The organism is Streptomyces poonensis, assembly GCF_014650915.1.
GTDB classification, from domain to species: Bacteria; Actinomycetota; Actinomycetes; order Streptomycetales; family Streptomycetaceae; genus Streptomyces; species Streptomyces poonensis.
Map to the genome: position 1 here is coordinate 195,262 of NZ_BMVW01000013.1, position 42,746 is coordinate 238,007.

Annotated in this window: 34 protein-coding genes, 1 tRNA gene and 2 pseudogenes (1 of these 37 running past the window's edge); 26 read left to right on the forward strand and 11 right to left on the reverse strand. The window is 73.5% G+C overall.

Annotated features, from left to right (window positions below; translation table 11 throughout):
* On the reverse strand, positions 1-22 hold the 5' end (the start) of the coding sequence (locus tag IE242_RS27280; RefSeq protein ID WP_189863807.1) for a fumarylacetoacetate hydrolase family protein. The gene continues 989 nt to the left of window position 1, outside the view; only the first 22 of its 1,011 coding nucleotides appear in the window; it begins with the start codon at positions 20-22; its stop codon lies off the left edge, out of view.
* A gap of 128 nt (positions 23-150) precedes the next feature.
* Between IE242_RS27280 and IE242_RS27285 the strand changes: the two genes are divergently transcribed.
* Positions 151-1,071: a LysR family transcriptional regulator gene (locus IE242_RS27285; RefSeq protein WP_189863809.1), complete on the forward strand. Its 921-nt coding sequence runs from the start codon at positions 151-153 to the stop codon at positions 1,069-1,071.
* Positions 1,072-1,138: 67 nt separating this feature from the next.
* Here the strand turns inward: IE242_RS27285 and corA are convergent, their stop codons facing one another.
* A complete protein-coding gene (gene corA / locus IE242_RS27290; protein WP_189863811.1) occupies positions 1,139-2,227 on the reverse strand; it encodes a magnesium/cobalt transporter CorA in 1,089 nt (362 codons plus the stop codon).
* A gap of 231 nt (positions 2,228-2,458) precedes the next feature.
* On the opposite strand from corA, the pseudogene IE242_RS27295 reads away from it, so the two are divergent.
* The 3 genes and pseudogenes from IE242_RS27295 to IE242_RS27305 all read left to right on the forward strand — a co-directional run.
* Positions 2,459-2,734 (forward strand): annotated as a pseudogene (locus IE242_RS27295) (hydrolase); the annotation flags it as partial.
* Between the two features lie 132 nt (positions 2,735-2,866).
* A complete protein-coding gene (locus IE242_RS27300; protein WP_189863813.1) occupies positions 2,867-3,208 on the forward strand; it encodes a hypothetical protein in 342 nt (113 codons plus the stop codon).
* A 183-nt stretch (positions 3,209-3,391) separates the two neighbouring features.
* Positions 3,392-3,598 (forward strand): alpha/beta hydrolase family protein, encoded by a 207-nt coding sequence (locus IE242_RS27305; RefSeq protein WP_373299590.1) that lies wholly within the window; start codon positions 3,392-3,394, stop codon positions 3,596-3,598.
* Between the two features lie 396 nt (positions 3,599-3,994).
* Here IE242_RS27305 and IE242_RS27310 read toward each other — a convergent pair whose 3' ends face one another.
* Positions 3,995-6,259, reverse strand: a complete 2,265-nt coding sequence (locus IE242_RS27310; RefSeq protein WP_189863815.1) for a heavy metal translocating P-type ATPase — start codon at positions 6,257-6,259, stop codon at positions 3,995-3,997.
* A 91-nt stretch (positions 6,260-6,350) separates the two neighbouring features.
* Entirely contained in the window at positions 6,351-6,635 is a 285-nt protein-coding gene (locus tag IE242_RS27315; RefSeq protein WP_189863817.1) for a heavy-metal-associated domain-containing protein, read from the reverse strand.
* Positions 6,636-6,829: 194 nt separating this feature from the next.
* Here IE242_RS27315 and IE242_RS27320 point away from each other — a divergent pair, with 194 nt between their 5' ends.
* The 5 genes from IE242_RS27320 to IE242_RS27340 all read left to right on the forward strand — a co-directional run bounded on the left by IE242_RS27320 (position 6,830) and on the right by IE242_RS27340 (position 12,271).
* Entirely contained in the window at positions 6,830-7,795 is a 966-nt protein-coding gene (locus tag IE242_RS27320) for a DUF8832 domain-containing protein (RefSeq protein WP_189863819.1), read from the forward strand.
* A 354-nt stretch (positions 7,796-8,149) separates the two neighbouring features.
* Positions 8,150-8,449 carry a hypothetical protein gene (locus IE242_RS38030; protein WP_229859487.1) on the forward strand — a complete coding sequence of 100 codons (300 nt, stop codon included), beginning with the start codon at positions 8,150-8,152 and terminating at the stop codon, positions 8,447-8,449.
* A 398-nt stretch (positions 8,450-8,847) separates the two neighbouring features.
* Positions 8,848-9,951, forward strand: coding sequence for a ferredoxin reductase (locus IE242_RS27330; protein ID WP_229859489.1), 1,104 nt, complete (start codon positions 8,848-8,850; stop codon positions 9,949-9,951).
* Positions 9,952-9,962: 11 nt separating this feature from the next.
* Complete coding sequence (locus tag IE242_RS27335; protein WP_189863821.1) at positions 9,963-11,075, forward strand: fatty acid desaturase family protein; 1,113 nt, start codon at positions 9,963-9,965, stop codon at positions 11,073-11,075.
* A gap of 272 nt (positions 11,076-11,347) precedes the next feature.
* Positions 11,348-12,271 carry an esterase/lipase family protein gene (locus IE242_RS27340; RefSeq protein ID WP_271208612.1) on the forward strand — a complete coding sequence of 308 codons (924 nt, stop codon included), beginning with the start codon at positions 11,348-11,350 and terminating at the stop codon, positions 12,269-12,271.
* A 20-nt stretch (positions 12,272-12,291) separates the two neighbouring features.
* On the opposite strand, the gene IE242_RS27345 is transcribed toward IE242_RS27340, so the two are convergent.
* From IE242_RS27345 to IE242_RS27360, 4 genes are read right to left on the reverse strand one after another with little or no spacing between them, the layout of a single operon-like run.
* Positions 12,292-13,317, reverse strand: a complete 1,026-nt coding sequence (locus tag IE242_RS27345) for an LLM class flavin-dependent oxidoreductase (protein WP_189863823.1) — start codon at positions 13,315-13,317, stop codon at positions 12,292-12,294.
* Between the two features lie 41 nt (positions 13,318-13,358).
* Positions 13,359-15,005: a long-chain-fatty-acid--CoA ligase gene (locus IE242_RS27350; protein ID WP_189863825.1), complete on the reverse strand. Its 1,647-nt coding sequence runs from the start codon at positions 15,003-15,005 to the stop codon at positions 13,359-13,361.
* A gap of 1 nt (position 15,006) precedes the next feature.
* Complete coding sequence (locus tag IE242_RS27355) at positions 15,007-21,558, reverse strand: type I polyketide synthase (RefSeq protein ID WP_189863827.1); 6,552 nt, start codon at positions 21,556-21,558, stop codon at positions 15,007-15,009.
* Between the two features lie 14 nt (positions 21,559-21,572).
* On the reverse strand, positions 21,573-21,893 hold the full coding sequence (locus IE242_RS27360) for an acyl carrier protein (protein ID WP_189863829.1): 321 nt from the start codon (positions 21,891-21,893) through the stop codon (positions 21,573-21,575).
* Between the two features lie 294 nt (positions 21,894-22,187).
* Here IE242_RS27360 and IE242_RS27365 point away from each other — a divergent pair, with 294 nt between their 5' ends.
* The 6 genes from IE242_RS27365 (at position 22,188) to IE242_RS27390 (ending at position 29,276) form a co-directional block, all read left to right on the forward strand.
* Positions 22,188-23,636, forward strand: a complete 1,449-nt coding sequence (locus IE242_RS27365; protein WP_189863831.1) for a CoA transferase — start codon at positions 22,188-22,190, stop codon at positions 23,634-23,636.
* 206 nt (positions 23,637-23,842) lie between these two features.
* The gene (locus tag IE242_RS27370; RefSeq protein ID WP_189863833.1) at positions 23,843-25,555 is read left to right on the forward strand and encodes an aldehyde dehydrogenase family protein; all 1,713 of its coding nucleotides are present in this window, start codon (positions 23,843-23,845) and stop codon (positions 25,553-25,555) included.
* A gap of 37 nt (positions 25,556-25,592) precedes the next feature.
* Positions 25,593-26,735, forward strand: a complete 1,143-nt coding sequence (locus IE242_RS27375; RefSeq protein WP_189863835.1) for an acyl-CoA dehydrogenase family protein — start codon at positions 25,593-25,595, stop codon at positions 26,733-26,735.
* A 116-nt stretch (positions 26,736-26,851) separates the two neighbouring features.
* Positions 26,852-27,445: a PaaI family thioesterase gene (locus IE242_RS27380; protein WP_229859492.1), complete on the forward strand. Its 594-nt coding sequence runs from the start codon at positions 26,852-26,854 to the stop codon at positions 27,443-27,445.
* A 108-nt stretch (positions 27,446-27,553) separates the two neighbouring features.
* Entirely contained in the window at positions 27,554-28,342 is a 789-nt protein-coding gene (locus IE242_RS27385) for a thioesterase II family protein (protein WP_229859494.1), read from the forward strand.
* A gap of 145 nt (positions 28,343-28,487) precedes the next feature.
* Complete coding sequence (locus IE242_RS27390) at positions 28,488-29,276, forward strand: AfsR/SARP family transcriptional regulator (RefSeq protein WP_229859497.1); 789 nt, start codon at positions 28,488-28,490, stop codon at positions 29,274-29,276.
* Between the two features lie 97 nt (positions 29,277-29,373).
* Here IE242_RS27390 and IE242_RS27395 read toward each other — a convergent pair whose 3' ends face one another.
* Entirely contained in the window at positions 29,374-30,372 is a 999-nt protein-coding gene (locus tag IE242_RS27395; protein WP_189863839.1) for a bifunctional lysylphosphatidylglycerol flippase/synthetase MprF, read from the reverse strand.
* Positions 30,373-30,594: 222 nt separating this feature from the next.
* Here IE242_RS27395 and IE242_RS27400 point away from each other — a divergent pair.
* From IE242_RS27400 to IE242_RS27445, 10 genes are all read left to right on the forward strand, one after another.
* Positions 30,595-30,686, forward strand: a tRNA-Arg gene (locus tag IE242_RS27400).
* Between the two features lie 45 nt (positions 30,687-30,731).
* Positions 30,732-31,706, forward strand: coding sequence for a diacylglycerol/lipid kinase family protein (locus IE242_RS27405; RefSeq protein ID WP_189863841.1), 975 nt, complete (start codon positions 30,732-30,734; stop codon positions 31,704-31,706).
* 127 nt (positions 31,707-31,833) lie between these two features.
* On the forward strand, positions 31,834-33,447 hold the full coding sequence (locus tag IE242_RS27410; protein WP_189863843.1) for an MmgE/PrpD family protein: 1,614 nt from the start codon (positions 31,834-31,836) through the stop codon (positions 33,445-33,447).
* The gene (locus IE242_RS27415) at positions 33,444-34,760 is read left to right on the forward strand and encodes an aspartate aminotransferase family protein (RefSeq protein WP_189863845.1); all 1,317 of its coding nucleotides are present in this window, start codon (positions 33,444-33,446) and stop codon (positions 34,758-34,760) included. The genes IE242_RS27410 and IE242_RS27415 overlap by 4 nt, the downstream gene beginning before the upstream one ends.
* Positions 34,761-34,762: 2 nt before the next feature.
* Positions 34,763-35,242 carry a type II toxin-antitoxin system RatA family toxin gene (locus IE242_RS27420; RefSeq protein ID WP_189863847.1) on the forward strand — a complete coding sequence of 160 codons (480 nt, stop codon included), beginning with the start codon at positions 34,763-34,765 and terminating at the stop codon, positions 35,240-35,242.
* Between the two features lie 135 nt (positions 35,243-35,377).
* On the forward strand, positions 35,378-35,911 hold the full coding sequence (locus IE242_RS27425; protein WP_229859499.1) for a hypothetical protein: 534 nt from the start codon (positions 35,378-35,380) through the stop codon (positions 35,909-35,911).
* A 52-nt stretch (positions 35,912-35,963) separates the two neighbouring features.
* Positions 35,964-37,079 carry a ferritin family protein gene (locus IE242_RS27430; RefSeq protein ID WP_229859501.1) on the forward strand — a complete coding sequence of 372 codons (1,116 nt, stop codon included), beginning with the start codon at positions 35,964-35,966 and terminating at the stop codon, positions 37,077-37,079.
* A gap of 71 nt (positions 37,080-37,150) precedes the next feature.
* Complete coding sequence (locus IE242_RS27435) at positions 37,151-38,131, forward strand: beta-ketoacyl-ACP synthase III (RefSeq protein ID WP_189863900.1); 981 nt, start codon at positions 37,151-37,153, stop codon at positions 38,129-38,131.
* A 62-nt stretch (positions 38,132-38,193) separates the two neighbouring features.
* On the forward strand, positions 38,194-38,424 hold the full coding sequence (locus IE242_RS27440; RefSeq protein ID WP_030575412.1) for an acyl carrier protein: 231 nt from the start codon (positions 38,194-38,196) through the stop codon (positions 38,422-38,424).
* Entirely contained in the window at positions 38,424-39,644 is a 1,221-nt protein-coding gene (locus tag IE242_RS27445) for a beta-ketoacyl-[acyl-carrier-protein] synthase family protein (protein ID WP_189863849.1), read from the forward strand. Before IE242_RS27440 ends, IE242_RS27445 begins: the two co-directional genes overlap by 1 nt.
* Before the next feature lie 80 nt (positions 39,645-39,724).
* On the opposite strand, the gene IE242_RS27450 is transcribed toward IE242_RS27445, so the two are convergent.
* Entirely contained in the window at positions 39,725-40,567 is an 843-nt protein-coding gene (locus IE242_RS27450; protein WP_189863851.1) for an AfsR/SARP family transcriptional regulator, read from the reverse strand.
* 712 nt (positions 40,568-41,279) lie between these two features.
* Here IE242_RS27450 and IE242_RS27460 point away from each other — a divergent pair.
* Positions 41,280-42,238, forward strand: a pseudogene (locus IE242_RS27460) (hypothetical protein); the annotation flags it as partial.
* Here the strand turns inward: IE242_RS27460 and IE242_RS27465 are convergent.
* A complete protein-coding gene (locus IE242_RS27465; RefSeq protein ID WP_189863855.1) occupies positions 42,136-42,735 on the reverse strand; it encodes a TetR/AcrR family transcriptional regulator in 600 nt (199 codons plus the stop codon). The pseudogene IE242_RS27460 and the gene IE242_RS27465 overlap by 103 nt on opposite strands.
* Positions 42,736-42,746: the final 11 nt, after the last annotated feature.

The window sequence follows — 42,746 nt, forward strand, 5'->3', positions numbered from 1 at the left end:
CGGGTTCAGGTTTCACGGACATGTCCTCCTGATTGCGGTGCGACTAATCTGGACCCGCGACCCGTGATCAGGGAAATAGATTGTGTGGATGACCGTCATCCACGCGGTTTATTCCCCGCAGGTCGGCGCCGTACCGGAAGGAGAAGCCACGTGAACCTGGCCCGCCTCGACCTCAACCTCGTCGTCGCCCTGCGCGCCCTCCTGGAGGAGCGCAACGTCACGCGCGCGGGGCAGCGTGTCGGCCTCAGCCAGCCCGCCATGAGCGCCGCCCTGGCCCGCCTGCGCCGCCACTTCGACGACGACCTGCTGGCCCGCGTCGGCGGCCACTACGAACTCACCGCCCTCGGCCAGGTCCTCCTCGACCGCACCGCCACCGCCTACGACGTGCTGGAACGCCTCTTCGCCAGCCAGGCCGACTTCGACCCGGCCGCGGAGAACCGCGAGTTCAGACTGCTCGCGTCCGACTACGCCGTCGCCGTCTTCGGCACCGAACTGGCCCGCGTCGTGCACGAGGAGGCCCCCGGCATCCGGCTCCGCTTCAGCCAGACCCCGCCCACCGTGGTCGACGACACCGCCACCCTGCTGAGTGCCACCGACGGCCTGCTCATGCCGCACGGCGTCATCAGCGACTTCCCCGCCACCGACCTCTACGGCGACCGCTGGGTCCTCCTCGTCGCGGACGACCACCCGAGCGTCGACGACCGGCTCACCCGCCACGACCTCGCCCGGCTGCCGTGGGTCACCTACCAGCGCACCTACGACGCCCCCGCCGTACGCCAGCTCGGCATGCTCGGCGTCGAACCGCGCGTCGAGGTCTCCGTCGACAGCTTCCAGCTGCTGCCCCTGCTGGTGGCCGGCACCCGGCGCATCGCCCTGGTCCAGGCCCGCCTGGCCGAACTCCTCGCGCCCCTGGCCGCCGTACGCGTCCTGGAGCCGCCCTACGAGGCGGTGCCCCTGCGGGAGGCGCTGTGGTGGCACCCCGTGCACACCCACGACGCCGCCCACATCTGGCTGCGCGAGACGGCCGCACGGGTCGGCAGGCGGCTGGGGGAGGGAACGGCGGGGGTGTGATGCGTCCGCCGGGTGTCCATGGGCCGCAGCGACGGCATCGGGGGCGTGGATCCCGGACCGCGGCGGACTACAGCCAGCCGTTGCGGCGGAAGCCCCGGTGGAGGAGGAAGCAGGAGACGGCGATGACGCCGAGGACCACGGGATAGCCGTACGTCCAGCGCAGCTCGGGCATGTGGTCGAAGTTCATGCCGTACATGCCGCAGACCATGGTGGGTACGGCGACGATCGCCGCCCATGCCGTGATTTTCCGCATGTCCTCGTTCTGGGCGACGGTCACCTGGGCGAGATGCGCCTGGAGGATGGAGTCGAGCAGCGCGTCGAACGAGGCGATCTGCTCGGTGATCCGCTCCAGGTGGTCGGTCACGTCGCGGAAGTACGCCCGGATGTCCGGAGCGATGTGCGGCATGGGCTGGGTGGCGAGCCGCCGGAGCGGCCGGTCCAGCGGCGCGACGGCCCGCTTGAGTTCCAGGAGTTCGCGCTTGAGCTGGTAGATCCGGCCCGCGTCGCCCCGGCCGGCGTGCTCGCTGAAGACGGCCGACTCCATGGCGTCGAGGTCGTTCCGCACGGCGTCGACGACGGCGAGGTAGTCGTCGACCACATGGTCGGCTATGGCGTGCAGCACCGCGGCCGGTCCTTTGGCCAGCTGCTCGGGCACGGTCTCCAGGGTCTCGCGCAGCGGTCCCAGCGAGCCGTGGCGGCCGTGCCGGATGGTGATCACGAAGTCGGGGCCGGTGAACACCATGATCTCGCCGGTGTCCACCACCTCGCTCGTCGCGGTGAGTTCCGCGTGCTCGACGTAGCGCACCGTCTTGAAGACGGCGAACAGCGTGTCGTCGTACTGCTCCACCTTGGGCCGCTGGTGCGCGTGGACCGCGTCCTCGACCGCCAGCGGATGCAGTCCGAACAGCTCGGCGAGTCCGGAGAGCTCCTCCTGGTCCGGCTCGTGCAGTCCGATCCAGACGAAGCCGCCGCCCGATCTGCGGGCCCGCCGCAGTGCCTCCTCGGCCGTGCAGTCGCCGTGCCGGCGCGCCCCTTCGCGGTAGACCACGCAGTTCACCACCGAGCTGCCCAGGGGAGACCGGGCCGGATGGCTGAGATCCACAGTGCGCCGGTGCGTCCGGCGGACCGCTTGACGGAGGGTGCGAACTATCGACACGGCGTGCTCCTTCGGCTGATCGGCGGCCAGTGTGCCATCCCCCGCCGCCCGGGTCAGCCGCCCACCGGGGGCCGCCGCCGGTCCAGCGAAGTCCCCGGTGCCCCGGTCTCCTCGTCCGGCCGGCCGGGCTGCCGTTCGCGGTGACGGCGGAACCCCCGGGATGCCGCCGCCCCCGCTCGCGCCGGAGGGAACCTGGCCGTCCGAAGGAACCCGCTCGCCGGAGGAGCACCGATGGAAGTCCAGCCCGGCCAGAGGCCCGCTGCCGCCTTGCGGGACGTGCGGGCCGTCGTGTTCGACACCGACGGGGTGATCACCGATTCGGCCCGGGTGCACGCCGCCGCGTGGAAGACCGCCTTCGACGCCTGTCTGACCGAGCATCCGCCGGAGGCCCGAGCAGCGTCGCCCCTTCGACGCCCGGGAGGACTACCTGCGGTACGTGGACGGCAGTCCCGGCTCGGCGGCGCCGCCGCCTTCCTCGGCCCGACCACCGTCGCGGCCGTCGGGGGCTGGCGGCGCCCGGTGCCAGTGCCCGTGCCCAGGGTGCCGTCATGAACGGGCGTCACAACGACAACGAGCAGGCCGAGTTCGTTTCCGCCTTCCGGGTCGAGGCCCGCCGCCCGGGGAGTGCCGCCGGAGGCGGTGGCGGAGCGGCTGCGCGCCGCCCGGCCCGCGGTGTACCTGTCCGAGGCCGGTGACGGGACCCTGGATCTGCCGATGGGCGGCGACCCGCTGCTGCCGGCCGACGCCCCGTATCCCTACGCCAACTTCGTCGCCGCCGTGGACTGCGCGGCGATCCCGCCGGGCGGCCGACGTCCCGCTGCCGCCCGGCGGGCATCTGCTGTTGTTCGCCGACCCGGCTGTGGAGCACCGCGGGATCGACTCCGGCGCGGTGCGCCGGGTCCCGGCCGGCACCCCCTCGTGCGGCGGCGCCCGGCGGGGGAGGACGAGGAGCCGGCCTACGAGCCGTACGAGGAGCGGTGACTGCGCACGCTCTTCCACCAGTCGAGCTGGGGGCGGGGCCCGGGGGACGACCCGGCGGACCCGCACGCCAAGGTGCTGGACGCCGGGTCTACGTCTACGTCGACACGATGTGAGGCGTGGTGCGACACCCGCCAGGCCGCGCCGCACCCGGCCCCCTGTCACCTGCCTGTCCCGGCGACCGCCATGGCTGGTCAGGGCTCCGCACCCGGCCCGTACCGCGACGTCGACATCACCTGTGCGCTGCGCCTGCTGCGGCGGGCGGGTGTTCCGGTCGAGCTGCACCAGTGGTCGGGCACGTTCCACGGGTCGCCGGCGATCATGTCCGCCGAGGTCTCCCAACGGCAGCTCGCGGAACTCGGCGCCGTACTGCGCTGTGCCCTGACGGAGTGAGGAGATTCTCTCGGATCGCTCCGCTCCTCGTCGGGGCCGTCGTGGCGGCCACCGTACCGCCCGGCCGGATGAGCCGGACCGGAGACGAGCCGGTCGTCGAGAGCCGGTCGTCGAGAGGCGGTCGTCCAGAGCCGGTCGTCGAGCGGGCCGACCCCGGATCGGCGCCGCCACGCGGGCCCTGCGGCAAGTCGCCGTCGGCCTGCTCGACGACCATGTACGCGGCTGCGTCACCGAGGCCGCCCGCACCGGCCCGCCCCTGCCGAGGAGAAGAACGGAGATCCGGGCCCGGGCGGGTGAACCCGCCCGGGCCCGGGAGCTCGGTGGTCAGGCCCGTACGAGCCGGGCGATGGCCTGGGACGCCCCGCCGGCCTTCGCCCGGGCCTGGTCGCCGCCGTTTCAGCGGTCGGCGGGCCGGAAGCCGCGCAGCCGCAGGCTGTTGCCGACCACGAAGACCGAGGAGAAGGCCATCGCCGCTCCGGCGATCATCGGGTTGAGCAGGCCGGCCGCGGCGAGGGGCAGGGCGGCGACGTTGTAGGCGAAGGCCCAGAAGAGGTTGGAGCGGATGGTGCCCAGCGTCTTGCGGGAGAGACGGATGGCGTCCGCCGCGACCCTCAGGTCACCTCGTACGAGTGTCAGGTCGCCCGCCTCGATCGCGGCGTCCGTACCCGTGCCCATCGCGAGGCCCAGGTCGGCCTGGGCCAGTGCGGCGGCGTCGTTGACGCCGTCGCCGACCATGGCGACCGAACGGCCCTCGCCCTGCAGACGCTTGACGACGTCGACCTTGTCCTGGGGGAGGACCTCGGCGATCACGTGCTCGGGCGCGATGCCCACCTCGGTGGCGACCGCTTCGGCGACCGCCTTGTTGTCGCCGGTCAGCAGCATGGGCGTCAGACCGAGGGCGCGCAGCCGCCGGACGGCCTCCGGGCTGGTCTCCTTGACGGCGTCGGCGACCTCGAGGACCGCGCGGGCCTCGCCGTCCCAGGCGACCGCGATGGCGGTACGTCCGGCCGCCTCGGCTCCGGCCTTGGCGCGCCGCAGTTCCTCCGGCAGCGCGATGGCCCACTCGTCCAGCAGCTTCTCGCGGCCGACGAGGACCGCGTGGCCCTCGACGATGCCCTGGACGCCGAGGCCGGCGATGTTCGCGAAGTCCTCGGGAGCGGGAAGGGCGCCGATGCGGGCGGCGGCGCCTGAGGCGACGGCCTGGGCGATGGGGTGCTCGGAGGAGTGCTCCAGGGCGCCGGCGAGCCGCAGGACGTCGTCCTCGTGGGTGCCGTCGGAGGTGTGCACGGCGAGCAGCGTCATCCTGCCGGTGGTCACGGTGCCGGTCTTGTCCAGGACGATGGTGTCGACCTTGCGCGTCGTCTCCAGGACCTCCGGGCCCTTGATGAGGATGCCGAGCTGGGCGCCGCGCCCGGTGCCGACCATGAGGGCGGTCGGTGTGGCCAGGCCCAGGGCGCACGGGCAGGCGATGATCAGGACGGCGACGGCCGCGGTGAAGGCGGCGGTCAGGCCCGCGCCGTTGCCGAGCCAGAAGCCCAGGGTGCCGAGCGCCAGGGCGATCACGACCGGGACGAACACCGCGGAGATCCTGTCGGCGAGCCGCTGGGCGGCGGCCTTGCCGTTCTGCGCGTCCTCCACCAGCTTGGCCATGCGGGCGAGCTGGGTGTCCGCGCCGACGCGCGTCGCCTCGACGACCAGGCGGCCGCCGGCGTTCAGCGTGGCCCCGGTGACGGCGTCCCCGGTACCGACCTCGACCGGCACGGACTCGCCGGTGAGCATGGAGGCGTCCACGGCGGACGACCCCTCGACGACCACGCCATCGGTGGCGATCTTCTCACCGGGCCGTACGAGGAACCGGTCACCGACCTTCAGCTCACTGACGGGGACGAGCTCCTCGCGGCCGTCGCGCAGCACCGTGACTTCCTTGGCGCCCAGCTCCAGCAGGGCCTTCAGTGCCGCCCCCGCCTTCCGCTTGGAGCGCGCCTCGAAGTACCGCCCGGCCAGGATGAAGGCCGTCACACCGGCGGCGGCCTCCAGGTAGATGTTCCCGGCGCCGTCGGTGCGCGCGATGGTGAGCTCGAAGGGGTGGGTCATGCCGGGCGTGCCGGCCGTACCGAAGAACAGCGCCCACAGCGACCACAGGAACGCCGCCGACGTGCCCACGGAGATCAGCGTGTCCATGGTCGCGGCGCCGTGCCTGGCGTTGGTCCAGGCGGCCCTGTGGAACGGCCAGGCGGCATACGTCACCACGGGCGCCGCCAGCGTCAGCGAGAGCCACTGCCAGTACTCGAACTGCAGCGCCGGGATCATGGCCATCGCGATCACGGGAACGGCGAGGACCACGGCGGCCGTCAGCCGCAGGCGCAGCGGCCGCAGTTCGTCGCCCTCGTCCTGCGGGGGACTGCCGCCGGCGTCCGGCCCGGTGCGGACGGGCTCGGGCTCCCGTGCGGTGTAGCCGGTGGCCTCCACCGTGGCGATCAGGTCCGTGACGGTGACGTCCTCGCGGTAGGTGACCTTGGCCTTCTCGGTGGCGTAGTTGACGGTGGCCTCGACCCCGTCCATGCGGTTGAGCTTCTTCTCGATACGGGCGGCGCACGAGGCGCAGGTCATGCCGCCGATGGCCAGTTCGACCTCGGCGGCACCGGACGTGGTGGTGGTCATGTCTGCTCCTCGGAACTCGCGCACGGAGCGTGCGGCGGATGGGACGGGGAGGGAGCCGCGAAGACGGAGCGGCCCCCTCCCGGCTCGTGGGTCAGGCGGCCGCGCGGCCGGCGAAGTCGTAGCCGGCCGCGTCGACGGTCTTGGCGATCAGGGCGTCGAGCGCCTCGTCGGGTTCGGTGGCGGTCGTGACGGTGACGAGGCCGGTGCCGATCTCGACGTCGACCGCGGTGATCCCCTCCAGTCCGCCGAGGGCGTCGGCGACGACGCCCTGGCAGTGGGCGCTGCCCACGCCGTCGACCTTGTAGGTGGTCTTGATGGTCTTGATCTCCGCAGTGGTGTGGCAGCTTCCGTCAGGGGTGCAGCAGTTCTTCGACATGGGACTCTCCGTCGGTCAGGGGAGGATGGCTTATACCCCGTGGGGGTATCGGTGATGACCATAGGTATACCCCCCGCCCGTATGTCGCGCAAGGGGTGATCGGCGCTTGATCGGCGCTTGACTTTATACCCCCCAGGGGTATGTTGAGGTGTGTCGGCCGCACCCACGAGCGGCCTGGAGATGAGGAGTGCGCCATGAACACCGGACTGCGGATCACCGTCTTCGCCGCCGCTCTCGCCGCGACCTTCGGCACCGCCTACGGAGTGGGCGGCACGGTCGACGCGATCTCACCCGAACCGAAGAGCGGCGCTCACAGCGGCCCCGAAGGCCACGCGGGCGCCGGCCACGAGGAGAAGAGCGGTGGCCACGAGGCGATGGCGCCGGGAGGTCTGGAGGTCTCACAGGGCGGCTACACGCTCGACCTGAAGACCCCGCGCCTCGACGTCGGCGAGAAGACCGCGCTGCGCTTCGCCGTCGTACAGGACGGGACCGGCCGCACACTCACGGAGTACCAGCGCGAACACGGCAAGGAGCTCCACCTGATCCTCGCCTCACGCGACCTCACCGTCTACCGCCATCTGCACCCCGTCCGGGCCGCCGACGGCATCTGGTCCACCCCCGTGGAACTGCCCGAAGCCGGCGCCTACCGGGTCTTCGCGGACTTCAGGCCCGAGGGCGGCGAGGCGCTCACCCTCGGCGCGGACCTCGCGGCGTCCGGCCCGTACGAGCCCGCTGACCTGCCCGAGCCCGACACCACTGCCCAGGTCGGTGGTTACGAGGTGGAACTCGACGGCGACCTGACGCCCGGCAGGGCAAGCGAACTGACACTTACGGTGACAAAGAACGGCAAGCCGGTCCGGAACCTTCAGCCGTACCTGGGCGCCTACGGCCACCTGGTCGCCCTGCGCTCCGGCGACCTGGCCTACCTGCACGTCCACCCCAACGGCGAGCCCGGCGACGGCAGGACCCGGCCCGGCCCCGGCATCTCCTTCACGGCCACGGCGCCCAGCACCGGCGCGTACCGTCTCTTCCTGGACTTCCGGCACGAGGGTGAGGTGCGCACGGCGGCCTTCACGGTGCGTGCGGGCGGCGCGGTGGACGAGTCCGGCCGGCCCTCGCAGACCGAGTCCGCCGAGCAAGAGGCCGGGCACGCGCACTGAGGCGCGCGGCCCCGCCTGATGCGGCCATGTGCGCCTTTCGGAGAGGACGTCAGCGGGCAGGCGCGGCCGGGGAAGGCGAGGTGGTGCAGACGGGTGATGCGCAGAGCACGGCCCGGTGTGCGCCGTGGCCGTTGGCCGGTCGCCACCCGGCCGAAGGGGGCCGGACTCGCCGCGGTCGACGGTGCGTGGACGTCAGGCGCGCACGCCCGTCACGCGTGCCGATGACTGCTTCCCCTGATCGGCGAGTGTGACGCAGCGTGTACCAGCTCGTTGGGCTCGGGGATCACGGGACACGGCGGGGGGCTGGCATGCGTGATGGCCGCCGGGCACGGTGGGGGGCTGGCATGGCTGGGCATGACGGGCGTCGCGGGCATTGGCGTGCTCGCTCTGGTCCTGTTCGGCAAAGACGTCGGCGAGCAGGTCGTCGCGGTGCTCGGAGCGGTCGTGGCGGCGCTGGGGATGGCCTGCTCGATCCCGGAACGGCACACGGTGGGGACACCCCACCACCACGGCTTCCTGAGCCGGGACGAGTACCTCGTGGGGACGCCCGATCACCGGGAAGCGGTCCTCGCCGACCACGAACGCGCCGCCGACGACTGCGCGCTGCCCTGTGTGTCCCGCTCGCGCTCGGACCGCTTGGTCCTCGGCCGCTGAGTCCTGAACTCTGAACTCTGAGCCCTGAGCCCTGAGCCCTGAGCCCTGAGCCCTGAGCCCTGAGTCTTACGGGCCGCCGAGCGTGCCTCTACCCGGCCCCGTGCACGCCCGGACGGATCGGCATCGTCGGCGATCCGTTCGACGCTCGTCCTGTGGGCGGTGTGCCGACGGGAGTGCCGCTGTCCGGCCGTCGGCGGGAGTGAGGGGCGTGCCCAGTTCCCCCGGCTGCCGATTTCCGGGGATGGCGGCCAATACGGGGAAGTCGGCTCAAAATATGACCAACTTCGTGAGGCGCCGCGGCCTAGCATGCGAGCAGTTCGACGGCTTGGTCCCGGCCGGGTGCTGTCGGCGTATCGGTGCGGAGAGGCCAGGAGCCTCGCGTCGATGGGAGAACACCGGTGGACTTCGCGGCAGCGGCAGCTCTCCGGGGCCTGCGCGGCCTGGTTCGCACCGTGGACTGGCTGACCTTCCCGCTCTACCTGGAGGACTGCCTCGCCCTGGCGAATCCCCTCTGGTCCGTCCGGGAACCGAGGGGACGGGTGGAGGCCGTACGGAGGGAGACGTCGGACGCCACAACATTGGTGGTCCGGCCCGGCTGGGGCTGGAGGGGCCACCTTCCGGGACAGTACGTGCGGGTGGGTGTCGAGCTGGACGGGGTACTGCACTGGCGCCCGTACTCGCTGACCTCACCGCCCGGTGCCGACGGCGGCCGTGTCTCGATCACCGTCAAGGCCACTCCGGACGGGCGCGTCTCCCGGCACCTGGCACACCGGACGACCGTCGGTACGGTGCTGCGGCTCGGCCCGGCGCAGGGGCGGCTGGTCCTCGGGCGGCGGCCCCCCGGGCGCCTGCTGTTCCTCACCGCGGGCAGCGGCATCACACCGGTGATGGGCGTGCTGCGCACCCTGGTCACCCGTGGCGGGCCGACCGATGTGGTCATGGTGCACTCCGCACCGACCCGGCAGGACGTGATCTTCGGTGCCGAGCTGAGGGAACTGGCCGCCCGGTGCCCCGGCTTCCGGCTGCACGAGCACTTCACGCGCGGCGGCGCCGGTACGCGGCCCCGCCTGGCCATGGCGGAAGTGGCGGAGCTGTGTCCTGACTGGCGCGAGCGCGAGACATGGGCCTGCGGGCCGGCCGGGATGCTGGACGACGCGGAACGGCACTGGAACCGCCACGGGCGCGCGGACAGGCTGCGCATGGAACGCGCCCGGCCCGTGCCGCCGCCGGCGGGCGGCGCGGAGAAGGCGGGAAGGGTCCGTTTCACCCGCGCCGGGGCCGAGGCCGAAGCCGACGCCGTGACCCCTCTGCTCGTCGTCGGCGAGAGCGTCGGCCTGGCCATGCCGAGCGGCTGCCGCATGGGCATCTGCTTCGGCTGCGTCGTACCGCTCAGGTACGGCAAGGTGCGCGATCTGCGGACCGGGCGGCTGCACGGCGAGGAGGGGGACCTGATCCAGACATGTGTGTCGGCCGCGGCCGGCCCGGTGGCAATCGAGCTGTGAGGAGCCCGTCCATGAGCACCGCGATCGTGCAGCTGAGCGATTCCGACATCGAGGCGTTCGGGGCCGAACTCGACCGGATCCGCGAGGACGTCCTCGCCGAGCGCGGCGAGAGCGACGCGCGGTACATCCGGCGCCTGATCGCCGTCCGCCGCGGACTGGAGGCCGGGGGCCGCGCAGCCCTGGCCGTGTCGCTCCTGCCGCCCGCCTGGGCCGCCGGCACCGCCATGCTGGCCGCCGCCAGGATCCTCGACAACGCGGAGATCGGGCACAGCGTGCTCCACGGTCAGTGGGACTGGATGCGCGACCCGCGGATCCACTCCACCACATGGAAGTGGGACCTGCTCGCCTCCGAGGCCGCCTGGCAGCGCGGCCACAACGACAACCACCATGTGTGGACCAATGTCGTCGGCAAGGACCGTGACTTCGGGGTCATGATCCTGCGGCTGAGCCACGAGCAGGCATGGCGTCCGTACCACCTCGCCCAGCCGCTGTACTTCGCCCTCCTCTCCCCTTTCTTCGACTGGGTGCTGGCGGTCTACGAGCTGGAGTTCGACGCTGTCCGTGAGGGCAGGAAGAGCGTCGGGGCCTATCTCCAGGACACCGGCGCGCTGCTGGCCAGGGCGGCCCGCCGGGCGGCCAGGGAGTACGTGCTGTTCCCGCTGCTGTCCGGGCCGTCGGCGCTGCCGTGCCTGCTCGGCAACGTCAGCGCGGATCTCATCCGCAACGTGTGGATCCAGTCGGTCATCTTCGTGGGCCACTTCCACACGGACGTCGAGACCTTCACCGAGGAGCAGGCCGCGGACGAGACCCACGGCGACTGGTACGTGCGCCAGCTCCTCGGCACGGCCAACTTCGAAGGCCCCCCGTGGCTCCACATCGCCAGCGGGACCCTCAGCCATCAGATCGAGCACCATCTCTTCCCCGACCTGCCCAACAACCGTCTGCCGCAGATCGCTTCCCGGGTGCGCGCCCTGTGCGAGAAGTACCGGCTGCCCTACACCACCGGTTCGCTCGTCGGCCAGTGCGTCTCCTCCTGGAAACGTATCTTCCGGTACGCGCTGCCCACCCGGGACCCGCGCGGCGGGGAGGTCCGTCAGAAGCAGGACGACGCACGAGCGGCATGACCGGCAGGACCGGCATAACCGGTCCGGCACCGCGGCCGGGAACCGCGCCACCGCCGGAGAGACGGCGTCACACGCTCCGCCCCATGTCCCCGTACCGGACGCCGCGTGGGTGACACGGCGCGGCGGACCGGATCGACACGGCCGGCCGCCGGCCGACCTGTCCCGCTGCCCGGACGCACCCGTGCTCCGGGCTCCACCGTGGAGCGAACCCGAGGTGGGCTGGCCGCTGCCGGGCCGCCCGACCGGCTCGCTCGACCTGTCAGGAGGACCGCATGTTTCCCGCAGGGAAAACACCGAAACTCCCGCTCAACCCCCTTGAAGCCGCTGCCGCGCTCACCGCCAGGGCGACCGAGGGGCTGTCCATGGCGGCGACCGAGAGCCTGTCCATGGCCCAGGCCGCGGCCGTCACCACCCAGGCCGCCGACACGCTGTCCCACTCGCCGGGCATCGACGACTGGTCCGCCCGCGCCGACGAGGCACATCCGCGCCCGGTCGTCCTCGTGCACGGGACGTTCGGCAACGCCGAGACCTACTGGATCGTCACCGCCCCGGTCCTCGCCGCCGCCGGGTACAGCGTCTTCCGGCTCGACTACGGCGCCGATCCCCGCATCCCCCTCTTCCACGGCATCACCTCCATGGAGGAGTCGGCCGAGGAGCTCGCCGCCTTCGTGGACCGGGTCCTGGCCGCCACCGGCGCCGAGAAGGTCGACATCGTCGGGCACTCGCAGGGCGGAATGCTGCCGCGCTACTACCTCAAGTTCCTCGGCGGCGCCTCCAAGGTGCACCACCTCATCGGGCTCGCCCCGAACAACCACGGCACCACCGGCAACGGCATCGCCGCGCTCATGAAGCAGTACCCGATCACCCTCGAGCTGACCAACCTGGTGACACCCGCCCTCACCGAGCAGCACCAGGGCAGCGTGTTCATGAACAAGCTGAACGAGGGCGGCGACACCGTCGAGGGTGTGCGGTACACCGTCATCGCCACCAAGTACGACCAGGTGGTCACGCCCTACACCGGGTGCTTCCTCAAAGGCCCGAACGTACGGAACGTGCTCGTCCAGGACCTCTGCCCGGCCGACATCAGCATGCACAACACCCTGGTCTACTCGCCGTACGCCATGCGCGAGTTGCTCAACGCACTCGCGGGGCGCGCCCCCGAGGACACGAAGGAGACCTCCAAGGCGGCTCTGTAGGCGGACGTACCGGCCGTGCGTCAGGTGCCCGCGCGGAGCGCGGGCACCACGACGTCCGCGGCCTCGGCGAGCTGGGCCCGCTGCGCACCGGGGTCCAGCGAGCCGATCCGCAGCACGACATGCCGGGCCCCCGCCCGCACGTAAGAGCCCAGCCACGCCGCGCACTCCCGCGCGCTGCCGTACCCGAAGGCATGGAACTCCGCCATGCGTTCCAGCGGCCGGCCGTAGTACCCGCGCGTGTACGTGTCCAGCTGCTTGCGCGCCCGCTCCCGGTCGGGGCCGATCGCCACGGTCGCGTACAGGCCCGGAACAACCGCGTCCGCCGGCCTTCCGTGCTCCACGGCCAGCCGGCGGATCAGCCCCAGCGCCCGCGCGTACGCCGCCGGATCCGGCAGGAACGGCAGCCAGCCGTCGTACAGCCGCGCCACCCGCGCCACCACCCGCGGGGTGTCGCTGCCGGCGAGCCACAGCGGGGGCCCGCCGGCCGTCGCCGGGCGGGGCAGCCTGTCCAGGCCGCCGGCCCGGCAGTGGCGGCCCGTGAAGTCGTACGGCCCCGCTCCGGTGCCGTCGTCCGGTGCCGTGCCGGTGTCCCCGCCGCCGCGCCACGCGCGCCGCCACAGCAGCACCGTCTCGTCCAGCCGTCCGGCCCGGCCGGTGAACGGCACGCCCGCCGCCGCGAACTCCTCCTCGGTCTCCGGCACCGGGAAGCCCGCGCCGAGTCCGACCACCAGGCGCCCGGCGGCCGCCCGGTCCAGGCTCGCGATCTGGTGCGCGCCGGTCAGCGGGTGCCGCAGGGCCGCCGTGAGCGCCGCCGTGCCCAGCGTGATCCGGGTGGTCGCCGTCGCGACGGCCGCGAGCACGACCACCGGGTCCAGCCGGGGGCGGGCGAGCAGGGAGTCGCCGGTCCACAGGGAGTCGAAGCCGAGCCGCTCCGCCTCCCGGGCGAAGTCCAGCGACGACCCGATCGTCCAGTCCCCGCCCGCCGCCGCCTCCCGGGTCGGCAGCAGCACCCCGACCCGCAGTTCCGGCCCGTCACTGTGTCCCATCCGCCCGCCTCCGTCCGCTGCCGTCCGCGTCCGCGGACCCTTCAGTTGACCTTGCGCTCGCGGCCCTGCCACAGCCGGTCGCGCAGGGTGCGGCGGAGCACCTTCCCGTTCGGGTTGCGCGGCAGCTCCGCCATGAACTCGTACGCCGTGGGGATCTTGAAGTCGGCGATCCTGCCCTTGAGGGAGAGCATCAGCTCACGGGGCGCCGCCCGCTGCCCCGTCCGCAGCACCACGTACGCGTGCACGGCCTCGCCCCAGCGCTCGTCCGGGGCGCCGACGACCGCCGTCTCGGCCACCGCCGGGTGCGCGGCGAGGGCGTTCTCGATCTCGACCGGGTAGACGTTCTCCCCGCCGACGATGATCGTGTCGTTGAGGCGGTCGCACAGGAACAGATATCCGTCCTCGTCCAGACGGCCCGCGTCGCCCATGTGCACCCAGCCGTCCCGGACGACCGCGCGGGTGGCCTCCGGCTGTCCGTGGTACCCGAGCATGCGGGCGGGGGTGCGCACCCGGACCTCGCCGACCTCCCCGGGCGGCAGGGGCGTGCCGTGCTCGTCGACGACGCTCAGCTCGACACCGGGGTACGCCCGCCCGGCGGACCGCAGTCGCGGGCTGTCGGGGACATGGTCCTCCGGAGGCAGACAGGTGGCGAAGTTCCCGGTCTCACTGCTGCCGTAGATCTGCGCGAACCGACATCCCATCGTCTCCAGGCACCGCCCCAGCAAGGTCGGCGAGATCGGCGCGCCGCCGTAAATGATCTTCCGTACGGTACGGAACGCGGCGGGTGTCGCCCGCGGCTCGGCGAGCAGCATCTGGAGCATCGCGGGGGTGACCAGGCCGCAGGTGATGCCGAGGTCGCCGATCAGCCGCAGCACGTCCTGGGCCACGAACACCGGCGTGCTGACCATGGTCACTCCGGCGACGAAGCCCTGCAGCGCGTACGACAGCCCGCCGGCGTGGAAGCCCGGCATGCCGATCAGGCACCGGTCGTCCGGCCGCCAGTCCACCCAGTCGCAGCCGTACCGCTCAATGCCCTCCGCGACGCCGAAGAAGCTGCGGTGGGCCAGGACCACGCCCTTGGACGGGCCGGTGGTGCCGCTGGTGTAGATCTGCGCGACGGGGTCGTCGGGGCCGCCGGCGGGCGGGAGGCCGTCGGCGGGATGGCCGGCTTTCCACGCGGGGAATCCCGCGTCACCGTGGCCGTGACCTTCCGCGAGGTCCCCCGCGTCCCCCGAGTCCGCCGCGTCCCCCGGGTCCGCCGCGTCCAGCGGTACCACCCTCCGCAGCCGGGGCAGCACCTTCCCGAGCCGTCCGGCGACGGCCAGGCGCTCGCGCTCGGCGAAGAGGAGTTCCGCGTCCGAGTCGCGCAGGATGTGCGCGATCTCGTCGGATGTCAGCCGCCAGTTGACGGGGACCAGGACGGCTCCGCTCTTGGCGCACGCCAGGGCGATCTCGTAGAAGTGCTCGGACTCCTTGCCCAGGTAGGCCACGCGCGCGCCCCGGCCGATGCCCGCGGCGCGCAGCGCGTGCGCGGTGCGGTTGCTCTCCCGGTGCAGCTCCCCGTACGTCGTCGTCCGGCCCTCGCACAGGACCGCCGGGTGGGCGGGGCGGTCCACCGCCTGCCGGGCGATGACCCCGGCGAGCGTCCGGGGCCGCGGGCGCGCTTCCGTGACCGTGCCGTCGTCCATGTCACACCTCTCCCGGGAGCAGCTGGTCGAGATAACCGGTGAGCCGCCCGACGGACGGGTGGTCGAAGGCCGCCGAGGCGGGCAGCGGGACGCCCAGCGCGCTCTCCAGGGCGTTCTTCAGCTCCACCGCGGCCAGCGAGTCCAGGCCCAGGTCCAGGAAGACCGCGTCCGGCTCCACGTCGTCCGGGTCGTCGAAGCGCAGCACTTCGGCGGTCTTCGCGCGGATGAACGCGCTGAGGGACGCCCTGCGTTCCTTCGGGGGCAGGGCGGCCAGGGCTCCGACATCGAGGCGGGGACGCCCGGCGCCGCCCCCGCCCCTGAGGAGGTGGCGGTAGAGGCTGTGGACGAGCGCCTTGCCGTTCGCGTACCGGTCCCAGTCGCACGCGGCGGCCACGACCTGGGGCGCGGACTGCCCGAGCAGCGTCACCAGCGCGCGCATGCCCTCCTCCGGCCGCATGAAGGCGACGCCCTGCCGGCGGAGGTTCTCGGCGAGGGGGGCGCTCAACCGGGCGGACATACCGACCTCCGCCCACGGACCCCAGTTGACGGCCAGCGCGGGCAGGCCGCGCGCCGCCCGCCACAGCAGCGACGCGTCGAGATAGGCGTTGCCCGCGGCGTAGTTGGCCTGGGCCGGGCCGCCGAGCACCGAGGCGACGGAGGAGTAGCCCACGAAGAAGTCCAGCTCCGGGAAGGACGCGGTCGCCTCGTGCAGCAGCCGGGTGCCGTACACCTTGGGCCTGAGCACCGTGTCGACGCTCTCCCAGGTCAGCGCGGACACCGGCATGTCGGCCAGGACGCCCGCCGCGTGGACGATGCCGCCCAACGGGTACGGGGACCGCTTCAGTTCGGCCGCGAGCCGGTCGACGTCGGCGGGCTCGGCGATGTCCGCCCGCACCACGGTCACCTCGACGTCCTCGCCGAGGCGGGGCGGCGGGGCGTCCTCGGGCCGCCCGGTGCCGCGGCCGGTCAGCACCAGGTGCCGTGCGCCCAGGCCGGCGAGCTTGCGGGCGGTCACCAGGCCGAGGCCGCCGAGCCCGCCGGTGACGAGGTACGTGCGGTCGGGGCGGACGGTGAGCGGCCGGACGGGCCGGGGGCGGTCGGCGGTCAGGTCCAGGACCAGCTTGCCGACGTTCGCGCCCCGGCTGAGCACCGAGAACGCCTCCTCGGCCTCCTCCAGGGCGTAGGCGGTGGTCGTGACCGGCCGCAGCCGCCCGTCGGCGATCTGCTCCAGGACGGGCCGCAGGATCTCCCGGGTGCGCCGCCGCGCCTCCCCCTCGGGGAGTTCGCTGAGGTCGAACCGGTGGTACGTGACGTCGGGCCGCTCCCGGCGGGCCCGCTCCGGACTCCAGGCGCCGACCTTGCCCATCTCCACGAACCGCCCGCCCTCGGCCAGGCAGCGCATGCCCGCCGCGATGAAGTCCTTGTTGAGGCTGTTGAGGACGATGTCCACACCCCGGCCGCCGGTCGCGGCGAGCACCTCGTCGGCGAAGTCCAGGGTCCGGGAGTTCATGATGTGCCGGATGCCCTGCGAGCGCAGCAGCGGCCACTTGCCCGGGCTCGCCGTGGCGAACACCTCGGCCCCGGCCTGCCGGGCGAGCTGGACCGCGGCCTGCCCGACACCGCCCGCGGCGGCGTGCACGAGCACGCGGTCACCCTCCTTGATCCGGGCGAGGTCGTGCAGGGCGTAGTACGCGGTCACGAAGACCGTCGGAATCCCGGCCGCCTCGGCCATGGTGGTCCCGGCGGGCTTGCGCACGGCCAGCCGGGAGGAGACCGTCAGCCGCCTGGTCATGCAGCCCATCGCGTTGACCACCACCTCGTCACCGGGACGGAACGCGGCGTCGGGGCCCGCCGCGAGGACGGTGCCCGCGCACTCGAAGCCCAGCGGCTGCGGCCGGTACTCGGCTCCCGACGCCTCGGCGTGGCTCTTGAGCAGGCCCAGGGCGTTGAGGACGTCCTTGAAGTTCAGCCCGGCGGCGTGCACGGCGAGCTGGACCTGGTCGCCCACGGGCGGGACGTCCTCGGCCGCCTCGGGGCGTATCCCCGACAGGGAGCCGTACTCCTTGACGGCGAGCCGGACGTTCGCGTCCCGTGCGCCGGCCGGAGCGCCGGGGAACAGCCGCCGTACGTGGCGGTGCCCCGCCCGCCAGGCCACCTGGAACTCCCCGGAGTCGCCCGCGAGCCATTCCCGCAGCAGCGGGGGCGGGTCACCGCCGGGGCCGTCCGAGCTCTCCGGGATGTTCGTGGCGTCCGCGGCGGGCAGGTCGACCAGGGTGACCCGGTAGCCGGGGTACTCGTGCCACAGGGCCTGGCCGAACCCCCACAGGGTGGCCGCCGGGGAGGGGCCGGTGGTGCTCGGCACGTCGTCCCCCAGCAGGTGGGCGCCCTCGGTGACCAGCCACAGCCGCTGCCCACCGCCGTGCCCACCGCCGAAGCCCGCCTTCTCCAGCGCGCCCAGGACGGCGAGCAGGTCACGGTAGTTGCGCTCGCACTCGGCGCGCAGGCCGTGGTGGTCGCGCGCGCACTCACCCGCCCGCCAGAACCAGCACACGTCGGTGGGCCGCCGGGTGCGCAGCGCCTCGGTGACCGCGTCGGCACCGGCGGCGAACGTCAGTTCCACGCCTGCCTCCGGCGCGCGGGCGGCCAGGGCCGGCAGTTCCTCCTCCGTGCGGCCCAGCACCAGGACCCGGCGCGGTTCCCGGGCCGCCTGGGCCGCGTGTGAGCGCTTCACCCAGCGGGGCTCGTGGAAGAGGTGCCGCGCGGGCGCGGGTGCGTGGGCGGCGACCCGCTTCAGGCCGATGCCGGTGAGCTCGCAGACGGGACGGTCGCCCTCCAGCAGGACGAGGTCCGCGCGGACGTCCGCCTCCGGGGACGCACCCGCGGGGACGGGGACGATCCTCGCCACTGCCTGCAGCTGGTCCGACGTCGGCTTCTTGAACAGCCGCAGCCGCCCGAACGTCACCGGCAGACAGGGCTCTTCGCCGTCGTCGAGGACCGCCAGGGCGTGCATGGCGCTGTCCGACAGCGCGGGCGGCAGATGCTCTCCGGCGCCCGTCCGTATGCCGCGCAGCTCACCCACCGCGACTTCGCCGCCGTGCCGCCGGGCCCGGCGCAGCCTGCGGAACTCGGGGCCGTAGTCCACACCCACGGCGGACATCCGCGCGTACAGCTCGTCGCTCTCCATGACGGCGTCGGGTTCCTCCGTCACGTCGGCCGGGGTGTGCGGCTCGCCGGGGGGTGGTTCCACGCCCAGCACGGCCGTGGCGTGGCGCCGTTCGAACGTTCCGTCCCGTCCCTCGACCCTGGTGACGATCTCGGCCGAGGCCGTGCCGTCGTCCTTCGGCCGCAGCCGCGTGAGCACCTGGACGGGCCGGTCGCCGGAGGGCAGGAAGACGGGTTCGAGGATGCGTACGTCCTCCACGGGGCGGCGCGTGTGCCCGTACACCGCGTCCTGGAGTGCGAGCAGCATCTCCAGATAGGCCGTGCCGGGGAGGACCACCTGGCCCATGACGACGTGGTCGGCGAGGTAGCCCGGATGTGCGGCGTCGAGCAGCGTCGTGAACTCCCGCACGCCGTCCCGCGCTTGGCCCGAGAAGGTGACCTCCGTGTGGCCCGAGGAGGCGACCTCCTCGCCCAGCAGCGGATGGTGCCGCACTCCGGCGGCGGCCACCGGGCCACCGCCGGACGCCGTCCCCCGGTCGCCTCCCCGGGGCACCGGGAGCCAGTACGGCTTCCTGTCGAACGGGTAGGCCGGCAGGGTGACCGGCCGGGTGGCCGCCCCCCGGTGGAACCCGCTCCAGGACACCGGGAGCCCCGCCGTGTACAGCCGCGCGAGTGCCTTGAGCACCGTGGTGCCGTCCGTGTCGGACGGGTGCGGCCCGCCCGGCCACAGATGGTCCCCGGGCGTCAGGCACCGCCTGGCGAGGGAGGAGAGCGTGCCGGTGGGCCCTATCTCGACGAAGGCGTGCCGGCCGCGGCCGCCGACCGTGCGGACCCCGCCCGCGAAGTCCACGGTCCCGCGGAGGTGGCGGACCCAGTAGTCGGGCGTCGCCATCTCTCCCGGCCTGGCCACCCGGCCGGTCAGGTTGGAGACGACCGTCACCCGCGGGTCACGGAAGCGGATGTCCTTCAGCGCGTCCCGGAAAGCGCCGGTCACCTCGTCCATGAGCGGCGAGTGGAACGCGTGCGAGACCGCCAGCTCCCGCACCTCGACCCCGCTCTCCCGCAGGGCGGTGCACACCGCGCCGAGCGCCCGCAGCCCGCCCGAGACCACGCACTGCTCCGGCGCGTTGACGCAGGCGACGGTGAGATCGGGGTGGCCGGCCAGCAGCGGGGCGACCGTGTCGGCCGGGGCCGACACCTGGGCCATGCCCCCGGGCGCGGTGACCGACTGCATCAGCCGGGCCCGGGCCGCCACCAGCGTCACCGCGTCCTCAAGCGGGAACACGCCCGCAACGGCCGCCGCCGCGATCTCCCCGACGCTGTGGCCGAGCAGAACGTTCGGCCGCACCCCCCACGACAGCCACAGCCGCGCCAGGGCGTACTCCAGGGAGAACAGCGCGGGCTGGGTGTACTGGGTCCGGTGGATCGCGTCGGGGTCCGCGGCACGGCCCAGCACCAGGTCCCGGACCGACCGGCCCAGGTGCGGCGCGAACAGCCGGTCGCAGACGTCGAGTTGCTCCCTGAAGGCCGGGTGCCGCTCGTACAGCGCCCGGCCCATGCCCGGGTACTGCGAGCCCTGCCCGGTGAACAGGAAGGCCACCTTGGGGATGCCGCCGCCCGCACCGGAGTCGCCCGCACCGGAGTCGCCGGTGCCGCGCTCCAGCGCCCGGGACAGCAACCGCTCCAGTCCGTCCCGGTCGCGGACGACTCCGGCCAGGCGCAGCGGGAAGTGGGCGCGCCCCACGGCGGCCGTGCGGCACAGATCGGCGAGCCGGACCTCCGGATGCCCGGACAGGTACGCCCGGTAGCGGGCGACCTGGCGGCGCAGGGAGCCGGTGCTCTTCGCCGACAGGGTGAAGAGGTGGGCGTCCCCGCCGTCCCCGCCACCCCCGCCGTCCCCGCCGCCCTCGCCACTCCCGGTGGCTCCGTCGCCGGCGGCCGGAGCGGGCGCCCTCGCCGGGGCCGGTGCCTCCTCCACGACGACGCACCCGAGGGTGCCGGCGATCCCGAAGCTGTTGACCAGTGCGCGCCGGGGCCGCTCGCCGGTCCAGGGCGCGCACTTCGCCGGCACCGTCACCGGACAGCTCTCCCACGGGACGCGGGCCGACGGAGAGGTGAGGTTCAGATGCGGGTAGATGGTCTCCTCGCGCATCTGGAGCAGCACCTTGACGATCCCACAGACGCCCGCCGCTGATTCCAGGTGCCCCACGTTGGTCTTCACGGAGCCGACCACCACGGGCCGGTCCCGGCTGTGCGAGCCGGCGAAGGTGTCGCTGATGGAACCCAGCTCGACGGGGTCGCCCAGAGGGGTTCCCGTGCCGTGCGCCTCGACATACTGGATGTCGCCCGGCTCGAGGCCCGCGTCGGTGATCGCGGCGCGCATGACGGCTTCCTGGGCGATGCCGTTGGGCGCGGTGAGGCCGGCGCTCTCGCCGTCCGCGCGCACGGCGGACCCGCGCAGCAGGCCGAGGACACGGTCGCCGTCGCGCTCCGCGTCGGACAGGCGTTTGAGGACGAGGACGCCGCAGCCCTCGCCGCGGCTGTAGCCGTCCGCGCTCTCGTCGAAGGTCTTGCACCGGCCGTCGGAGCCGAGCATCCGGGCCTTGGTGAGGATGGACTGGATGAGGGGGTGGTGCACGGCGTTCACCCCACCGCACAGGGCGATGTCGCACTCGCGGCGGCGCAGCCCCTGGGCGGCCAGGTGGGCGGCCGTGAGCGAGGACGAGCAGGCGGTGTCCACGCTGATGCACGGGCCGCGCAGCCCCAGGAAGTACGACAGCCGTCCGGCCACGGCACTGTGCGCGGAGCCCGGGACGAGGGAACCGTCGAGGTCTGTCTCCGCGAGGGCGACCGACTCGGCCACCCAGTCCATGGACATGACGCCCATGTACACGCCGCCGTTCCCGTGACGCAGGCCGGTGGGGTCGATATTGGCGTCCTCCAGTGCCCGCCAGGAGGTCTCCAGGACCAGTCGCTGCTGCGGGTCGATGTACGGAGCCTCTTTGGGGGATATCTTGAAGAACTTCGCGTCGAAGAGGTCGAGTCCGTCGAGGAAATTGCCGTCCGCCGATGCCGGTCCGAGGCCGTTCCCGGCGTTTTCGCCGTTCCTGCTGTTCCCGCTGTTCTCGCTGTCGCTGTCGGTCCCCTCGTTTCCGGGAACCCAGCGGTCGGTGGGTACCGGCCCCTCGGCGGACCGTCCTTCGCGCAGGAACTCGGCGAATTCCTCCGACGTCTCACTGCCGCCGGGAAAACGCAGTCCCACACCGATGACGGCGATGGGCTCGCTCTTCTCCAGCAGCAGCCGGTCGATGGTCCGCCGCTGTTCGCGTACGGTGTCCAGCGCCGCCCGGAGCCGGCTGGTGACGTCCATGGGGACGGACGGGTCCGACATGGCTGGCTCCTTCCTCAGCGGGCCGGTTCGTCGAAGAGGTCGGCCAGGACGTCGGTGACCATGTGTTCCAGAAGCCGGGCCAGGTTGGGCGTGTTGAAGAGGACGTTCGCGCTGATCTCGCGGCCGAGGAGAAACTCCAGGCGCTCCTTGAGTTCCGTGGCGCGCAGGGATGTCAGACCCAGGTCGAAGAAGTTCCCGTCCAAGGGGAGGTCCTCGTTGTCGCCCATCAGGAGACTCGTCCTGAACTCCGCGGTGAGTATGTCCAGGAGCGCCTCCCGGCGCTCGGACAAGGGCAGCCGGCCGAGCGCACCGGTCGTTTCCGTGCGGTGTGTCATCACGTGCGCCCCCTAGGTGTACGGCCGCCATGTGGCGAAGAATTGCACAGCATTGCGGAAAGCGCGGCAGGCGCGGCAGACGCGAAAACGCGGTGAGGGAATCCGCACGCAATTCATGCAGGGTCACGGGCCCGCCGCGGTCAGTCAAGCAGAATCGACTGACAGGCCGCTGACATTCCGCTGACCGTCCATTTCGCGGCCGCTGTGGTGATGGCAGACTGAACCGCCGTCGGCAGCCATGAACGGTTCGAACGAGTCGGACGGACAAGTCGGACGGGTCGAATGGGGAGGACAATGGGAGACGGGTTCGATGTCGTCGGAGAACTGGACCGTACGCTGAAGACGATCGGCCTGAGCCGGGAGGACGCCGTCAGCGAATTGTCGGTGACCGGCCGGGATCCCCAGGTCAGGTCCCCGCTTCGCATGGGCGCCGCGATCGGGGTGCCGCTGCTCGCGGTGGCGGTCGGCGCCGCGCAGATCTGGCGGCAGCGCACCGGACGGCCCCAGGGCCTGACGCTCGACCTGGGTCAGGGCCTGCACCGCATGTCCCCCTTCCTGGGCGGCGGTGCCACGCTCAACGGCTCCTTCTCCAGCATGGGATCACTGGCGGGCCTCGACGGGACGGCCCCCGTCATCTGGGACTTCTACCGCACCGCCGACGACCGCTGGGTCATCCCGATCGCCTGCTATCCCAGGATCCGCGACGAGCTGCTCGTCCTCCTCGGGTGCCCGCACACCAGGAAGCACATCGGGGAGGCCGTCGCGCGGTGGGACGCGTCCGCCCTGGAGGAGGCGGCCGCCGAGCGGGGCGTTCCGCTGGTGGTCGCGCGGACCAGGGAGGAGTTCCTCGCCCACCCCCAGGGCCGGGCCGTGCTTGCCGGGCCGGTGGTGGCGGTCGAGCGGATCGGCGACGCGCCCCCCACCGGGCTGCCGGCCGGGCCGCGGCCGCTGTCCTCGCTGCGCGTGCTGCAGTTCACCCATGTCCTGGCCGGGACGGCGACCGGCCGGACGCTGGCCGAGTACGGAGCGGATGTGCTGCACCTGTGCGAGCCGGACTCCTTCGAGCACGAGGTGGTCTGGAACGAATCGGCCGCCGGGATGCGGTCGGCCCGTCTCGACCTGAGGGAGCGGAGCGCCGGCCGGGAGGCCTTCGACGCACTGCTGCGCGACGCCGACGTCTTCGTGCACAACCACCGGCCGGCGAAGGCCGCACGGCTCGGCCTCACCGCCGAGGAGTGCGCGGCCGCGGCGCCCGGCGTCATCCACTGCTCCATCACCGCCTATGGCCACACCGGACCGTGGCGCGAGCGCGGCGGCTTCGACCAGCACGCGCAGGCCTTCACCGGCATCAGCCTGCGCGAGGGCGGCGGCGACGGGCCTAAGCTGCCGCCCGGCCGGATGCTCACCGACTACATCGCCGCCCACCTCGCCGCCGCCGGCATCCTGGCCGCCGTCGTCCGCCGTGCGCGGGAGGGCGGCAGCTACGCCGTGAGGGTCTCGCTGACCGGCGCGGCCAACTGGTGCTGGGAGCTGGGCAGTCACGGCCCCGGGGAACTGGACGCGCTGTCCGGGGACGCCCTTCCGCCCGCGCCCCGGTGGCAGGTCCGCCAGACCCCGCTCGGGGAGCTGCGGTGTCCCGGCCCGCCCGCCCGTCTGGCCGAGACGCCCTCGCACTGGGCTGACCCGGTGCTCGTCCCCCGCGGTTCCGCGCAGCCGAGGTGGCTCCCCCGGCCCGCCGGCTGAGCGGCCCCGGCGCGGTCGGGTACGGCACGACAGCGCCCTGGAGGGGCGCGGGGAACCGCGCGGCCGGCCACGACGGAACCGCAGGCGGTGCACCGGACTGCCGGCGGAGCGCCCGGCGTCACCGCGCCGGCCCGCGGACGCGTCGACGCGGTGCACGCGCCCCGAGCAGCGACGCGACCCGTACACCATGGGAGGAGACCGTGGGGATGTCCCGCGACCGGGCGGTGGCCGCCGCCCCGGCGAAGAACGGCCGGACCGGGGACACAGGGACGGCGGAGAGGAGCGCCGGGCCCCTGACGGACGGGCCGCAGCCGCCCCCCGAACGGCCGCTGCGCAGTTACCACTCCTACATAGGAGGCCGGGACGTCGCGGGCGAGGGCTGGGTCTACACCGTCAGCGCCGGATCCCTGCTGGAGGACGTCTTCACCAGCGTCAGCCTGAAACGCGCCCTGGAACGCGACCCCGACCCCGGCTCGGCCGCCGCCCGGCACCCCTACGTCGTCGGCCGGGTCGCGGTCGCTGGCGACGACGGCTGCGAGGCGGCCCTCGAGGCCGCGGCCGCCGCCGCCCCCGTATGGGCCGCGGTGCCGCTGGAACGGCGGATGTCCCTCGGCCCGCTCTTCCGGCGGCAACTCACCCGCCGTCGCGAGGAGTTCCTCGACCTGCTGGTGGCCGAGGGACATCCGCTGCGGCTCGCCCGCTGGCAGCTGAGCGGCCTGATGGAGATGTACGGTCCGGAGAGCTGCGCCTGGTACCGGCAGTGCATGCACACCGAGTTCCGGCACGCCGGCCGCCGCCTGATCGTGCACCGCCGGCCCGACGGGGTGGTGTGCCTGAACCCCCCGCAGAACGCACCCGGCCCCAGCGCCGCCCTCGCGATGCTGATGCTCATGGCGGGCAACGCCGTCGTGGTGCGCGCCCCGCGCAGCATCGCGCTGAGCACCATGTACGTGGTGCGCGAACTCATGGCCCCCGTCCTGCGGGAGGCCGGGGCCCCGCCGGGCGCCCTCGGTGCCGTGTGCGGCAACCCCGGCCGGATGATCGACCAGTGGCTCGACAGCCCTCTGGTCGACGACATCTTCTACATCGGCGGCACCGAGGAGGGACTGCGCCTGGAGCAGCGGTGCGTCGCCGCGGGCAAGAAGCCCGTCCTGGAACTGGCGGGCAACGACGGCCTCGTGGTCTGGAAGGACGCCGACCTGCCGCTCGCCGCCGAGGCGATCGCCGAGGCCTTCTACGGCTCCGGCCAGATCTGCATGGTCCCCAACTACGTCCTCGCCCACCCCGACATCGCCGGCGCGCTGCTCACCGAGGTCGCCAGGGCGGCGCACGAGGTCCGCCCCGGCCACCCGGGCGAGGAGGACGTCCTGCTCTCCCCGGTCCGGCGCAGCGAGCGGTTCTTCGCGCTGCTGCGCCAGGCCCTGGACGCCGGCGCGGAGCTGGTGTGCGGCGGGCACCGCATGGAAGCGGACGGGACACGGTCGGACACCGGGGTGTTCCTGGAGCCCACCGTGGTGCGGGTGGACGGCCTGGCCAGGGCCCGGGCGCTGGACATGGTGCGGCGGGAGACGTTCTTCCCGCTGCTCCCCGTCGTCGTCGCCGAACCGGCCGAGGACGGCCCGCTGCTGGAGAGGTTCATCGACTTCCTGAACACCAACGAGTACGGCCTGCGCAACTCCCTGTGGGCGCGCGACGACCGGGTCGTGGAGGCCTTCGTCCGGCGGGTGGCCAACGGGGGCCTGCTGAAGGTCAACGACTCCCACATCGGCTTCCTGCCCTGTCTGCCCACCCACGGCGGCACCGGACTCACCGGCGGCGCCCACGGCGAGGGCAACTACCCCATCCTGAAGACCTCGCACGTGCAGGGCGTCAGCATCAGCCCCGGCGCCGGCCCGCGCGCCACGGTCTTCGGCGTCTGACGGCACTGGTACGCACCGATACGAAGGGATGCCCCGCGTGCGCTCACTGGACTCGGCCCGCGCGACGTGCGAGCACTACCATCCGGGCCTCGGCAAGGCCCTGGAGGAGACCGACCTCGTGGAGCGGGAGGCTCCCGGCGGCCCGGTGATCGAGCTGTTCCGCGAGCACGGCGGCCCCGCGCTGCTGGTGCCCCCCGGCTTCGGCGGCCGGGGCGCCGGCCTCGTGGACGCCGTCCGCGTGCTGCGCGCCGTCGGCTCGTACTCCCCGTCCCTCGCCGCCGCCGCGACCATGCACCACTTCACGGCGGCGATGCTCTTCTCGCTGGACGACCGCGACGGCGGGCTCACCGCCGCGCAGCGCGCCCTGCTGCGCGGCATCGTCCCCGGGCGGAAGCTGATGGCGTCGGGCTGGGCCGAGGGCCGCACCCGGCAGAACGTCCTCACCCCGGCGGTCTCCGCACGGCCGGTGGACGGCGGCTACCTCCTCAACGGCAGCAAGAAGCCGTGCAGCCTGTCCCGCTCGATGGACCTGCTCACCGCGAGCGTCGCCGTCCCGGACGCCGGGGGACGGCCGGAGCTGGCGATCGCGCTGGTTCCCGCGGACACCCCCGGCATCACCGTGCACCCCTTCTGGAGCAACGGCGCGCTCGCCGCGGCGGAGAGCGACGAGGTCCGCCTCACGAACGTGTTCGTCCCCGGCGACCTGGTGATACGCACCACCGCCGGGGACCCGGACCGGCTGTCGGAGCTGCAGAGCACCGGGTTCGTCTGGTTCGAGCTGCTGATCTCCGCCGGCTACGCGGGTGCGGCGGCCGCCCTGGTGCAGCGGGTGCTCGACGGCGGCCGGGGCGCCGTCACGGACCGGGCCGCACTCGCGGTGCGGGCCGAGTCGGCCCACCTCCTGCTGGAGGGGGTGGCCCGCGCGGTCGGCGACGGCGACCTGGCGGGCGAGGAGGCGGTGGCCGCCGCGCTCATGGCCCGGTACGCGGCCCAGGACACCCTGTGCGGCGCCGCCGACCTCGCCCTGGAACTGCTCGGCGGGATGGACTTCATCCGTTCCCCGGAGGGCGCCCTGCTCGCGGCCTCCGTCCGGCCGCTGGCCTTCCATCCGCCCTCCCGCACCAGTACCGCCGAACCGCTCGTGGACTATCTCGGAGGGAACCCTCTCGCCCTTGCCTGAGCGGCCGTGAGGGCTGTTGCCCGGTGGTGGACAAGGCGCCGTCGTCCGCCGACCGTGGTCGTGACCGACGGATGCGCGAGCACCGGACCCGAACACCGGGAGGGCGGCGGGGAACCATGCCGGACAAGGAAACGCCGGAGACGCCGAAGGGCCAGGAGACGATGGAGAGCGCGATGCTCGCGCTGTGGCACGACCTCACCGGGGCGCAGATGCTCCAGGCCGTCGCCGACGGACGGGTGCCGCACGGCGCCCACCACGCCCTGCTGGGGCTGCGGGTGACCGGGGCCCGGCCGGGCCGGGTCGAGGAGACCTGGCGGCCATCGGAGGCGCTGGTCAACTTCGCCGGCAGCGGTGTGCACGCCGGCTACATCGCCATGGTGCTGGACGACGCCTGCTGCGCCGCCGGCTCCAGCCACGGCGAGCGCGCGTACCCGATGATCACCCTCAATCTGGACCTCGACTTCCTCCGGGCGGTACGGCCCGGCCACGCGTACACCGTCAGCAGCGAGCTCGTCCATCCGGGGCGGCGCCGGATGGTCGCCAACGCCCGCGTCACGGACACCGACGGCGCGGTGGTCGCGCAGGCCCGCGCCAGTGTCGTCCCGGATTTCGACTTCGCCGTCCGTATGCGGGGAGCCGGAGCCGGAGCCGGAGCCGGGGAGCACGTCGAACACCCGCGTCACCCGGGCGCCGCGGACACGCGGTCCTGACCCACGTCCTGATCCATCGTCCTGACCCACGTCCTGATCCACCGTCCCGACTCTCCTCCGTGTCCGACGGCTCCGGTGCCGTCCCCCCTCCCGTACAGGAGCCGCGAGTTGCTGTCCCCACCGTCCCCGACGGGTCACTGGTTCCACACGACGGATCCCCGGCCCGATGCCGCACGGCGGCTGTTCCTCTTCCCGCACGCCGGGGGCAGCGCCGCCTCCTACGGCCGGTGGCCCGCCCTCCTGCCCGGCACCGACGTGCACACCGTTCAGCTGCCCGGGCGGCTGGAAGGCCCGGGGGAGGAGCCGTACCGGCGGACCCGGCCCCTGGTCGAGGCGCTGCGCGAGGCGCTGGGTGACGAGCTGGACGGCCGCCCGTACGGGTTCTTCGGCCACAGCCTCGGTGCTCTGCTCGCCTACCGGCTGACCGTCGAGATCGAGCGGGACGGCGGCCCGGGCCCGGCTCTGCTCGGGGTCTCCGGCTGGGCGCCCACGCGGTCCCGGCCGGTCGACGCCCTGCTCACGCTGGCCGACGCCGAGTTCACGGACGGCATACGGCGCTTCGGCGTGCTGCCCGAGGAGGCCGGGAGAGAGCGGGAGCTGCTCGCACCGATCCTCCCCGCGCTGCGTGCGGACCTCGCCGTCGTCGCCGACCACCGCGACGACGGTGCCCGTGTCGCCTGCCCGGTCGCCGCCTACGGAGGCCGGGCCGACCCGACGCTGGAGCCCGGGGGGCTGGCCGAGTGGGCCGGGCGCACCCCGGTCTTCCTGGGGTGCAGTCACTTTCCGGGCGGGCATTTCTATCTCGCCGACCCTGCCGTGGCCCTCGCCATCGCGGGCGATCTCACCCGTCACCTCCTGCGCCGCACGGACGATGCCGTACCGAAAGGGGAACGATAGCGGGCCGCTGTACCGTGGGCGCCGATTTCTGTTTCCGCGTTTCCGCACGAAATCCCGAACGGAGAGTGGTGATCGGTGGCGGTGCATGGCAGAAGGCCGGACAGTCGAATTCCGTATTCTCGGTGGTCTGGAAATGGTCTCCCCGGTGGGCAGCGCCACGGTGTCCGGTGGCCTCCAGCGCGTCCTCCTCCAGACCCTGCTGGCGAGCGAGGGGAAGGCCGTCTCCGGTGAGACGCTGATGGCCGAACTGTGGGGGGAGGCGCCGCCGGAGGGGGCGGCCAACGCTCTCCAGGCCCACGCGAGCCGGATCCGCAAGAAGATCAGGCAGCTCGAGCCACCCCGCGCACACTCCCGTGTCGTCTGTCTCCCGCACGGCTACCAGCTGCGCATGGACGGCGCCGAGCTGGACGCCACGGTGTTCGTGGGGTACGCCGCCCGGGCCGAGCGGATGCGGGCGGAGGCCCCCGCGGAGGCGGTCGGCCTGTTGCGCCGCGCGCTCGGGCTGTGGCGCGGGGCCGTCTACGGCGGAAGCCCGGGCGGACCCCTCTGCAAGGCGGCCGCCACCCGGTACGAGGAGCACCGGCTGCAGGCCCTTGAGCTGCTGTTCGACAGCGAACTGCTGCTGGGCCGGCACACCGCGGTCCTCGCGGAACTGCGCGAGGCCCATATGAACGACCCCCTGCGGGAGCGGTTCTGCGAACAGTTGATGATCGCGCTGTACCGCTCGGGCCGTCAGGCCGAGGCGCTGGGCGTCTACCGGCAGACGTGGCGCCGCCTCAACGAGCAGCTAGGGGTCGACCCCTCACCCTTTCTGCGCCGTCTGGAGCACGGCATCCTGATCCAGGACGCGGCGCTGGACCGGGGACCGGTGCCGGCCGCGCACGTCGTCGCCGGTGGTGTCCCGGCGCTCCGGCCGCTGCCCACGCGGAAGTGACCGGGCGCCGAAGCGCCACCGGACGTACGGGCTTTCGGCGGGCCGGGTCCGCCGAGAGCCCGTACGCCGCCGTCACAGCACGTCACGGCACGACGTGTCACAGCGCGTTGGAGACGCGGAGGACGTGCAGGAAGGACCGCAGGGAAGCGTGTCCGTGGAAGGCGATGTACTCCGGGGTCACCACGTCCGGCCCCCACTTCTCCTTGTAGGCGAGCTGGCTGCGCGCGGGGTAGACGGATCCGCCGTGCTCCCACAGCGCGTGCGTCAGCCACCGGAACACGGGGCTGTGTCCGGGAACCTCGTGCCGTGGGTCCAGGCCGGTGAAGGGCGTGAAGCCGAAGTGCAGCCAGCGGACGCCCTCCTCGCGGAAGACCTCGATCGCGTGGCTGTTGATCGCCTCCGCCACCCCCGGCGGCCCGTCCGGCCGGCGGCGGCTGAGGTCGTGCAGCCACCCGGCCCGTGCCCCGAACACCGGTGAGTACGAGATGTAACCGGCCGGCCGGTCGCCGATCAGGCCGACGAACAGCCTGCGGTGCCGCCCCGCGGCACCACCGCGCTGCCCCACCAGGAACTCCAGGGGCTTGGCGTGTTTCCCCTTGGCCGCCAGCCAGACGGCGTCCAGCTCCCGCAACGCCCCGCTCCACTCCTCCGCACCGGCCTCCCGCACGGTGAGCCCGCTGCGCAGCGACCGGGAGATCTTGTTGCGCAGCCGCATGAAACGGGTGCCGCGCAACGAGAACCCGGCCAGATCCAGAGCGTAGGAGGCGCCGATCTGGTTGACGGTGAAGCCGTGCTCCGCGTACCGCTCGGCGTCGGCGCGCTGGAGCTGGACGGCGACCAGGCGCAGCCGCCGGGACCGCGCGTGGGCGACGAACTGCTCCAGCAGGCGCTCATAGTCCTCCTGGGGTGCGAAGGGGCCGCCGAACTGCACCAGGCGGCGCCCCGACCGCCGGTGGACGGCCAGCCCTTTCGCCGAAGGCGAGGTGAAATAGCTGTTCCCCTCGTTGAGCGCCAGAAAGGCGCTCGGATTGTCGGACAGCGTGTAGGTGCTGATGGCTTCGAAAGCGGAAACCTCCGATATCGGACCGGCGGTCATCTCTCCTCACCTCCGGGCGGGCGGAGTGGACGGGCGGGCTGATGAGTAGAGCACCGGGGAGAGAACCGGGCAAGAATTCCAGGAATGACGCGCACGGAATGAGTCACCGTCAGCGCACTGTCAGGGAATTGTCAGCGGGAGGGTGCATTCTCATCGGGGCATCCGTTCGCCGTTCCCGTCGGGGAAACGGTCCCGTGGGGGACGGACGGGAAAACGGCCCGAGGAGAGGTACCCGCAGCGGCCCAACGGGGTCCGGGCGCGTCCCGGACGGGTCTTCACGGCCCGCGCAGGTTCGAATCCTGCCCTCTCCGCCACCCCGCCGCCATCGACGCGTGCGGCGGACGACGCCAGGAGTGACGATGCCGTACCCGGCCGTACCGGCCTGTCCCGCGCCGACACGCGCCCTGATCGTGGTCAACCCCGCGGCCGGCGGCCACCGCGCCGATCTGGTCGAGCGCCTGGCCTCCCTGTGCCGCGAGCGTCTCGCGTCGGTGGCCGTGCTCCGTACGACCGGCCCCGGGGACGCCGTCGACGCGGTCCACCGCGCGGTGGCCAAGGGGACCGTGGAGCACCGCCCCGACCTCGTCGTCGCGGCCGGCGGCGACGGCACCGTCCGTGAGGCCGCCGAGGGGCTGGTACGGCAGGGCGGCGAGGGACGCGGGGATGCCGCCCTGCTCATCGTCCCCTGGGGCAGCGCCAACTCCGGCTACCGCATGTTCTGGGACGACCGGCCGTGGCGGGACGCGGTGTCCATGGTGCTCGAACCAGGACGGGCCGAGGTCCGGCGCATGGACCTCGCCCGGCTCGCGGAGACCGGCGACCACGTGCTGCTGGGCTCCTGCACCGGCCTGGGCGCGCAGATCCTTCCGGCCCTCGCGGCGGTGCCCGCCGGCTCCAGGGGGCGCGACCGCTACGCGCGGGCCCTGGCCGCAGTGGCGGCGGACTTCCGCCCCTACCCGGGCCGGGTGACCGTCGACGGCACCGTCCTGGCCGAGGGCCCCACCGTCCTGGCCAACGTCGGCGGCGGGCGCTACCGCGCCGGGCAGTATCTGCTGCTGCCCCACTCCCGGCCGGACGACGGGCTGCTGGACGTCTGCGTCATCGGCGGCCGGACCGACCCGGCACGGGTGCCGGAGCTGACCCGGCACGCCGGCCACCTCGGCGAGCCGGGAACGGCGTACGGCCGCGGACGCCGCGTCGTCGTCGAGCGGCTCGACGGCGAGGGGCTGGTCCTGGAACACGACGGCGAGCCGCGGGACGGCATCGGGAGCACGGCCACCTTCGACGTGGTGCCGGGCGCTCTGCCGGTCTGGACGGCCCCGGCGGGGCGCTGACGCCGGCCGGCGGTGCCCGCCGGCCGCCGCCGCGCTGCCGCACGGAGCCCGGTCGTCGCTGCGCGCCGCGCGCGGTGACCGGGACCCGACCCGGAAGAACCCGGCACGAGAAGAGGGAGGACCCGCCATGGCCACCCTGCTCGGAGAGCTCGGCGCGTGGGCCGCGCGGCTCACACCCGAAGCGATCCCCGGACGGGTGCTCCGCCGGGCCGCCAGTCAGGTGCTGTCCCAGCTCGGGGCGATCCGCGCCGGGGCCGGACATCGCCTCGGCCGCCGTCTGACCGCCGCCTTCGGGCCGCCGCTGCAGCCCGATCCGCGCCGGTCGGCCTGCGTGCTGGCCGGGCTCGGCTCCTGGCTCAACCTCGACGACACCGCGTACGCGGGCCACCTGTCCAACTCCGCCGTCGCGGTGCCCCTCGCCTTCGCACACGCCCGGCGGCTGGACGGTCCGGCACTGCTCACCGCGGTGGTGGCGGCCAACGAGTGCGCCGCCCGCGTCACCGCCGCGGCGACGCTGGGCCCGCTGCGCGGCCAGACCGCGCTGCACGCGCACCTCGCGGGCGCCGTCGCCGGGCGGCTCAGCTGCGAGGGAGCCCCGCCCGCCCGCTGGCCGGACGCGCTCGGTCTGGCGTACGCGCAGCCGCCGTGGCCGCTGATGCGGGCCTTCCTGGCCGGCGACGCCCGGCTGCTGAACACCCTCGGGCCGGTGCGTACGGCCATGGACGCGTGCGACGCGGCCGCCGCCGGACTCACCGGCCCGCACGACCTGCTGGAGCACCCGGACGGCTTCCTGCGCCGCTTCGCGACCGTCCCGCTGCCCGAGGCGGTCACCGCGGGGCTCGGAACGCGCTGGCACACCGAGACCTTCTCGTACAAACTGCACCCGGGCGGGCCCGGGATCGACGCAGCCGTCGACTGCGCCATGGCCCTCCACGACGACCTGGGCGCCCCGGACGCGGCCGAGCTCGCCGACGACATCACCGAGGTGCTCGTGGAGGCGTCGCTGTACACCCTCCTCGCGGCCCGGCGCGCGCACCCCTATCTCGGCGGGACCGCACGGCCCCTGGGCGCCCTGGTGCTGGACGTCGGCTATCCCGTGGCCACCGCGCTGCTGACCGGGCGGCTGACCGTGGCCGACCTGGACCCTCCGGCCTCGGACGACCCGGTGCGCCGGGCCGTGGCCGCCCGGGTCCGGCTGGTGCACGACACCGGCATGACCCGCGCGCTCCTGGCCTCCTGCGCGCCGTTCGGCGAGGCGCTGCGCCAGGCCGGCCCCGCCGGCGCCGCGTGGCTGCGGGAGTTCGGCGGTGACGCGCTCGCCGGGCTGGCGGGCGAACCGGTGCCCCCCGCCGCGGACTTCACCGACGCCGTCAAGGCCACCGGCGCCCGGGTGACGGTCCGTCTCACCGGCGGCCGCCGCGCGGTACGGGAGCTGATGGTCCCGCACGGCGCCGCGGGCCCGCACACCCGGGCCCGGCACGCCGCCCTCGTCGGGCAGAAGTTCCGTGCGCTCGGCGGCCCCGCCGACGTCGCCGACGCGCTGGTGCGGGTGCCCCGGATGGACGGCGCCGAGCTCCGCGCGTGGATCGAGGCGGCGCTGCGGCCCGGCCCGCCGCGCACGGAACAGGCAGCTGTCACGGATCAGGCGGCCGTCAGCGATCCGTCAGGGGCCTGTGACAGCGTGGGGGCGCCCGCCCCCTTCCCACCGCGCGCCGCCGACATCGAGGAGCAACGCCTGTGAGCGCTCCGACGGACACCGGACCGGACACGGAACAGGACACGGAACAGGAAACGGAACAGGAAACACTCCGGACTCTCCGCCTCTACCGGGCCCACCTCAGCAAGGGCCGGGCGACCGTGGCCGAGCTGTTCGGCGGCCGCATGGAGGTCGCCTCCTCGGGCGCCTGGCTGACCACCAGCGACGGCGAGCGGTACCTCAACTGCGGCGGCTACGGCGTGTTCCTCATGGGCGCGCGGCACCCGCTCGTCATGGAGGAGGTCCGCCGCCAGCTCGGCACCCACCCCGTCGCCACCCGCCTCCTGCTCGAACCGGCCGTCGCCCGCGCCGCCGAGACACTGGTTTCGGTGACCCCGCCGGGGCTGGACCGCGTGCACTTCTCGCTCTCCGGCGCCGAGGCGGTCGAGACAGCGCTCAAGCTGGCCCGTGCCCAGGGCCGGCGGAAGGTGGTCGCCATGCACATGGGCTACCACGGCAAGACGCTGGGCGCCCTGTCGGCCACCGGCAAGGACGTGTTCCAGCGGCCGTTCCGTCCCCTGCTGCCCGATGTGACGCACCTGCCCTACGGGGACGCCGAGGCGCTGGAGAAGGAGCTCGCCGAACGGCCCGGCGAGGCCTGCGTGATCGTCGAACCGGTCCAGGGCGAGGGCGGCGTGGTCATCCCGCCGGACGGCTATCTGCGGCGGGTCGGCGAACTCTGCCGCGCCCACGGCGCGTTCTTCGTCCTGGACGAGGTGCAGACCGGCATGGGCCGCCTGGGCACCTGGTGGGGAGCCGACGCCGAAGGCGTGGTCCCGGACGTGCTGCTCGCGGGCAAGGCGCTGGGCGGGGGAGTGGTCCCGGTCTCCGCCGCGATCGCCACCCGCGAGGCGTTCCGGCCGTTCGACAAGGACCCCTACCTCCACACCGGGACGTTCTCCGGAGCCCCGCTCCTCATGGCCGCCGTCCAGGGCGCCGTCCGCGCGATAAGCGAGGAGGACCTCACCACCCGGGCGGCGGAGCTCGGCGCCCGGCTGCTGCCGCGCATCGCGGAGATCGCCCGCGGCAACATCCCCGAACTGCTCGCCGGGGTACGGGGCCGGGGCCTGCTCATCGGCGTGGAGCTGATCGAGGCCGGGCTCGCGGGGGAGCTGCTGATCGAACTGTTCAACCACCGCGTGGTGGCCAACCACTCGATGAACGGCAGCACCGTGGTGCGGTTCACCCCGCCCGCGGTCCTCACCGACGCGGACGTCGACTTCTTCCTGCACGCCTTCGACGGGGCCACCCGCGCCCTGGTCGAGAACGCCACACGCGCCCCGGAAGGCCGGAGGTGACCATGCGGCACGTCGTCCTGGAAGCGCTCGTCCCCGGCGAACGCGCCGAGACGGTCCTCGACGGGATCTCGCGCTTCGAGCGCTATCCCCGCCTCGCCCCGCACGTGCGCGCCGCCGTGGTGCACACCGGGCCGCCGGCGGCCCGGGGCAGCTCCAGCTGGGAGCTGTACTTCCGCAGCGGCCTGCTGCGCTGGACCGAGACCGAGGAGTTCGACCGCGAGCGCCTGCGCATCACCTTCCGGCAGACCGACGGCGACTTCGACGCGTTCACCGGCTGCTGGACACTCCGCCAGAGCGGCGACGACTGCGCCCTGCGCTTCGACGCCGAGTTCGACTTCGGCATCCCCAGCATGGAGGGGATCCTCGATCCCATCGCCGAGCGCGTCATCAAGGAGACCGTCGCCTGGACGGTCACCGGCATGTTCGCCGGGACCACGCTCGGCGAGGAGATCGGTACGGCGGCTCCGCGCGCGCGGCCGTGACGTCCTGAGGCGTTCCCCGTTCCAGGTTCCGCTTTCCGAGTTCCGCGTTCCGCCGAGCCGTCCACGGGGCCGAGCCGTCCACGCGGCCGGACCGTCCACGAGGCCGGGCAGACCCCTTGCCGGGAGGAGCGACCGATGGACCAGGCCAACCCGTTCGAGACCCGTACCACCTTCCGCCTGCACCGGGCCGAGTACCTGGTCGGCCTCGCGGTCTGCGCCGGGCTCATGATCGCCCACGCCGGCGAGATCCGCTGGCCCGTGGCGCTCGCCCTGTTCGCGTACATCGACCTCATCGGCTACATCCCCGGGGCCATCGCCTACCGGCGCAGCGGCGACGGCAGGATTCCCAAGGTCTACTACGTGCTCTACAACACGATGCACAGCCTGATCACACAGGGGGCCGTGGCCGCACTGTGGTGCTGGCTCGTGGGCCCCGAATGGGCCCTGCTGGCGCTGCCGCTCCATCTGTGCGCTGACCGGGGACTGTTCGGGAACTTCCTGAAGCCGTTCGCGCTGCGCTTCGAGCCCGAGGCCGAGCCGGGCTACCGGCGGCTGACCGACGGGCTGCGCGGCCGTGCGGCCGGACGCAGGGTCCCCGTACCCGTCACCGCCCCCGTGCCCGTGCCCGTGCCCGCGGCCGGTCAGGCCGGCTCAGGGCCCAAGGGGTAGGCCGTCCGGCCGCCGAGGGAGTTCGCGACCACCACACAGGAGGAGTCCAGCGATGACCGACACCGTAGAACCCGTGTCACCGGAGGCGGACTGGGAGACCGCTCCGGGGCTCCTCGACGGGGCGAAGACCCTCGACCTCACCGCCGAGCGGTGCGACCTGGCGTACTGGCTCCGCCATGTGGCGCAGGGGACCCTGCACGGCCGCGCCGTCACCGGGCACGCCGAGGAGGCCCGCACACCGGAGTTCATGAAGCGGCCCGGCCCGCTGCGCGAGGCGCTCGTCCTCGAACTGGGCTTCCGGTCGCTGGCCGAGGAGACGGCCACCCGGGCCCTCGGCCATTACGTGGCCCAGGCGCCGGGCGTGGCGGAGATGGAGTTCTACGCCACCCAGCTCCTGGACGAGGCACGCCACGCCCGGGTGTTCCGCGAGCACCTCGTGGAACTGGGCATGCCCGCGCGGACGCTGCTGAGCGACATCCGCGAGAGGGCCGCCGACTACCGGTCCCGGGTCCTTCGCCCGCTGGAGGAGTTCACGCTGGACATCGTGCGGGACCGGGCCGACTTCGCCGGCGGCGTGGCCATCCTCACCATCGTCATCGAGGGCGTCCTCGCGCCCGCCGCCGAGCTGAGCGAACGCAAGTGGACCCCGCTGGACCCGGCGGCCGGAGAGGTGTCCCGGGGCGCGGCGATCGACGAGATCCGCCACCTGGCCGTCGGCAGTTCGGTGCTGCGCGACCACCTCGCCGCGCACCCGGAGTACCGGCCGCGGCTGCTGGAGATCCTGCGCGCCGGGCGGAAGCTGTGGGACGAACTGCCCGACCGGGAGTTCGTCATCGCCCGCGAGGAGCTCTTCCAGAAGGGCATGCTGCAACACGCCGACAAGGTCGGCGACTACGAGATCTGGCCGGGCCGGCGCCTGCTCGACACCACACCGGAAGAGCGCTACGACACGGCCGCGCGCTGGACGGACGAGATGGCCGGGGTGCGCCTGGCCCACATGGGCCTTGAGGAGGCCGTAGCCGTGCTCGGCGTACAGACCGCCTCCGAGGGGCGGGCCGTGTCCGAGGGGCGGGCCGTGTCCGAGGGGCGGGCCGTGTCCGAGGGGCGGGCCGTGTCCGAGGGGCGGGCCGTGTCCGAGGGGCAGACCGTCTCCCAGGGGCGGAAGTGAGGAGTCCGGCGACGGGCGGCGGCGCCCCGTCCCGTACCGGCCTGCCCGCCGTCCCCCGCAGCGCGGTCGTCATGGGGGTCGGCGGCTGGCTGCCGCCCGATGTGGTGACCAACGACGACCTGGCCGCCCGCCTGGACACCTCCGACGCATGGATCCGTACCCGTACCGGCATCGCACGGCGTCATGTGGCCGGGCGAGGCACGGCCGTCTCGGATCTCGCCGTGGAGGCGGGCCGCAGGGCGCTGGCCTCCGCGGGCGGTCCCGCGGTGGACGCGGTCGTCCTCGCCACCATGACGCCGGACCACCCGGTCCCGGCCACCGCGCCGGTCGTCGCCGCCCGTCTGGGACTGGACGGCGTTCCGGCGTTCGACCTCGCCGCGACCTGCGCGGGGTTCGTCTACGGGCTCGCCTCCGCCGCCGGGCTGATCGCCGCCTCGGTCGCCGAGCGGGTGCTGGTGATCGGTGCCGAGGTGCTCACCGGCATCGTCGATCCGCGGGACCGTTCCCTGGCGGTCCTGTTCGCCGACGGGGCCGGGGCGGTGGTGCTGCGGGCGGGGCACGACGAACCGGGCGCGCTCGGCCCCGTCGTCCTGGGCAGCGACGGTGCGCGCGACGACCTGCTGTACATCCCCGGCGGTGGCTCCCGCGCGCGTGCGGGCGGCCTCCCGGCCGGGACGGGCGGGGAGTTCCTGCGGATGCGCGGCCGGGAGATCTTCCGCAACGCGGTGGAGCGGATGGCGGAGTCCTCGCGCCGCGCCCTGGAAGCCGCGGGCTGGAAGACCGGCGACGTGGACCGTCTTGTGGCGCACCAGGCCAACGCCCGCATCCTGGCCGCCCTCGGCGACGAGCTGGAGATCCCCGCGGACCGGCGGCCCTCGACCATCGAGCACACGGGCAACACCGCCTCCGCCTCCATCCCCCTGCTGCTGGCCGAGACCGTCGCGGACGGACGGCTGAGGCCCGGCCACCGCGTCCTGATCACGGCTTTCGGCGGCGGGCTGGCGTGGGGCGCGACCACCTTGGTGTGGCCGGAACTGCCCGCCGGGCACTGAGGAGTTCCCTCTCCATCCCTCTTCGGTCCACCACTCACCGTCACTTCCCGTAAGGACGAGCCATGTTCGAGCAGCTGAAAGACATCCTCGCGCGCAAGCTTCATGTGCCGGCCGACTCGATCACCATGGAGGCCACCCCCCAGGACATCGAGCTGGACTCCCTGGCCGTCGTCGAGCTCTCCCTCGTCCTCGACAAGGAGCTCGGCATCCGGATCAGCGACGACGAGATGGCCGGGGCCGGGACCGTCGGCGACATCGTCCGGCTCATGGAGGCGCGGGGGGCGGCGCTCTGATGCCCCGCTGCGACGCGGCCGTCACCGGTGTCGGGCTCGTCACCCCGGCGGGCATCGGTGTCGAGGAGAACTGGGAGACCGTCTGCGCGCCCAAGCCCGCCGCCGCCCTGGACCCGGAGCTGGAGGGCGCTCCGGTACGGATGTCCTGCCGCGTGCCCGGCTTCGACCCGGCCCAGCGGCTGGGCGCCCGCCGGGCCCACCGCCTCGACCGCTTCGTCCAGCTGGCGCTGGTGGCCGCCCGCGAGGCGCTCGCCGACGCCGGCCTGGATCCGGCGTCCTGGGACGGCAGCAGGGTGGGCGTGGTGCTCGGCTGCGGTGACGGCGGCACCGCGACCCGGGAGCACGCGCACCGGGTGCTGCTGGAGGAGGGGGCGCGCTGGGTCTCGCCGCTGGTGCACCCCATGGCACTGTCCAACATGCTGGCGGGCCAGCTGTCGATCGAGTTCGGGGCGAGGGGCCCCAGCCTGGTGGTCACCACCGCCTGCGCCTCCGGGGCGACCGCCGTCGGCGTGGCCCGGGACCAGCTGTCCCTCGGCCGCTGCGACATCGTGCTGACGGGCGCGAGCGAGGCCCTGGTGACGCCCTTCCAGGTGGCCGGCTACGCCCGGACGGGAGCCCTCTCCCGGCGGCACGACGACCCGGCCGGCGCGTCCCGCCCGTTCGACGCCGACCGTGACGGCTTCGTCATCGGTGAAGGGGCGGGCCTGCTGGTGCTGGAGCGGCCGGAGCACGCACGGGCCCGCGGGGCGCGCGTACGGGCCCGCGTCGTCGGCCACGGTGCCACCGCGGACGCCCACCATGTGACGGCGCCGCACCCCGAGGGACGCGGGATCGAGGCCGCGCTGCGCGCCGCGCTCGCCGACGCCGGGGCGTCCCCGCGCGACGTGGCACACGTCAACGCCCACGGCACCGGGACGCCGCTGAACGACCTGGTCGAGGCGGCGGCGGTGCACCGGGTCCTGCCGCACGCCCCCCTGGTGACCTCGACCAAGGGAGTCACCGGGCATCTGCTCGGCGCGGCGGGAGCGGTCGAGGCCGTGTACACCGTGCTCGCGGTGGAGCGCGGACTGGTGCCCCCGACCGCCAACCTCGACCGTCCGGACCCCCGGGTGGAACTCGACGTCGCCTCCGTCCCCACCCGCCGCCGGATCGGCCTGGCGCTCACGAACTCCCTCGGCTTCGGCGGCCAGAACGCCGTCCTGGCCGTGGCCGCCGCATGAGACGACGGCCTCTGCCGGGCCCGTGAGACGACGGCCTCTGCCGGGCCCGTGAGACGACGGCCTCTGCCGGGCCTCGCGCCTCACGCCCGGCGGGGGCCGTCCCGACCTGGGGGAGGCCGTCGGCCGGGGTCGTCCGCCGGACCGCCGTCCGGGCACAGGATGGCCCGCTCCAGCGCCTGCAGCTCCCGCCCCGGCCGGAGGCCGAGTTCGTCCGCCAGCCGGTTCCGCGCCCTCCGGTAGGACACCAGCGCCTCCGCCCGCCGCCCCGACCGGTGGAGCGCCGTCATCAGATAGCCGGTCAGCCGCTCGTTCAGCGGATACTCGCCGACCAGACCGGTCAGCTCGGGCACCAGAGCCCGGTGCCGGCCCAGGCGCAGCTCCAGCTCGATCCGCTGCTCGGCCACCGCCATGCGTTCCTCGTCCAGCTGCGCTGCCGCGCTGCGCGTCGCCTCGCCCTCGAGACCGGAGAGGGCGGGCCCGCGCCAGAGGGCGAGCGCGGTGCGGTACAGCTCGGCCGCCTCGGCCGGGTCCCCCCGCGCCTCGGCCCGCTCCGCGGCCGCCACCTCCCGCCGGAACACCTTCAGATCCACGTCGCCGGGCCCGGTGTGCAGGACATAGCCGTGCGGCCGGGTCTCGATCCCGAGGTCGCCCTGCCCGGACTCGGCCAGCCTGTGCCGCAACCGTGAGATGCAGATGTGGACCTGGCCCCGGGCGGTGGAGGGCGGCTGCTCGCCCCAGACCGCGTCGATCAGCCGCGCGATGGTCACCACGCAGTCGGCGTTGAGCAGCAGGGTGGCGAGCACCAGCTTCTGCCGCTCCGCCCGCAGCGGCAGCGCACCGGCTGCCGGTCCGATCTCCAGTGGCCCCAGAATGCGGAAGAACGGCGGGTCGTCGCGGCCCGGACGGGGGGCGGGGATGCGCATGGGCCTCCTCCCTGGCAGCAGAGCGCACGGGGCCGTGATGCACGGACTGCCGCACAGTAGACCGTTCGCTCATTCCCGCTCAAGGCGGTCGTTTCGGCGCGGAAGGGGTTGCGCCACACCTGTCGGCCGTGGTGTGGCGCCCTCCGCGCCCATACCTCCGGTCTGTGCGGTCCAGGGGCCGGGCTGTGTCTGTCAACGACGACGTTCGTGCAGGTCAGGCAGCGCATCTCCGTCTTGGAGGCCGCAGCCGGGCAGGGGGCCGATGATGACGCGCAGCCCGTCGCCGCGGTGTGCGACAGCGGCCGGTCCGGGAGAGGGCCACCTCGGTGCCGAGACCTGGGCAGGTCCGCGACACCTCGGACCGGGAGATGCCGGTGCCCGCACCGAGCGCCTGCGCCGGCTCATCGATCACCCGGGTGGATAAGCCGTGCAGGTGGACCTCCATGTGGACCTCCATGTGGACCTCCATCACCACGGCGAACAGTGCCCGGCCGCCGCGTCGGTGCCGGTCCGGCAGGGAGGGGAAGAGGAGAGGGAGGCACGCCCCGGCCCGCAGCTCGGAGTCCGCCGGCTCGATGTCGCCGGCCACGGCGGTCGACAGGTCGACAGGTCGACAGCCGGTCGCGGTGCGCGTAGCGCCAGGCGATGCGCGTAGCGCCAGGCGGTGCGCCGCTCGGTTCCGCCGATGCGGCGCGGCCCCGATGACCGCGGTGGCCTCCGCGCGCCCGCGATGAGCGCCTTTGTCAAGGACGCCCTGATCCACGTCGTGATCACCGTGGCGATCATCTGCATGCCGATCGAGCTGGGTGGCTTCGACGACATCTTCGCCGCGGCGACCAAGGCGTACGCGCGGACCGACCCGGCCACGGGCAAGCCACACGGCGCCCTGGTCACCGGATACGGCGCGCAGTGGGCGTAGGCGACCCGCGCGCTCGGGTCCGCGATGGCGATGTGCATGTACCCGCGCTCGATCACCGCGATGCTCGCCTCGAAGAGCCGCGAGGTGATCCGCCGCAACACGACCGTGATGCCCCTGTACACCCTGATGCCGGGTCCGCTCGCGCTGCTCGGCTTCATGGCGATCGCCGCCGGGGCGAAGGTGTCGAACGGCCGGCCATCCCGCAGCTCTTCGAGACCATGTTTCCGGACTGGTTGGCGGGCGTGGCCTTCGCCGCCGTCGGCATCGGCGCGCTCGTGCCGGCCGCGATCATGTCGATCGCCGCGGCGATGTCCGAACCGGTCTCGCTCCTGGTGAAGGTGCCGGCCCTGGTCGGCGGCCTGTTCACCCGCTGGTTCCACCGCTGGGCACTGTTCGCCGGCTGGACCGTCGGCATGGTCTACGGCACCGCCGCCTCCGGTGTCGCAAGTCCTGCGCAGGAGCACTTCGGCGGCTCCTCGGCCGGCCTCCCGGGCATCGACGGGATCGGCTGCATCGGTCTCACCGCCCTCGTCCTCAACGTCCTGGTCACGGTCGTCATGACCCAGGTCCTGCGGTCCGCCGGAACGCCCGACGGCGTCGACGAGACCTGCCCCGAGGACTACCCGGCGTACGTGCCTGGGGAGGACCGTCAGGCAGCGGCCCGGGCACTGATCGGCGCAAGGGCGGCCTTCACCGTCTCGGTGAGGGCGCTCGCGTCGGTGCCGGCGCGTGAGCGCAGGTTGACTCCGTAGGCGAGCAGGGCCAGCAAGTCGGCCGTGGCGCCCGGGTCGACGCCGGCGGCGAGCTGCCCCTGTTCCTCGGCGGTGACCAGCGCCGCACACAGAGCGTCCCGCAGCCGCTGGTGGTGCCGGTCGAGGAGGGCGCGGATCTCGGGGTCGCTGTTCTCGGTCCCCGCGTGGGCGTTGGAGACCATGCAGCCCCACCGGGCGTACTCGCCCGAGCAGCGGGCCGTGACGAGTCCGGTGAAGAACTCGGTGACGGCCGGCAGCCCCCGGTCGTCCTCCGCGAGGCGCTGGAAGACCGGCTGGGAGCGGTTCTCGAGGTAGCGTCGCAGGGCAGCCCGGTAGAGGGCCTGCTTGTCACCGAAGGTGGCATACAGGCTGGAGCGGCTGACCCCGGTGGCCGACACGACGTCCTGGATGCCGGTCGACGCCATGCCCTGCCGCCAGAAGAGCCGGACCACGGTCTCCAGGGTCGCGTCCGGATCGAAGTGCTTGATGTCCGGCATGATTCACCCCG

What these genes read in the sequence shown, in the direction of transcription:
- IE242_RS27305 (WP_373299590.1), top strand. Translation starts at nt 3,392, where the DNA reads ATGGCTGGTCAGGGCTCCGCACCCGGCCCGTACCGCGACGTCGACATC.
- IE242_RS27310 (WP_189863815.1), bottom strand. Translation starts at nt 6,259, where the DNA reads ATGACCACCACCACGTCCGGTGCCGCCGAGGTCGAACTGGCCATCGGC.
- IE242_RS27315 (WP_189863817.1), bottom strand. Translation starts at nt 6,635, where the DNA reads ATGTCGAAGAACTGCTGCACCCCTGACGGAAGCTGCCACACCACTGCG.
- IE242_RS27320 (WP_189863819.1), top strand. Translation starts at nt 6,830, where the DNA reads ATGAACACCGGACTGCGGATCACCGTCTTCGCCGCCGCTCTCGCCGCG.
- IE242_RS38030 (WP_229859487.1), top strand. Translation starts at nt 8,150, where the DNA reads ATGACGGGCGTCGCGGGCATTGGCGTGCTCGCTCTGGTCCTGTTCGGC.
- IE242_RS27335 (WP_189863821.1), top strand. Translation starts at nt 9,963, where the DNA reads ATGAGCACCGCGATCGTGCAGCTGAGCGATTCCGACATCGAGGCGTTC.
- IE242_RS27340 (WP_271208612.1), top strand. Translation starts at nt 11,348, where the DNA reads ATGTTTCCCGCAGGGAAAACACCGAAACTCCCGCTCAACCCCCTTGAA.
- IE242_RS27345 (WP_189863823.1), bottom strand. Translation starts at nt 13,317, where the DNA reads ATGGGACACAGTGACGGGCCGGAACTGCGGGTCGGGGTGCTGCTGCCG.
- IE242_RS27350 (WP_189863825.1), bottom strand. Translation starts at nt 15,005, where the DNA reads ATGGACGACGGCACGGTCACGGAAGCGCGCCCGCGGCCCCGGACGCTC.
- IE242_RS27355 (WP_189863827.1), bottom strand. Translation starts at nt 21,558, where the DNA reads ATGTCGGACCCGTCCGTCCCCATGGACGTCACCAGCCGGCTCCGGGCG.
- IE242_RS27360 (WP_189863829.1), bottom strand. Translation starts at nt 21,893, where the DNA reads ATGACACACCGCACGGAAACGACCGGTGCGCTCGGCCGGCTGCCCTTG.
- IE242_RS27365 (WP_189863831.1), top strand. Translation starts at nt 22,188, where the DNA reads ATGGGAGACGGGTTCGATGTCGTCGGAGAACTGGACCGTACGCTGAAG.
- IE242_RS27370 (WP_189863833.1), top strand. Translation starts at nt 23,843, where the DNA reads ATGTCCCGCGACCGGGCGGTGGCCGCCGCCCCGGCGAAGAACGGCCGG.
- IE242_RS27380 (WP_229859492.1), top strand. Translation starts at nt 26,852, where the DNA reads ATGCCGGACAAGGAAACGCCGGAGACGCCGAAGGGCCAGGAGACGATG.
- IE242_RS27395 (WP_189863839.1), bottom strand. Translation starts at nt 30,372, where the DNA reads ATGACCGCCGGTCCGATATCGGAGGTTTCCGCTTTCGAAGCCATCAGC.
- IE242_RS27405 (WP_189863841.1), top strand. Translation starts at nt 30,732, where the DNA reads ATGCCGTACCCGGCCGTACCGGCCTGTCCCGCGCCGACACGCGCCCTG.
- IE242_RS27410 (WP_189863843.1), top strand. Translation starts at nt 31,834, where the DNA reads ATGGCCACCCTGCTCGGAGAGCTCGGCGCGTGGGCCGCGCGGCTCACA.
- IE242_RS27420 (WP_189863847.1), top strand. Translation starts at nt 34,763, where the DNA reads ATGCGGCACGTCGTCCTGGAAGCGCTCGTCCCCGGCGAACGCGCCGAG.
- IE242_RS27425 (WP_229859499.1), top strand. Translation starts at nt 35,378, where the DNA reads ATGGACCAGGCCAACCCGTTCGAGACCCGTACCACCTTCCGCCTGCAC.
- IE242_RS27430 (WP_229859501.1), top strand. Translation starts at nt 35,964, where the DNA reads ATGACCGACACCGTAGAACCCGTGTCACCGGAGGCGGACTGGGAGACC.
- IE242_RS27435 (WP_189863900.1), top strand. Translation starts at nt 37,151, where the DNA reads ATGGGGGTCGGCGGCTGGCTGCCGCCCGATGTGGTGACCAACGACGAC.
- IE242_RS27440 (WP_030575412.1), top strand. Translation starts at nt 38,194, where the DNA reads ATGTTCGAGCAGCTGAAAGACATCCTCGCGCGCAAGCTTCATGTGCCG.
- IE242_RS27445 (WP_189863849.1), top strand. Translation starts at nt 38,424, where the DNA reads ATGCCCCGCTGCGACGCGGCCGTCACCGGTGTCGGGCTCGTCACCCCG.
- IE242_RS27450 (WP_189863851.1), bottom strand. Translation starts at nt 40,567, where the DNA reads ATGCGCATCCCCGCCCCCCGTCCGGGCCGCGACGACCCGCCGTTCTTC.
- IE242_RS27465 (WP_189863855.1), bottom strand. Translation starts at nt 42,735, where the DNA reads ATGCCGGACATCAAGCACTTCGATCCGGACGCGACCCTGGAGACCGTG.